67 protein-coding genes, 5 tRNA genes and 1 other annotated feature (2 of these 73 cut by a window edge) are annotated in these 55722 nt (G+C 42.7%); of the genes, 5 read left to right on the top strand and 67 right to left on the bottom strand.

Annotated features, from left to right (window positions below; all coding sequences use genetic code 11):
* Both pstA and pstB read left to right on the top strand, forming a co-directional pair.
* On the top strand, positions 1-340 hold the final stretch of the coding sequence (gene pstA, locus MKY15_RS09155) for a phosphate ABC transporter permease PstA (RefSeq protein ID WP_067204887.1). It extends 533 nt beyond the left edge of the window; the window shows 340 of its 873 coding nt (coding positions 534-873); its start codon lies beyond the left edge, outside the window; the stop codon is at positions 338-340.
* 61 nt (positions 341-401) lie between these two features.
* The gene (gene pstB, locus MKY15_RS09150) at positions 402-1175 is read left to right on the top strand and encodes a phosphate ABC transporter ATP-binding protein PstB (RefSeq protein WP_231885811.1); all 774 of its coding nucleotides are present in this window, start codon (positions 402-404) and stop codon (positions 1173-1175) included.
* Positions 1176-1312: 137 nt separating this feature from the next.
* Here the strand turns inward: pstB and glmM are convergent, their stop codons facing one another.
* The 12 genes from glmM to MKY15_RS09090 form a co-directional block, all read right to left on the bottom strand.
* Complete coding sequence (gene glmM, locus MKY15_RS09145; protein ID WP_340741274.1) at positions 1313-2662, bottom strand: phosphoglucosamine mutase; 1350 nt, start codon at positions 2660-2662, stop codon at positions 1313-1315.
* Between the two features lie 39 nt (positions 2663-2701).
* The gene (locus tag MKY15_RS09140) at positions 2702-3973 is read right to left on the bottom strand and encodes a CdaR family protein (RefSeq protein WP_187046465.1); all 1272 of its coding nucleotides are present in this window, start codon (positions 3971-3973) and stop codon (positions 2702-2704) included.
* Entirely contained in the window at positions 3966-4802 is an 837-nt protein-coding gene (gene cdaA / locus MKY15_RS09135; protein ID WP_067204877.1) for a diadenylate cyclase CdaA, read from the bottom strand. Before cdaA ends, MKY15_RS09140 begins: the two co-directional genes overlap by 8 nt.
* Before the next feature lie 258 nt (positions 4803-5060).
* Positions 5061-5696 (bottom strand): anti-sigma factor, encoded by a 636-nt coding sequence (locus MKY15_RS09130; protein WP_340741273.1) that lies wholly within the window; start codon positions 5694-5696, stop codon positions 5061-5063.
* 12 nt (positions 5697-5708) lie between these two features.
* Positions 5709-6272: an RNA polymerase sigma factor SigW gene (gene sigW / locus MKY15_RS09125; RefSeq protein ID WP_067204872.1), complete on the bottom strand. Its 564-nt coding sequence runs from the start codon at positions 6270-6272 to the stop codon at positions 5709-5711.
* 1019 nt (positions 6273-7291) lie between these two features.
* The gene (gene rocF / locus MKY15_RS09120) at positions 7292-8197 is read right to left on the bottom strand and encodes an arginase (protein WP_067204869.1); all 906 of its coding nucleotides are present in this window, start codon (positions 8195-8197) and stop codon (positions 7292-7294) included.
* Between the two features lie 88 nt (positions 8198-8285).
* On the bottom strand, positions 8286-10010 hold the full coding sequence (locus tag MKY15_RS09115; RefSeq protein ID WP_067204866.1) for a GGDEF domain-containing phosphodiesterase: 1725 nt from the start codon (positions 10008-10010) through the stop codon (positions 8286-8288).
* A gap of 322 nt (positions 10011-10332) precedes the next feature.
* A tRNA-Gln gene (locus tag MKY15_RS09110) sits at positions 10333-10407 on the bottom strand.
* Between the two features lie 153 nt (positions 10408-10560).
* A tRNA-Tyr gene (locus MKY15_RS09105) sits at positions 10561-10644 on the bottom strand.
* 82 nt (positions 10645-10726) lie between these two features.
* Positions 10727-10798: transfer RNA gene (locus tag MKY15_RS09100), tRNA-Glu, on the bottom strand.
* Between the two features lie 18 nt (positions 10799-10816).
* Positions 10817-10892, bottom strand: a tRNA-Thr gene (locus MKY15_RS09095).
* 3 nt (positions 10893-10895) lie between these two features.
* Positions 10896-10970 (bottom strand) — tRNA-Asn (locus MKY15_RS09090).
* A gap of 196 nt (positions 10971-11166) precedes the next feature.
* Here MKY15_RS09090 and MKY15_RS09085 point away from each other — a divergent pair.
* On the top strand, positions 11167-11829 hold the full coding sequence (locus tag MKY15_RS09085) for a hypothetical protein (RefSeq protein WP_340741271.1): 663 nt from the start codon (positions 11167-11169) through the stop codon (positions 11827-11829).
* A 73-nt stretch (positions 11830-11902) separates the two neighbouring features.
* Here the strand turns inward: MKY15_RS09085 and MKY15_RS09080 are convergent, their stop codons facing one another.
* The gene (locus tag MKY15_RS09080; protein ID WP_340741270.1) at positions 11903-12583 is read right to left on the bottom strand and encodes a KinB-signaling pathway activation protein; all 681 of its coding nucleotides are present in this window, start codon (positions 12581-12583) and stop codon (positions 11903-11905) included.
* Between the two features lie 144 nt (positions 12584-12727).
* On the opposite strand from MKY15_RS09080, the gene gerD reads away from it, so the two are divergent.
* Positions 12728-13348 carry a spore germination lipoprotein GerD gene (gene gerD, locus MKY15_RS09075; RefSeq protein WP_338653935.1) on the top strand — a complete coding sequence of 207 codons (621 nt, stop codon included), beginning with the start codon at positions 12728-12730 and terminating at the stop codon, positions 13346-13348.
* A 23-nt stretch (positions 13349-13371) separates the two neighbouring features.
* Here the strand turns inward: gerD and MKY15_RS09070 are convergent, their stop codons facing one another.
* The 3 genes from MKY15_RS09070 to MKY15_RS09060 form a co-directional block, all read right to left on the bottom strand.
* Positions 13372-14433: an Mrp/NBP35 family ATP-binding protein gene (locus MKY15_RS09070; protein WP_187046460.1), complete on the bottom strand. Its 1062-nt coding sequence runs from the start codon at positions 14431-14433 to the stop codon at positions 13372-13374.
* Between the two features lie 78 nt (positions 14434-14511).
* A complete protein-coding gene (locus MKY15_RS09065) occupies positions 14512-15228 on the bottom strand; it encodes an N-acetylmuramoyl-L-alanine amidase (protein WP_067204853.1) in 717 nt (238 codons plus the stop codon).
* Positions 15229-15442: 214 nt separating this feature from the next.
* Entirely contained in the window at positions 15443-15739 is a 297-nt protein-coding gene (locus MKY15_RS09060; protein WP_067204850.1) for a rhodanese-like domain-containing protein, read from the bottom strand.
* A 448-nt stretch (positions 15740-16187) separates the two neighbouring features.
* Here MKY15_RS09060 and MKY15_RS09055 point away from each other — a divergent pair, with 448 nt between their 5' ends.
* Positions 16188-17141, top strand: a complete 954-nt coding sequence (locus tag MKY15_RS09055) for a helix-turn-helix transcriptional regulator (RefSeq protein WP_340741269.1) — start codon at positions 16188-16190, stop codon at positions 17139-17141.
* Between the two features lie 60 nt (positions 17142-17201).
* Here the strand turns inward: MKY15_RS09055 and MKY15_RS09050 are convergent, their stop codons facing one another.
* From MKY15_RS09050 to rplK, 51 genes are all read right to left on the bottom strand, one after another.
* Complete coding sequence (locus MKY15_RS09050) at positions 17202-17876, bottom strand: ATP-binding cassette domain-containing protein (RefSeq protein WP_067204845.1); 675 nt, start codon at positions 17874-17876, stop codon at positions 17202-17204.
* A 12-nt stretch (positions 17877-17888) separates the two neighbouring features.
* Positions 17889-18584, bottom strand: coding sequence for a molybdate ABC transporter permease subunit (gene modB / locus MKY15_RS09045; RefSeq protein ID WP_187046458.1), 696 nt, complete (start codon positions 18582-18584; stop codon positions 17889-17891).
* A gap of 12 nt (positions 18585-18596) precedes the next feature.
* A complete protein-coding gene (gene modA, locus MKY15_RS09040) occupies positions 18597-19385 on the bottom strand; it encodes a molybdate ABC transporter substrate-binding protein (protein WP_342539485.1) in 789 nt (262 codons plus the stop codon).
* Positions 19386-19582: 197 nt separating this feature from the next.
* Positions 19583-19975 (bottom strand): 30S ribosomal protein S9, encoded by a 393-nt coding sequence (gene rpsI, locus MKY15_RS09035; protein WP_067204837.1) that lies wholly within the window; start codon positions 19973-19975, stop codon positions 19583-19585.
* A gap of 19 nt (positions 19976-19994) precedes the next feature.
* A complete protein-coding gene (rplM, locus tag MKY15_RS09030; protein WP_067204834.1) occupies positions 19995-20432 on the bottom strand; it encodes a 50S ribosomal protein L13 in 438 nt (145 codons plus the stop codon).
* 169 nt (positions 20433-20601) lie between these two features.
* Positions 20602-21348: a tRNA pseudouridine(38-40) synthase TruA gene (truA, locus tag MKY15_RS09025; RefSeq protein ID WP_067204830.1), complete on the bottom strand. Its 747-nt coding sequence runs from the start codon at positions 21346-21348 to the stop codon at positions 20602-20604.
* Positions 21349-21361: 13 nt separating this feature from the next.
* Entirely contained in the window at positions 21362-22159 is a 798-nt protein-coding gene (locus MKY15_RS09020; protein ID WP_067204827.1) for an energy-coupling factor transporter transmembrane protein EcfT, read from the bottom strand.
* A complete protein-coding gene (locus tag MKY15_RS09015) occupies positions 22159-23028 on the bottom strand; it encodes an energy-coupling factor ABC transporter ATP-binding protein (RefSeq protein ID WP_067204824.1) in 870 nt (289 codons plus the stop codon). Before MKY15_RS09015 ends, MKY15_RS09020 begins: the two co-directional genes overlap by 1 nt.
* Positions 23004-23849 carry an energy-coupling factor ABC transporter ATP-binding protein gene (locus tag MKY15_RS09010; protein WP_342539484.1) on the bottom strand — a complete coding sequence of 282 codons (846 nt, stop codon included), beginning with the start codon at positions 23847-23849 and terminating at the stop codon, positions 23004-23006. Before MKY15_RS09010 ends, MKY15_RS09015 begins: the two co-directional genes overlap by 25 nt.
* Positions 23850-24415: 566 nt before the next feature.
* Positions 24416-24796 carry a 50S ribosomal protein L17 gene (gene rplQ / locus MKY15_RS09005; protein WP_067204818.1) on the bottom strand — a complete coding sequence of 127 codons (381 nt, stop codon included), beginning with the start codon at positions 24794-24796 and terminating at the stop codon, positions 24416-24418.
* A 32-nt stretch (positions 24797-24828) separates the two neighbouring features.
* Positions 24829-25773, bottom strand: coding sequence for a DNA-directed RNA polymerase subunit alpha (locus MKY15_RS09000; RefSeq protein ID WP_067204816.1), 945 nt, complete (start codon positions 25771-25773; stop codon positions 24829-24831).
* Between the two features lie 133 nt (positions 25774-25906).
* The gene (gene rpsK, locus MKY15_RS08995; RefSeq protein WP_067204813.1) at positions 25907-26296 is read right to left on the bottom strand and encodes a 30S ribosomal protein S11; all 390 of its coding nucleotides are present in this window, start codon (positions 26294-26296) and stop codon (positions 25907-25909) included.
* Between the two features lie 25 nt (positions 26297-26321).
* Positions 26322-26687 carry a 30S ribosomal protein S13 gene (gene rpsM / locus MKY15_RS08990; protein WP_067204810.1) on the bottom strand — a complete coding sequence of 122 codons (366 nt, stop codon included), beginning with the start codon at positions 26685-26687 and terminating at the stop codon, positions 26322-26324.
* A 24-nt stretch (positions 26688-26711) separates the two neighbouring features.
* On the bottom strand, positions 26712-26825 hold the full coding sequence (gene rpmJ, locus MKY15_RS08985) for a 50S ribosomal protein L36 (RefSeq protein ID WP_067204807.1): 114 nt from the start codon (positions 26823-26825) through the stop codon (positions 26712-26714).
* 39 nt (positions 26826-26864) lie between these two features.
* Positions 26865-27083: a translation initiation factor IF-1 gene (gene infA, locus MKY15_RS08980; protein WP_067204804.1), complete on the bottom strand. Its 219-nt coding sequence runs from the start codon at positions 27081-27083 to the stop codon at positions 26865-26867.
* A gap of 424 nt (positions 27084-27507) precedes the next feature.
* Positions 27508-28161, bottom strand: a complete 654-nt coding sequence (locus MKY15_RS08975) for an adenylate kinase (RefSeq protein WP_067204801.1) — start codon at positions 28159-28161, stop codon at positions 27508-27510.
* Positions 28162-28216: 55 nt separating this feature from the next.
* Positions 28217-29509 (bottom strand): preprotein translocase subunit SecY, encoded by a 1293-nt coding sequence (gene secY, locus MKY15_RS08970; RefSeq protein WP_342539482.1) that lies wholly within the window; start codon positions 29507-29509, stop codon positions 28217-28219.
* Positions 29509-29949 carry a 50S ribosomal protein L15 gene (gene rplO / locus MKY15_RS08965; protein WP_067204796.1) on the bottom strand — a complete coding sequence of 147 codons (441 nt, stop codon included), beginning with the start codon at positions 29947-29949 and terminating at the stop codon, positions 29509-29511. The genes secY and rplO overlap by 1 nt, the downstream gene beginning before the upstream one ends.
* Positions 29950-29982: 33 nt before the next feature.
* On the bottom strand, positions 29983-30165 hold the full coding sequence (gene rpmD / locus MKY15_RS08960) for a 50S ribosomal protein L30 (RefSeq protein WP_067204794.1): 183 nt from the start codon (positions 30163-30165) through the stop codon (positions 29983-29985).
* A 13-nt stretch (positions 30166-30178) separates the two neighbouring features.
* Entirely contained in the window at positions 30179-30679 is a 501-nt protein-coding gene (gene rpsE / locus MKY15_RS08955; protein ID WP_067204791.1) for a 30S ribosomal protein S5, read from the bottom strand.
* 22 nt (positions 30680-30701) lie between these two features.
* Positions 30702-31064, bottom strand: a complete 363-nt coding sequence (gene rplR / locus MKY15_RS08950) for a 50S ribosomal protein L18 (protein ID WP_067204790.1) — start codon at positions 31062-31064, stop codon at positions 30702-30704.
* A gap of 33 nt (positions 31065-31097) precedes the next feature.
* Positions 31098-31637: a 50S ribosomal protein L6 gene (gene rplF / locus MKY15_RS08945; protein WP_067204786.1), complete on the bottom strand. Its 540-nt coding sequence runs from the start codon at positions 31635-31637 to the stop codon at positions 31098-31100.
* A gap of 30 nt (positions 31638-31667) precedes the next feature.
* Complete coding sequence (rpsH, locus tag MKY15_RS08940) at positions 31668-32066, bottom strand: 30S ribosomal protein S8 (RefSeq protein WP_067204783.1); 399 nt, start codon at positions 32064-32066, stop codon at positions 31668-31670.
* Between the two features lie 30 nt (positions 32067-32096).
* Positions 32097-32282 (bottom strand): type Z 30S ribosomal protein S14, encoded by a 186-nt coding sequence (locus MKY15_RS08935; protein WP_067204781.1) that lies wholly within the window; start codon positions 32280-32282, stop codon positions 32097-32099.
* Positions 32283-32301: 19 nt separating this feature from the next.
* Positions 32302-32841: a 50S ribosomal protein L5 gene (gene rplE / locus MKY15_RS08930; RefSeq protein ID WP_067204779.1), complete on the bottom strand. Its 540-nt coding sequence runs from the start codon at positions 32839-32841 to the stop codon at positions 32302-32304.
* A gap of 26 nt (positions 32842-32867) precedes the next feature.
* Positions 32868-33179, bottom strand: a complete 312-nt coding sequence (gene rplX / locus MKY15_RS08925; protein WP_067204776.1) for a 50S ribosomal protein L24 — start codon at positions 33177-33179, stop codon at positions 32868-32870.
* A 36-nt stretch (positions 33180-33215) separates the two neighbouring features.
* On the bottom strand, positions 33216-33584 hold the full coding sequence (gene rplN, locus MKY15_RS08920) for a 50S ribosomal protein L14 (protein ID WP_067204773.1): 369 nt from the start codon (positions 33582-33584) through the stop codon (positions 33216-33218).
* Between the two features lie 40 nt (positions 33585-33624).
* Positions 33625-33891 carry a 30S ribosomal protein S17 gene (gene rpsQ / locus MKY15_RS08915; protein ID WP_067204770.1) on the bottom strand — a complete coding sequence of 89 codons (267 nt, stop codon included), beginning with the start codon at positions 33889-33891 and terminating at the stop codon, positions 33625-33627.
* Positions 33892-33908: 17 nt separating this feature from the next.
* On the bottom strand, positions 33909-34109 hold the full coding sequence (gene rpmC, locus MKY15_RS08910) for a 50S ribosomal protein L29 (protein ID WP_025783856.1): 201 nt from the start codon (positions 34107-34109) through the stop codon (positions 33909-33911).
* Complete coding sequence (gene rplP / locus MKY15_RS08905) at positions 34099-34533, bottom strand: 50S ribosomal protein L16 (protein WP_067204766.1); 435 nt, start codon at positions 34531-34533, stop codon at positions 34099-34101. The genes rpmC and rplP overlap by 11 nt, the downstream gene beginning before the upstream one ends.
* A 1-nt stretch (position 34534) precedes the next feature.
* Entirely contained in the window at positions 34535-35197 is a 663-nt protein-coding gene (gene rpsC, locus MKY15_RS08900) for a 30S ribosomal protein S3 (RefSeq protein ID WP_067204763.1), read from the bottom strand.
* Between the two features lie 3 nt (positions 35198-35200).
* Positions 35201-35545 (bottom strand): 50S ribosomal protein L22, encoded by a 345-nt coding sequence (gene rplV, locus MKY15_RS08895; RefSeq protein ID WP_067204760.1) that lies wholly within the window; start codon positions 35543-35545, stop codon positions 35201-35203.
* Between the two features lie 19 nt (positions 35546-35564).
* Entirely contained in the window at positions 35565-35843 is a 279-nt protein-coding gene (gene rpsS / locus MKY15_RS08890) for a 30S ribosomal protein S19 (RefSeq protein ID WP_067204757.1), read from the bottom strand.
* Between the two features lie 60 nt (positions 35844-35903).
* Positions 35904-36734, bottom strand: a complete 831-nt coding sequence (rplB, locus tag MKY15_RS08885) for a 50S ribosomal protein L2 (RefSeq protein ID WP_067204755.1) — start codon at positions 36732-36734, stop codon at positions 35904-35906.
* Positions 36735-36780: 46 nt separating this feature from the next.
* On the bottom strand, positions 36781-37065 hold the full coding sequence (rplW, locus tag MKY15_RS08880; RefSeq protein ID WP_067204752.1) for a 50S ribosomal protein L23: 285 nt from the start codon (positions 37063-37065) through the stop codon (positions 36781-36783).
* Positions 37065-37688 (bottom strand): 50S ribosomal protein L4, encoded by a 624-nt coding sequence (gene rplD, locus MKY15_RS08875; protein WP_067204749.1) that lies wholly within the window; start codon positions 37686-37688, stop codon positions 37065-37067. Before rplD ends, rplW begins: the two co-directional genes overlap by 1 nt.
* Before the next feature lie 25 nt (positions 37689-37713).
* Positions 37714-38343, bottom strand: a complete 630-nt coding sequence (gene rplC, locus MKY15_RS08870) for a 50S ribosomal protein L3 (RefSeq protein WP_067204747.1) — start codon at positions 38341-38343, stop codon at positions 37714-37716.
* A gap of 43 nt (positions 38344-38386) precedes the next feature.
* The gene (gene rpsJ, locus MKY15_RS08865; RefSeq protein WP_067204744.1) at positions 38387-38695 is read right to left on the bottom strand and encodes a 30S ribosomal protein S10; all 309 of its coding nucleotides are present in this window, start codon (positions 38693-38695) and stop codon (positions 38387-38389) included.
* Positions 38696-38949: 254 nt separating this feature from the next.
* A complete protein-coding gene (locus MKY15_RS08860; RefSeq protein WP_067204741.1) occupies positions 38950-40269 on the bottom strand; it encodes a Na+/H+ antiporter family protein in 1320 nt (439 codons plus the stop codon).
* Positions 40270-40489: 220 nt separating this feature from the next.
* On the bottom strand, positions 40490-41677 hold the full coding sequence (gene tuf, locus MKY15_RS08855) for an elongation factor Tu (RefSeq protein ID WP_067204738.1): 1188 nt from the start codon (positions 41675-41677) through the stop codon (positions 40490-40492).
* A gap of 129 nt (positions 41678-41806) precedes the next feature.
* Positions 41807-43885 carry an elongation factor G gene (gene fusA / locus MKY15_RS08850; RefSeq protein ID WP_067204735.1) on the bottom strand — a complete coding sequence of 693 codons (2079 nt, stop codon included), beginning with the start codon at positions 43883-43885 and terminating at the stop codon, positions 41807-41809.
* A gap of 50 nt (positions 43886-43935) precedes the next feature.
* Positions 43936-44406, bottom strand: coding sequence for a 30S ribosomal protein S7 (gene rpsG, locus MKY15_RS08845; protein WP_067204733.1), 471 nt, complete (start codon positions 44404-44406; stop codon positions 43936-43938).
* Positions 44407-44474: 68 nt separating this feature from the next.
* Positions 44475-44897, bottom strand: coding sequence for a 30S ribosomal protein S12 (rpsL, locus tag MKY15_RS08840; protein ID WP_067204730.1), 423 nt, complete (start codon positions 44895-44897; stop codon positions 44475-44477).
* A 102-nt stretch (positions 44898-44999) separates the two neighbouring features.
* Positions 45000-45248, bottom strand: coding sequence for a ribosomal L7Ae/L30e/S12e/Gadd45 family protein (locus MKY15_RS08835; RefSeq protein WP_067204727.1), 249 nt, complete (start codon positions 45246-45248; stop codon positions 45000-45002).
* A gap of 145 nt (positions 45249-45393) precedes the next feature.
* On the bottom strand, positions 45394-48981 hold the full coding sequence (rpoC, locus tag MKY15_RS08830) for a DNA-directed RNA polymerase subunit beta' (RefSeq protein ID WP_067204724.1): 3588 nt from the start codon (positions 48979-48981) through the stop codon (positions 45394-45396).
* A gap of 129 nt (positions 48982-49110) precedes the next feature.
* On the bottom strand, positions 49111-52644 hold the full coding sequence (rpoB, locus tag MKY15_RS08825) for a DNA-directed RNA polymerase subunit beta (protein ID WP_067204721.1): 3534 nt from the start codon (positions 52642-52644) through the stop codon (positions 49111-49113).
* Positions 52645-52874: 230 nt separating this feature from the next.
* A complete protein-coding gene (locus MKY15_RS08820; protein ID WP_067204719.1) occupies positions 52875-53477 on the bottom strand; it encodes a class I SAM-dependent methyltransferase in 603 nt (200 codons plus the stop codon).
* A gap of 154 nt (positions 53478-53631) precedes the next feature.
* On the bottom strand, positions 53632-53991 hold the full coding sequence (rplL, locus tag MKY15_RS08815; RefSeq protein WP_067204716.1) for a 50S ribosomal protein L7/L12: 360 nt from the start codon (positions 53989-53991) through the stop codon (positions 53632-53634).
* 67 nt (positions 53992-54058) lie between these two features.
* On the bottom strand, positions 54059-54559 hold the full coding sequence (gene rplJ / locus MKY15_RS08810) for a 50S ribosomal protein L10 (RefSeq protein WP_067204715.1): 501 nt from the start codon (positions 54557-54559) through the stop codon (positions 54059-54061).
* 31 nt (positions 54560-54590) lie between these two features.
* Positions 54591-54738: a sequence feature (ribosomal protein L10 leader region), on the bottom strand.
* Positions 54739-54780: 42 nt separating this feature from the next.
* Positions 54781-55482: a 50S ribosomal protein L1 gene (rplA, locus tag MKY15_RS08805; protein ID WP_067204712.1), complete on the bottom strand. Its 702-nt coding sequence runs from the start codon at positions 55480-55482 to the stop codon at positions 54781-54783.
* A 120-nt stretch (positions 55483-55602) separates the two neighbouring features.
* On the bottom strand, positions 55603-55722 hold the 3' end of the coding sequence (rplK, locus tag MKY15_RS08800; protein WP_067204710.1) for a 50S ribosomal protein L11. 306 nt of this gene lie beyond the right edge of the window; 120 of the gene's 426 nt are visible here — the last part of the coding sequence; the start codon falls outside the window, past its right edge — the gene reads right to left on this strand; its stop codon occupies positions 55603-55605.

Raw genomic sequence — 55722 nt, 5'->3', positions numbered from 1 at the left:
CATGGGTGCAACAAAATGGCAAACAATCATTCATGTGATTTTACCGTCCGCAGCAGGTTCTATTTTGACAGGTAGCATCTTATCCTTCTCACGTGCCATCGGTGAAACAGCACCGCTCATTGTTCTTGGGATACCGGTTATCGTTCAATTCCTGCCAACTGGACCGCTTAGTACATTTACAGCTCTTCCGATGCAAATTTACGACTGGGCTAAACGCCCACAACCCGAATTTGCAGATGCTGCCTCAGCAGGAATTATCGTGCTTATGATCTTACTCATTACAATGAACGGATTTGCGATTTACTTTAGAAATAGATCACAAAAAAAGCTTAAAAATTGATAGGAGGATTATTATGACAAAAACACTCGTTCGACCTACTGAAGATGCTAAGCTTCGTGTCATGAAAAATGAAAATTGGACAAAAGCAGTTTATGAAACAAACGGTTTAAATCTCTGGTATGGCACGGCGCACGCGCTTAAAAACATCGACTTGTCCATCAATGAAAAAGAAGTAACAGCAATCATCGGCCCTTCCGGCTGCGGAAAATCTACGTATTTAAAAACACTAAACCGGATGGTAGAAAACGTAGGCGACGTCACCATTTCTGGTAATGTTACATTTATGGGCAATAATATTCTTGGCAAAGCGATGTCCGTGGAATTGCTTCGTTCAAAAGTCGGCATGGTATTCCAAAAACCCAATCCATTCCCGAAATCCATCTATGAAAACGTTGCATACGGGCCGAAGATTCACGGTATCCGTAACAAAGCAATGTTAGATACAATTGTTGAAGACAGCTTACGTAAAGCAGCCTTATGGGATGAAGTAAAAGACCGTCTGAACAAAAGCGCATATGGACTTTCCGGCGGACAGCAACAACGGCTCTGTATAGCACGCTGCCTCGCAGTTGACCCAGAAGTAATCCTAATGGATGAGCCAACTTCAGCACTAGACCCGGTATCGACACATAAAGTCGAAGAATTGATTCGCAACATCAAAAACGATGTAACAATAGCAATCGTTACACATAACATGCAACAGGCAGCACGAATTTCCGACCGCACTGCATTTTTCCTAAACGGAGAAATCGTAGAATGCGATCGTACATCCACACTATTTAGTACGCCGACAGACGAACGCACCGATGACTACATCAACGGGCGATTCGGTTGATAATCTCATTTGGTAAACAAAAAGGGCATCTCGAGTTAGTGTTTTCCTCACTATCTTGAGATACCTTTTTGTTTTCGGCAAAATAAAAAACCGAAGATATCGTCAATAACGACATCTTCGATCAATGGTTTAGTCTCTTATTCAGTTCCCATTTCTGCTTGCACAACGTCAACAATACGCTGAACAAGACGTATACAATCTTCTTCAGAAGGCGCTTCTACCATGACGCGCACAAGCGGTTCAGTGCCCGAAGGACGAACCAAAACGCGGCCATTGCCTGCCATCTCTTTTTCTACTTCTGCTATTACTTCTGCTACTAATGCATTATCCGTCACAGCATTCTTATCCGTAACACGTACATTAACAAGTTTTTGTGGATAAATTTTCATGCCTGCCGCAAGTTCAGATAGCTTACGTCCAGTTATTTTCATAATGTTAACGAGCTGAAGTCCTGTAAGAAGCCCATCGCCTGTTGTATTGTAATCGTGGAAGATAATATGGCCTGATTGCTCACCGCCAAGATTATAATTTCCTTTTCTCATTTCTTCTACAACATACCGATCACCAACGGCTGTCTGAATGCTCTTCATGCCGTGTTCCGTCAATGCTTTATAGAAACCTAGATTGCTCATAATCGTTGAGACAATCGTTCCTGATTTAAGGCGGCCTCCTTCATGTAAATGACGTGCGATGATGAACATAATCTGGTCACCATCAACAACTTCTCCACGTTCATCTACAGCGATAAGACGATCTCCGTCTCCGTCAAACGCTAAACCAATATGGGCACCTTTTTCAACAACGAGTTTACCCAATTCTTCAGGATGAGTCGAACCGACACCGTCATTAATGTTCAAGCCGTTTGGCGATGCTCCCATTGTTGTTAGGTCTGCATCAAGATCAGCAAACAAATGTGTTGCCAGTGTAGATGTCGCACCATGTGCACAATCGAGTGCAACATGAATTCCCGCGAATTCCTCGTCGACCGTCTGTTTTAAGTACTGAATATATTTATGTCCGCCTTCAAAATACTCTGTTATAAAACCAACGTCTGCTCCAGTCGGACGCGGCAACGAGTCTTCTTGTACGTTTAACAGTTGCTCAATTTCTTCTTCCTGTTCATCCGTCAGTTTATAACCATCTGCACCAAAAAACTTGATGCCATTGTCTTCGACAGGATTATGTGAAGCTGAGATCATGACTCCGGCCTGTGCATTCATGACGCGCGTCAAGTAAGCGACACCTGGTGTGCTAATAACCCCAAGAGTCATCACTTCAATCCCCGTCGATAAAAGACCCGCAATTAGGGCATTTTCAAGCATCTGACCCGAGATACGCGTATCCCTGCCGACGAGTACTTGTGACTTCCCTGATGATTCTTTTGTTAACACATGCCCACCAATTCTACCCAATCTAAATGCGATTTCCGGTGTCAATTCCTTATTTGCAACCCCACGGACGCCATCGGTCCCGAAATACTTTGTCATTTTCATTCTCCCTTTCAATCCTGCACATTCAACTGTATGTCAGGCAAGTTCAATATGCATCGTTACTTCTTTATCTGATAGTATCCATTTCACATCTAGGGGTCCTTCAACCAAGACTGAGAAATTCTGTTCTCCTTCGTCCGTGGTTTCAGACGCATCGATATAAACGGTGAAATCTGATTTCTCCAATGTATCAATTACATCCTGTTCCGCCGTGACAGTTAGTACAACCAAACCGGCCGCCGGTTTCTGAAATGAACTCGTGAAACTTTCATCAAGTCCTTTTACAGTAACAGGCATGTCTTTAAATTCCTTCGTAACTACTTTTACATCCTCAACAGGCGGCTCCGGGTTGATTACTTCCAAGTCTGAATCAATCACTGTTGCATCTATTTTCACTTTAACTTTATCTAAAGACATCTTTGTAACACCTTTAGGTTTTTTCAAATCAATCGCCATTGTTCCTTGTCCTTTTACTTCGGATACATCCACATCAACGCTGAATTCTTTAATTTGATCCAGTACTTTCCGTGGACCGAATAAACTAATCGTTTTATCCTGAGCAGAAATGGCATCGACAGTGACACCAGTAACAGGAACTCCACGCGATTTAAGTACGATTGGCACTTCTTTACTATATTCGGAAATCTCAACTTTGACAGTCACTTGTTCAGGAACAATCGTCACATTCAGCTTCGTTAAATCTTTATCTAAGACCCGAACCCGTGCTTGCTGCTCGAATGATTTGTTAATTTCCTTGTCTCCTGTTATTGAGGCTTTTACAAAACTGATCGATTCAATAACACTCTTCGCCCCCGTCACTTCGATAGTTGACGGATCGACATCTATCTTAACGACATTGAACTCTTCAGCAAGCAGACGTTCATTCAGTTCAGGATCAACACGGAATGTTTGTGTGATTTTCTCTTCGATTACGACTTCGATTGTCGCGGGATCGAAGATGACTTTCAGCTTCTCAGAAACATTCTCACTTTGAATCTCAACTGTATGCTTACCCATTGGCAAACTAGACAAATCGACTCGTAGCGTAAAGTCTTTTAATAATTTCGTTGTCTGGACAATATTCGCTGGGCCTTCAATGGTCATATTGACCGTTTCTGGAACTCCCGTCACGACAAGATTTTCATTGTCATAAAACACTTGTACAGGGAAATCCTGAATGATGTCCCTCGCATCTCCAACTGCTTTGCTACCCTTTTTTTCTTCTGCCTGCACAGTAAAAAAAAGAATAATTGCAAGGAATAAGGCTGTCAAGCGAAGAAACCATGGGCTATTCATAAACTTATCCATTTTTTCTCCACCTCCACTTCCAGATGGAAGAATCCTGCTTTTCAGTTGTTAAACCGAACCAGACTCTCCGCAACCGCGCTTCAAATTCCTCCATATCAAGATTCCGATCTATATCCCCATTTGCAGTAAGGCTTACTGCTCCAGTTTCTTCTGACACGATAATCGTGACAGCATCCGTTACTTCACTAATTCCAAGGGCTGCACGATGTCGTGTTCCAAGCTCCTTTGAGATGAACGGACTCTCCGACAGCGGCAAATAGCATCCTGCTGCCGCAATGCGATTACGCTGGACAATGACTGCACCATCATGGAGTGGCGTGTTCGGGATGAAGATATTGATAAGAAGTTCTGACGTAATCAGCGAATCCATACCTGTACCGGTTTCAATATATTCACTTAGACCTGTTTCCTTTTCAATTGAAATAAGCGCACCAATTCGCCGTTTCGCCATATAGCTAACAGATTTCACAAACGCTTCAATCAGACGATCACGTTCCTCTTCTTCCTGCATCATTGTACGAGCAAATAGCCGTCCTCTACCAATCTGTTCAAGCGCACGCCGTAGCTCGGGTTGGAAGATGATAATAATAGCCAGAAATCCAAACGGAAGAACCTGATCCATCATCCATTGAAGCGTATCAAGTCCAAAAAACTCAGTCAGAATACGAGCAATGAGAAGGACAAAAATCCCTTTTAAAAGTTGAACCGCTTTCGTTCCTTTTATAATCGTAATCAATTTATAAAAAACAAACCAGACGAGAAGCACATCTACAATATTAATAAATGCCGCTACTGGACTGAAATCAACTAATTCTTGCCATTTTGGCATGTGCTTCGCCTACCTTCATAAACAGTTTCTTATGCGTATAGTATAGCATAACAGCACTGCACTGTCCTTTCTTAGAAAAGAACAAAAGCGCAAGCAGCTGTTATAAATGAACACAGCCAAAGTATGCCACGTCCTGCGGCAATGTCTGCGTGAAGTCTCTATATTGCAGCCAATCCACTGTACGTGATTTTATAGTTTCCTAAGCAATGAAAAAGAGCGACCGGTTACCAACTCTAAACGGTCGCGGGGTCGCCCTGTCTACTTTTCATCTTGCTTGTCATCTTTTGATGATGGAAAGATGTCTTTAGCTGTTGTTTTTATTTTATACCAAAGCCAGTCAAACACTTTGTCAATTTCCTCGCTCTTACCAGTTACAATCGCTGTAGAGGCCATGTATTTAGAACCCCTAATAACTGTAACGTTGCCATCCACTTCTCCTTCGATACGGAGGGTGCCATTTTTAACGACTATGTCACCTTTAACTGTTTCACCGGCGGGCACGAGTACCGTTTGACCCTCGACAACAAGATTCGGCTGTTTCGTCACCGAAAACTGCTGGTCATTTCCATAACTTGAAAATAGTGTTGCACTCATAAGGATTAAAAACATGGCTGCAGCTGCCAAAAGTGGATGGCTACGCAACCAGCGTTGAACACCCGCTTGGGATTTTTCTTTGGGAAGTCGTGCCATAACACCGTTGACAAAGCTGTCCGGCGCCTTTATTTTTGAAGCACTTCCTATAAAAGCAATAGACTCAGTCAATCCATTCATAATTTCCTTACATTCTTTGCAGCTATCTAGGTGTTCTTTCAATAGCCGCTCTTCGTCACGGCTAATATCACCGTCTAAATACGCGTGCATATAGTGAACGATTTGTTCCGGACACGTATTCATATTAATTCCCTCCTACATATTACCTATCTGTTTCCGAAGTGCTTCCCGCCCTCTATGGACACGGGTCTTTACGGTCCCTAGTGGTAATTCCAAAATGTCACCAATTTCTTGTAGCGGTAATTCCTCGATATACCTTAAAATAATGACGGAACGGTATTTATCAGGAAGTCTTCCGATTTCGTAGTGGATTCGTTCCTGTAATTCCATCCTTTCGACTTCATCTTCAGGTAGCTCGCCGGATGCGGCAATTTGTGAGTACATATTCAGACCATCTGTACCCGGGACATTTGCATCGAGATAATAATCAGGTTTCTTCTTTCGAATTCGGTCGATGCATAAATTCGTCGCAATCCGAAACAGCCACGTTGAAAACTTCCGTTTTTGATCGAATGTATGAATATTGATATAGGCACGGACAAATGCTTCCTGCGCAATATCCTCTGCTTCTTGTGCGTTGCCAAGCATCCTGTAACATACTTGGTATAGGCGATGCTGAAATAAAGTCACTACTTCTTCAAATGCATTTTGATCGCCTTTCAAGACTTCATTTATTCGTTTATTGATCAGTTCATCCAATGTATTTCACCCTCCGCTCTATGCGGCTGTCCCTTCTATACGTTTGAAGGTGTCGACAGGTTTCATTTTTTTTCATTAATTTTATTTTAACAGATATTGCTAGTTATTTCCTCACTATATTTAATGATTGGAAAAGTAAATGGCTTTTGATTAAAGTGGGATGTGGGATTCGAAACTTTTGTGTCAGTGACACATGGCGTTTTTGGGATTACCTGCGATTCTCCAGAAAAAAATCCACTTCTATTGATTAACCATCTATTTGCATAAAACATTAGTGAGAAGGGATTGAAAGCCTCCATTTTCACTGGACTATTTTCGGCTCGCTTTCGGCGAACTATTCATGTCAGATATACTGAGGTGTCCTAGTGTGGCTAGAAGTGACTCCGTCACTTCTAGCCACACTTTTTTCAGTAATCCTGTTGCGAATAGTTGCCTGTCGCGTACCTACAATGTTCAAGTGTAAAATGCAGTTGTTTTAGAAGAAAAGAGTAGATGACATTCTATGGCGAGTGTAAGTGCCCGAAGATGCAATTTCGGGCACTCTTGCACGTTGTATAATGTGCTTCTTGCTTACTTTTAACAAAGAGTATGCATCTAATCATGTGATGCATAAATAGAAAGCGATACTTCTTTACTAGTAAAAAAGAGAAAACACTCAAAGAAAGTTTCAGCCGCCAAAATTGCATCTTTGGCGGCTTTTATCCAGGTAGATAGATACCCCTCTATTCTTTCGTCCCAATAAGCTTTAGCACTTCGTGTACTTATGAACTTGGAGGGCGACGGATGAAGGACCACCATACGATTACCGAAATAAATGTGTAGGGATGCGACAAAGTCGTATCCCTACACATCCAGACATCTTGGTAATCCTATAGAAGTCATTCGATCCAAAGCAATCCAAAGTCAACTACACACGTAGCGCCCAGTAGGTGATCATGTTATTCACTGGTTATTTTTTGGTTAATCAACAGGTGTGAAAAAAGCCCATCTAAGTTACCAGATGGGCTTTCAAGAACTGATTAAATTAGTTTTTCTCCAAACAGTGAGCCCATTAAACCTACCGCAACATCAGCTGTTTTATTCTTCTCATCCAAAATCGGATTTACTTCTACAAATTCAGCCGAAGTAATCATGCCTGAGTCTTCCAGCATTTCCATCGCTAAATGGCTTTCCCGATAACTAATTCCCCCCGGTACCGGCGTTCCGACTCCTGGTGTATACAGCGGATCAAGTCCATCTAAGTCAAGCGACAAGTGGACACCGTCGACATCACGTGAACGTAGATAGGCGAGAGCGTCTTCCATAACCGAAGTCATTCCGTAGCGATCGATTTCATGCATCGTGAACACCTTGACACCTTGCTCCTTGAGCAATTGACGTTCTTCCGGATCCACAGAACGTGCTCCGATGATGACAACATTCTTCGGTTTTACTTTTTGACCTTCACTATGTATATTAACGAGACTTTCGTGCCCTAGCCCAACACTTACGGCAAGAGGCATTCCATGAATATTACCGGAAGGCGATGTCTCTGCAGTATTAAAATCTGCATGCGCATCATACCAGATGACACCGAGATTTTTATATTTTTCCGACAAGCCAGCAAGTGTTCCAATAGCGATGCTGTGATCGCCTCCTAAAACAAGTGGGAATCTACCCGCATCCACAACTTCAGCAACTTTTCGCGCAAGCTCCGTAGTCGCTTGAATGACTTCATCTAAGTTCTTCAAATTCGTATCACTATGTTTTTTTCTTTCCACAGCACTTACCTGAACATCGCCCTCATCCGTAACCTGATGGCCAATCGATTCAATTCTCCCTACAGCACCTGCATATCGGATTGCACTTGGCCCCATATCCACCCCACGACGACTTTGTCCAAAATCGAGTGGTACACCGATTAATGAAATATTCAAATGTTGCATGTCAAATTACCTCCCCTTATCTATATCTCTAGTATAAGTCCATGAGAAGGTTTGGCTCAACTCAACAAGTATCTGAATATTTATTCGTTTACAATCTTTTCCCCATGAACTGTTCACATGCATCAGGAGACGTTGGTTTGCTATAGTAATAGCCTTGACCCTCACGACAACCTAAATTCATTAGGATAACGGCTTGTTCTTCATACTCCACACCTTCCGCAATGACGTTTAAGCCCACAGTATCTGCTAAAGTTACAATAGCCTTAACGATTGCCTGGCTATCTTCATTCAGGTGTATATCGCGCACAAAGGACATATCGATTTTAATCGTATCAGCTGGTAGTTCTTTGATATAACTAAACGTACTATAACCTGTTCCAAAGTCATCGATAGACACCGTAATACCCAACGCCCTTATTTCACGAATTCTTCCCTGCATATCTTCCCGGTCGGCAAATGCACTTTCAGTTAATTCGATTTCAATCAAATCTGTTGTGACACCCGTCTCTTCAAGAATTGTTTTAATCGTATGCAAAATAGTTGGTTCTTCCAATTGCACGGCTGACATATTGATAGCCACCCGAAACGGTCCATATCCATTATCTTGCCACTTTTTTGCCTGCCCGCAAGCTTCACGCAGTACCCATTCCCCGAGAGGTATGATGATTTTCGTCTCTTCCGCCACGGGAATGAACTTATCGGGTGGTATTCTGCCAAGATCGGGATGATTCCACCGCACTAACGCTTCAACACCTATCAACTTTCCTGTCTTCAAGTTCACTTTAGGCTGATAATCAAGATGGAGATGACCCAAATGAACGCTTTTCCGTAATTCATTCTCCAGCAAGATCCGCTCCAATGTTTTGGCCGCTGTTCCGTGCTGATACATCTCACATCCTCCGCCGCCATGCGTTCTGGCGATAGAAAGAGCTTTTTCTGCTTTCATTGCAAGCTCTGAAGGTTTTTTAGCATGCTCCGGATACAAGGCAATCCCGAAACTTAAAGATGGTGTGTGCATTTGGTCCTTTACTTCAATAGGTTCCTCAATATATTGCTGAACTTCTTTTGTCAGTTGTTCAGCGTGTTGTGCATCACGTACATCTAAAAGAAGGAATGCAAATTCATCACCTGAAAGTCTGCCAATAACAGTTTTTTCTTTTAGAATTGTCCTTAACCTCTTCGCAATAACAGACAAAATATAATCACCTACCTCGTGTCCAAGCGAATCATTCACATAGCGAAGACGGTCGACATTCATATAGATACAGGCTCGTTTTGTTCTCTGTTTTTTCGCTACTTCTATTTCTTGATAAAACATTTTCCGAAATGAAGTTCGATTAGGTAAACTGGTCAATTGGTCATTATAAGCAAGGTCGCGTATCATCCGCTCAGACTCTTTACTCTTAGTGATGTCATAGCGGATGGATATATATTGATAGGGCTTTCCGTTATCATTTAAAAATGGAACTATCATCGTGTCGACCCAATAATAAGATCCATCCTTGGCTTTATTACAGATTTCACCACGCCATGTATTTCCCCTGCCGATTGTCGCCCATAGCTCTTTGAAAAACGAAGAAGGATGAAAGCCTGAATTGATAATCCGATGGTCTGCCCCCACAAGTTCCTCCACACTGTATTGCGCTATTTTTGTAAACAACTCATTCACATACACTATTTTCCCAGTCTGGTCTGTGACAGCAACAATAGCTGACTGATCAAGTGCATAGGCAATGTCCCTAAGCATTTTTTCCGGACTATGACTACCATCATGGCGAATTAAATCATCTACCATTTTATTATTTCCTTGCATAAAATCACTTCTTTCCTAAAAACCTTTTTCAACCTACGTGGGCCTGCAAAAATAATTATAACCCCATTAACTCTACTATAAATTCGTTCTTTCGGGCTATATATGATGAAATAAAGAACTTCAGTAAATTCGCTTCGGAGCTAAGGGATCCCTGCCGACTTCAGCTATCTTTTTTATGGCGCCTTCACTCAGTTCATATCGGTATTTCATTTGTTCAATATAGAGAATTATATCTAGTTGAAAATAGAAAAAAACCCTTTCACTTTGGCGAAAGGGTTAATAAAGCTATTTGCAATTCACATGGTTTGGTAAAGCAAGAAAATGGCTGGGGTAGCTGGATTCGAACCAACGAGTAACGGAGTCAAAGTCCGTTGCCTTACCACTTGGCTATACCCCATTAGTATTTAAGTTTAATTCTTTTCGGTGCTTTGCATTAAAGTAAGATCTACTCTATTCAATGCTTTACATAACAACCTTAAAGTAAACTCTTTTTAACGCGAAACGTTAAAATCAAGGAATACTGTTTTCAACGCAAGCGTTGAGAAAGTATTGGTGGTGGGGGGCAGATTCGAACTGCCGAACCCGAAGGAGCGGATTTACAGTCCGCCGCGTTTAGCCACTTCGCTACCCCACCATGTTAAAATATGTATTATTAGATTCAAAACCTTAAGTAACAAGCAAACTTCTTTCAACATTTCACGCTGAAAAAGTTTTAATGACCCCTACGGGATTCGAACCCGTGATACCGCCGTGAAAGGGCGGTGTCTTAACCGCTTGACCAAGGGGCCTCATTCTTAAAGTTGCTCTGGAGCTTCCAACCGGATTCGAACCGGTGACCTCTTCCTTACCATGGAAGCACTCTACCTACTGAGCTATGGAAGCATATGGCTCCGCAGGTAGGACTCGAACCTACGACCGATCGGTTAACAGCCGATTGCTCTACCACTGAGCTACTGCGGAATAATAAGTATTCATTTAAATTTGTTCATGTCGTTCAGGACAAACTCCATTATAACAAACATTAAATATTTTTCAAGACCTTTTTTAAAGTTTGTTTTGTTCCCGACAGCAACTTATATATATTATCACGTCTTTTGCATATTTGTCAACACACTTTCATAAACTTACGGTAGATTGTGCAAAAAGGGGACAACATATGCGAAACAAGTACATGATCACTGCCATTATTTGCTGCGCGCTCTTCCTGCTCCTTCCCGCTTTACCTAAACAACTATCTCTTGTATCCGTGTTCCGCGTAACGGAGGAACCTGCTGTTATTGTACGCGGCGCTAGTGGTTCCGCACTGACCGTAAATATTTCATTCGGGGATATAGAAGTGGAAAAATGGATCCAAGAACTCAGTAAACCTTATCCACTTCTACTCGTTGATATGAAATGGGCTGGTCGTTTTCCAGAAACCGTGCAACTCATCAAAGAAAAAAATATTTCTATAGGGTTACTCGGCGATAAGGGTGTAACCTATGAACAAAACACAATTTTGTTCATAGAACAACTTGAGCAGTTCGAAAAAACTTTCGGGGTAAAACCTCTTTGGTTTCGTACCATTGATGAAGTTTTTCCAGCGAACTTGCATAGTATGCTCTGGGATGCGGAAGTTAATGCACTGGGTTCATCTGTTGTTTGGAATGGTGGCGACCTCCCTTCTGTCACTAAAGGAGAAATTATTTCTGTCCCCCATCACCGGGAAAACCGTGTTAATTTGGCTGAGTTAAAAAAGTTAGATAAAGATCGAACTTTTATATCTGTGGAAGCCATGTTATTCGGAACGAAGGTGAATGTCAAAAAAATACCCGAATAACCCAACCGCCTCACCTACTCTTATAAAAAAACAGCACAATCCGCCATTATCAACTGGCTGGTGTGCTGTTTTTTTATTTTGCTTTAGCAGACTTCGTAACTTTGCCTCGTGCTTTTCTGCGTGCTTCCAGCTTCACCTTATCTTCATCAGACTGCTTGTTGAACTTCGGCAGTACTAAGATTTGATACGCATTCACTGCAAGAAGCGGGAAGAGCAGGATTGTGACCCATGAATCGATATTACCTGAACGTACCATCAACGCAGGTAACCATTCAAGTGTTGTAATAACGATCATGAAGAATAGTGCTGAAATGAGCGTGTGTTTCTTCGTCCATTTCGCCTTGAAATAAGCGGTTATCGCGGAAACACCTACTAGTGTTGCAAGTAATCCTAAGTACAGAACTGTACGACCCGTCTCATCTGACGTCAATTGGAATCTGAAGAAGATAAGGTCAAATAGGACAATCGCAATGATTAATAGCTGAACCCAATTCCACAATGTGAGTGTTTTAAAGATATTCACACCGAATTGATGGACCGTTAAATAAGCAAAAAAGCCCATTTGCGCAACGACGCTCATCGTAAACCCAAGGAAGATCATCCAAAGAAATGCACCTATGAATTGACCGTATTCACCATTGGATAAATATTGAGAGAAGAACTCCCAGCGGACAATTAATCCTACAACCGCCGTCATGAAGCCTCCGATTAGTAATGCTGTAAAAAAGAATTTGACCCAATTTCGTATTGTCACGATAGTGATCCTCCGTTTTGTTTTTCCTTCCAATAGTGTAACAACGTTTTGATGAAAAATCTATTTCATTAAACGATTCATGCATATTCTACGTCGTATTGTGAACAATAAATGAAAATGCATCTGGAAGGGAATTTGATTTCCATGAAAAAAAGAATTGGTCTATTCCTGTTTTCGGCCCTTTTATTGACTGGATGTAGCATGCAGCAGGCTGCTCCGACATACGACGAAACAAAAAAAATGATGACCGATGCACTCCAGACGGAGGAGGGGAAAAAAGCGGTTCGGCAAATGTTCGCAGATCCGGAATTTAAGGAACTACTTATTCTAGAACAACCTGAAGTAAAGAAATCCGTCGAAGACACTCTCCTTTCTAAAAAAGGGGAAGATTTTTGGAAAAAAACGTTCGAAGATCCAAAGTTCACTGAAACCATTGCAAAAAGCATGAAGGAACAGCAGCAAGATATCATGAAACAACTGATGGATGATTCATCATTCCAAAAACAGTTGGAAGAGTTTTTCACCCAGCCCGACATGTTAAAGCAGTTAGAAACCGTTACCCAGTCGGCAAATATGAAGAAACATCTTGAAAAAGTTGTTGAAGAAACCATTAACAGCCCTTTACTGCAAACGAAATGGCAAGAACTGATTTTAAAAGCCGGTGAACCGAAACCAGAGGAGAGCGGTGGAGGTAGTGGTGGAGGTGCTGGCGGAAGTGGCGGAGAAGACAAGCAGGAAAAAAGTAATGGCGGAGGAGGCAAATAGCCTTCTCCACCTTTTTACATCCATTATTGTTTCGTAGTTTTTTTAATAATATTTTCCGCAATGTCCATGTAAATTTTCCCGATAGGATGATCTTCTGCATAGACGGAAGGTGCAAAATCTTCTTCATCCCAGTCCGGTTGGCCAAGAGGAATTTGCCCAAGTAACTCTGTACGAAGTTCCTCAGCTAATTTTACGCCGCCGCCTTGACCGAATACGAATTCACGTTCACCTGACGTTTTCGATTCGAACCAAGACATATTTTCAATTACACCAAGCAATTCATGGTCGGTCTGAAGCGCCATTGCTCCTGCACGCGCAGCAACAAATGCAGCTGTCGGATGCGGAGTCGTTACAACGATTTCTTTAGACGTCGGAATCATCTGGTGGATATCGAGCGCAACATCCCCTGTACCTGGCGGCAAATCGAGGAATAGGTAGTCAAGATCTCCCCACTCAACGTCGCGGAAGAACTGGTCGAGTGCTTTCCCAAGCATTGGACCGCGCCATACAACTGGTGCGTTATCCTCAACGAAGAAGCCCATAGAAATAACTTTTACGCCTAGACGTTCAACTGGGATAATCCGGTCACCCCGAACAACTGGTAAATCAGTTACACCCATCATATCTGGTACACTAAAGCCATAAATATCAGCATCAATTAAACCGACCTTTTTCCCTAGACGCGCAAGCGCTACAGCAAGGTTAACCGACACAGTCGATTTCCCTACGCCACCTTTACCAGACGCTATTGAAATAAATTCAACGTCATTCAGCGGTGACAATAAATCTTGTGCTTCCGATTCCGTCACTTTTCCACGGAACTGTTCCAGCACTTCTGCCGGTAATTCTTCGAAACGGATACCAACAGAATCAGCACCTGCTCCTTTCAATGCATCGACCACTTGTGTTTGAAGACCCATCTGTTCAGCAGTATTAATTTTAGCGATAGCTATCTTCACGCTAACATGCTTCTTCTCTGGCTTGATTGTTACGCCTGTAATTCCACTCGTCTCCGCAAGCGTTTTATGTAAAAACGGATCTTTCAGTTGCCCCAACAATTCACGTACTGTTTCTTCATTCATCAATGTAGACACCCCTTGGAGGTTTATTCATTCACCTCCAAGTATACCATAATAAGCTACCCGCAAATCCCATTAAGGCTCTCACTTTTCATCTGCAGTATGAAATTCAACGATACCTTCCATGATCGCATCAGCTACCTTGCCTTGATAAGCAGGGTCAATTAGGAGGGCCCTTTCTTCATTGTTTGACAGAAAACCTGTTTCAACGAGAACTGCTGGAGTCGGTACTTTTTTCAGCAAATAGACACCCTTAATTGCCATTGCTACTCGTTCCGTATTTTTTAAATTAGTCTGGAATGATTCTTGAATAGCTTTTGCCAGAAATTCACCATTAGGATCTCCCCCCGGATGATAAAAAACTTGAGACCCGCGCCATCTTTCCTCTGGTATTGCGTTAACGTGAACGCTGATGAACATATCAGGTTTTTCACTGATTGCAATGCTTTCCCTCAATTTCAAATCAGCCATTTTGCGTTCGCGAGTTGTTCCGAATTTCTCAGCCGGGGCATGTTCGGCCAACGCGTCGCCATCTTGTGTCCGCGTCATGATAACTGTCGCCCCTTTCTTTTCAAGCCGCTTCTTCAATTCATGAGAGATACTCAGTGTAATATCCCGTTCTACGACATCTCCGGATGAAGCGCCCCCGTCCATACCTCCATGTCCCGGGTCGATAAGTATCTTCACCCCACCAAGCTCTGCGGGCATGAAAAAATTCCGATCTGACGAAGCCTTAACACCATACATGACAATTCCAAGAGAACACACAAATAATAAACAGATCACAAACCACCGTTTCATATGGACACCGCCTTTTTCCTTCACTATACGCAGATTCAGCGGCAGATATGTCCTACTTTGAGTAGAGATTGGGGGTAGAATTAGTTTTTACTGAACGAAGCAATGCTTTGCCAAAACCAAACGACGCTTTAGCGAAACTAAACAACAATCCAACTGTACCCCTATATTCCTAAAACCAAAAAAGGAACCCCGCAAGGTTCCTTTCTAAAAGTACTTATTCAGTAGCGCCTTCCCATTCCAGCATGCCGCCTAGCATGTTTGTTACATCATAGCCTTCATCTGCCAGGAACTCTTGCGCACGCCCACTACGACCGCTTGAACGGCAAATCAGTATATATGGCTTAGAGCTATCAAGTTCACTCATACGCACCGGTACGTCGCCTAGAGGGATGTGAATTGCACCAGGGATCATCCCTGCCGCTACTTCATCTGCCTCGCGCACGTCGACCAAGTTAAGCTGCTCACCTTTTTCTAGCCGTTCTTGTAATTCGGTAGTTGTGATTTCTTTCATAGCAAATCCTCCTCACATTTTATCCTTTCTACTTTACCATAGAAGCGGTGATATTCACGAAAAACAGCTGCCTTCAACGACAAGTTCCAGCTGAAGCTCAATTAGGTTCTGCCTAAAAGCTTTGGTATACTACATATATTGAAATGAAGAATCCCATTGAATCCGCTTCGGCGCTCGGGGATGCCTCCCGCCTTAAGTCAAGCAGCTTCGCCGCCAGTCTTAGGGCTTCGGCTACCCCTTGTAAGGCGCCTCCGCTCAGTTTATATAGGTATTCATTTGTCCGACATGTATAGTTAGAAATGATTTGAGAACTAGTATAAATTGAAATTAAGACTTCTTTCAAATCCACTACGGTGCTTTAAAGAGGCTTGTACTCTATTTATACACTGTCTTTAATACCTCGGTGGAATCTAGATTATCATGCAGCACGAAGGAGGACGAATCGAGCATGAAAGAAGATATTTCATACACGACCGAAGAAATTGCTCAGATTTTGAAAGTGTCCAAATTGACGGTCTACGATTTGATCAAAAAAGAACAATTGCCCTCGTACCGGGTTGGACGACAAATACGAATAGACGCCCATGACTTGGCTGATTATAAAGAACAAACTAAAAGTAGAAGAAACGTAAATAGAGTGGACGCGCACTTTAACGGAAACCCTCCCGATGAAAGTAAGTCATTTACCACACCAACTAGACAAATCATAATTAGCGGGCAGGATTTGAGCTTAGACATATTGGCTAATTACATTGAGAAGAATTCGACTGGGTATCGTCCGCTTCGCTCGTATACAGGCAGTTTGAATAGTTTAGTTTCCATGTACCAAGGGGAGGCAGATGTCGTAAGTACTCACCTGTTTGACGGAGACACAGGGGAATATAATATTCCTTACGTCCGCAAAATCCTCGTCGGACAACCTTACCTCATAATCAATTTCCTATCACGCTGGGAAGGCTTTTACGTGAGAAAGGGAAACCCTAAAAACATTCAATCTTGGACCGATTTAACGAAACCAGGAATCTCAATGGTCAACCGGGAAAAAGGATCCGGTGTACGGGTTTTAATTGACGAGAAGTTTCGGATAGAAGGCATTTCTCCTCAACATGTATCTGGCTATGAAGTAGAAGTATTGAACCACATAGGAGTTGCCAGCAAAGTTGCAAGCGAAGAAGCCGATGTAGGGATAGGCACTGAGAAAACTGCCCACCTCGTTGACGTTGACTTTATTCCCCTCATCCAAGAACAGTATGATCTCGTCATATTGAAAACTCCACAAAATGAAGGGCTTATTAATTTGATAACACATATTTTACATTCAGATTCATTTCAAAAAGAGATCCAATCAATTGGCGGTTACGATTTATCCAAAACAGGGAAAATCATATATGAAACATTTTAACGAAGTCTAAAAAAGTTCCTCCCTTCAACGATTTGACTCAGTTGAAGGGAGGAACTTTTTTCAATTCGAAACAGCTATCCTTTTATGCAAATTATCGACAGTCTTTATTACCGACCCCTTTTCAAGATACAGGATTGTATCTCCAAGCTTCTCCGCCTCATTCATGTCATGCGTAACGATAATGAACGGAATTCGCCAAATCTCATGGAGTCTTAACAGTTCGTCCTGGCACTCAATCCGCGTTTCATGATCTAACGCAGACAAGGGCTCGTCAAGTAATAAAATGGATGGTTCTGTTGCTAAGGCACGCGCAAGTGCAACTCTTTGCTTCTCTCCGCCAGAAATTTGGTGGGGATATTTTTGTAACAAATGCTCTATCCCTAACACGCTAACTAAGTGTTCAATCCGAAACGGGGGCTCACCCTCTTTTTTCTTTTTCATTCCATAGGCAATATTTTTTTCCACAATCATATGAGGGAAAAGTGCATAATCCTGAAAGAGATAGCCGATGTTTCTGTTTTTAGTCGGTAGCGGTTTGCCTCCTTCACTGAAGTACGTTTTTCCATTTAACTTGATATATCCTGCGTCGGGTTTGTCCAACCCTGCTATATTATTTAAGATTGATGTTTTCCCGGATCCAGAGGGTCCAAATAAAACAAGAATTTCATCTTCTACCTTCAATTCAATATCCAACAAAAAGTGAGGTAGCTTTTTTTTGATGTGAACTTCGAGCATACAATCATCCTCTTATCCATTGTCATTTTTATAGCGACGCATGTTCCGCCTGCTCCACCAATTTAACCACATGATTGTACTAAATCCTAAAGCAACGATAATAACTACCCAAAAGGTAGCCTTCTCCATTTGCCCCGATTCTACCGCAAAGTAGATGGCCATCGGAATCGTATCTGTTTTTCCAGGGATATAGCCCGCCAACATCAACGTAGCCCCGAATTCCCCGAGTCCCCTTGCAAAAGAGAGGACTAATCCAGCAAGAAGACCCGGCCAAGCAAGACGAAACGAAATGGTCCAAAAAACACGCCACTCCGAAGCTCCCATTGTTCTAGCCACATTCTCCAACTTTGAATCCAAGTTTTCGAAAGCCGCACTTGCACTTTGATACATCAAAGGAAATGAGACGACAATTGAAGCTATAACCGCGCCAAGCCACGAGAAAATGATTTGAATACCGAACACGGAATATAGCCAACTTCCGATAAACCCATTCTTCCCAAAAAGTATCAGTAATCCAAACCCAACGACAGTCGGAGGTAAAACGAGTGGCAAAAGGAATAACGTTTCGATAAACCCTTTTCCAAAGAACGTTTTGCGTGCCAGTATTCGTGCGAAGAAGACTCCTCCTATAAAAACGAAAAGAGTGGAGATGCCCGCTACTTTTAACGATAAAAGTAATGGCGTATAATCCGTCTCATTCACATGCATCCCTCTTTCTACTTACTTGAATCCGTATTTCTTCAAGATTTCTTCGCCTTGCTCGCCTGCGAGAAACGCTAAAAATGCTTTCGCTTCTTCAGGGTGCTTCGAGTCGGCAATGACGGCCCCCGGATAAACAATTTGATCATGCCATTCAGGTTTAGCCGTAGCCACTACCTTTACCTTATCTGAAATCAATGCATCACTGGCATACACAACGCCAATATCCGCATTGCCCATTTCAACATGTGTCAGAACTTGGCGTACATCCGAACTCAAAACCAACTTACTTTGTAACGGCTCCCAAAGCTTCAATGTTTCAAGTACTTCTTTCGAATAACGGCCAACAGGCACGCTTTCTGGCTCGCCGATAGCAAAATGATCAATTGTTGCTGAATCTATATCTTCAAATGAGGACAAATTGAACGGTTTTTCTTTATTCGTAATTAACACCAGCTCGTTTGTAGCAAAATCTATTCGTGTATCTTCAAGTAGCAGATTTCCCTCCTGCAGCTTATCCATATCTATTTTACTTGCCGATAGGAACACATCTGAGGGTGCACCTTGCTCAATTTGTTGCGCTAATTTACCTGAGCCCCCGGGATTGAACGACAAGGTAATGGTCGAATGTTCACTTTCAAAACTAGTTTTCAGTTCATTCAATGCATCTGTTAAACTGGCCGCGGCTGAAATTGTTAATTCAACTTCATCATCTGAACCACTGACAATTGGTTGTTGACCATTGGAACATCCTACTGAAATCAATAGCAAGCATAGTAAAACAAGGAAACAACTCACCTTTTTCATCATCTTAAGCCTCCCTATTCTTATACCAGTTATAACTGAATATAACTAGTTATATCCGGTTATGCTCTAATAGTTCTAATTATGAATTGCCATATACTGTAGGTCAAGTGATTTTCTTAATTAACTAACTACCTTCTCAGGATAAAACCATAAAAAAGCCCTCTTCCACGAATGGAAAAGGGCTTTTTTTAATTGAAAGATTAACGTTTTGAGAACTGTGGTGCACGACGTGCGCCTTTAAGACCTGGTTTTTTACGTTCTTTCATTCTTGCATCACGTGTAAGAAGTCCTGCTGATTTAAGCGCTGGACGGAAGTCAGGGTCTACTTGAAGTAGAGCACGTGCAACTCCGTGACGGATTGCTCCTGCTTGTCCAGTGTATCCACCACCATCAACGTTTACAAGGATATCGTAGCTTCCAAGAGTTTCCGTAATTACAAGTGGTTGTTTGATGATTTCGCGAAGTGTTGCAAATGGTACGTAGTCTTCTACGTCGCGTTTGTTGATGATAATTGTGCCATCTCCAGGAACTAGACGTACACGAGCTGTTGAGCTTTTACGACGGCCTGTGCCGAGATATTGTACTTGTGCCAAGTTGTTTCCTCCTCTTTAATTAACCGCGAAGTACGAATACTTCTGGTTGTTGTGCTGCGTGCGGGTGATCTGGTCCAGCGTATACATTAAGTTTTCTATATGTTTGACGGCCTAAAGGACCTTTTGGAAGCATTCCTTTAATTGCAAGTTCAAGCATTTTTGTCGGGAAGTTTGTACGCATTTCAAGAGCCGTACGTTGTTTCATGCTACCCGTGTAACCTGAGTGACGGTAGTAAATTTTGTCTTTCAATTTGTTACCTGTAAGATGAATCTTTTCTGCATTGATGATGATGACGTGGTCACCTGTATCAACGTGTGGTGTGAACGTAGGTTTATGTTTGCCGCGCAAAAGTGATGCAACTTCAGAAGCAAGACGACCAAGCGTCTGTCCTTCAGCGTCGACAACGAGCCATTTACGCTCTACTTCGTGACCTTTAGCCATGAATGTTGTACGCATAATTTTATCCTCCTAAATGAATCTCTATTAGTTCCCGTTTTCTCTATCCCTAAACACAAGTTTACCTTCCGGGGCTTATTTGTGGGGTTATTGAAATACCATTACTCATCTTATACTGAATTCCACATTAAGTCAAGCGATTCCTCTAAATACGCTAGGAAAAGTTGCCTTAGTCTTTGTAGCTCACTTCATCTAGATACAAACCGTGTGCTGGCGCGGTTTTAACGTTCGCTTTACGGCTGCAAGATTCAAGTATTTGCTTGACGTCTGCCGGCGTTTTCCAGCCGTTCCCTACGACAAGAAGCATACCTGCAATGCTTCTTACCATATTATATAAAAAGCCATTTCCTTCAATTGTCATGATGAGATAATCGCCTTTTTTTTCGAGTGTCAGCATTCTCACCGTTCTGACTTTATTGGAAGTCGCGGTTTTTGATGAACAGAAACTTGTGAAATCATGCGTCCCAATTAAATAGGCAGCAGCTTCCTTCATCAACTCAATATCAGGATGTGATCTACCGAGATGAACGGAAAAATCACGCTCAAACGGACTATGCACTTCGCTATAGGACCACTTATAAACGTACGTCTTGCCAGTAGCAGAATAACGCGCATGGAAATCTTCGCTGACGTATTCAACTTCAACCAGTCGGATATCAGTAGGCAAAAGGACGTTTAACGCCAGCTTCCATCGATCTATCGGCAAGTTCAGCGGTGTATCAAAGTGAATCACTTGGCCATTTGCGTGTACACCCGAATCCGTCCGGCCGCTTGCGACCGAAAAAATTTCCTTGTCTTTATGCATTTTCACTAATGCTTTATCAATTTCCAATTGCACCGTTCGCATTCCCGGCTGTATCTGGTATCCAGAAAATCGAGTACCATCATACGAAACAATAGCTTTAACACGTTGCATTTGTATCCACCTCCTATGCCCTAAGCAGAAAGAGGACGACAACTAGAACAGCAAGCAATACCATTATCGTGGTATCACGCCAGTGCCACTTCAGCTGCCTGTACCTCGTCCTCCCCTCGCCTCCACGATAGCCACGAACCTCCATGGCGACTGCAAGGTCTTCAGCGCGTTTGAACGCACTCACAAAGAGAGGTACGAGCAAAGGAATGACTGCACGAATTCGCTGCTTAATAGAACCCGTACTAATGTCCGAACCTCTCGCCAATTGCGCTTTCAATATCTTATCCGTCTCATCCATCAATGTGGGGATGAAGCGCAGGGAAATTGACATCATCAGCGCAAGCTCATGAACAGGCAATTTAATTCGCTTAAATGGTCCCAGCAAGTCTTCCATACCATCCGTGATTGAAATCGGCGATGTCGTCAACGTCAAGATAGACGTCAGCAAAACCAATACAAGAAAACGAATGGAAATAAAAATACCTTGCCTCAACCCTTCTTCATATATCTTGATGAACTTCCAATCGACGAGAAGTGCTCCTTCTTTCGTAAAAAAGATATGCATGAGTAGCGTGAAAATAATCAAGAAAAGAATTGGTTTCAATCCGTTAAATAGGAAATACAACCGAATCCTTGAACTTAAAATTACGAGTAACGTAAATCCTAATAACACGGCGTACGTAACAGTATTATTTGCAAGGAAGACTCCAATGATGAAAAGAAAAACAAATGACAGCTTCGAACGAGGGTCGAGCTTGTGGACAAATGAATTGCCTGGAATATAGCGTCCGAAAATCATCTTTTCCAACATTAACGGCCACCTTCTTCCGTAGCGGCAAATGCAATTGCCTTGGCAAGCTGAGCTTCCGTTAATGCCAGTCCCCGGAGAGGACGACCAATTAACTTCTCAATGTCACGCTGGAACTTTACTGAGCGCGGTAGACCTAATCTAAAGGAGGTCAGCTTCTCTTCATCAGCGAACACTTCCTGAGGCGTCCCAGACATGACTGAACTTCCGTTATGCATAACGATAATATTGTCCGCATAACGTGCAGCATCTTCCATACTATGCGTCACAAGAATTGTCGTTAGTTTTTCTTCCACATGGAGACGATTGAAAAGTTCCATAATTTCAAGCCGCCCCCGCGGATCAAGTCCCGCAGTCGGCTCGTCCAATACGAGCACAGAAGGTTTAAACGCGAGTACACCTGCAATCGCAACCCGGCGCATCTGCCCTCCCGAAAGATCGAAAGGAGACTGCTGGGCAACCTCTGGAGGAAGTCCTAGCAATTCTATCAGTTGATGCGCTCGTCTCCTTGCCTCTTCTTCAGGTACACCAAAGTTCATAGGACCGAACATAATATCTTTTTCAACAGTCTCTTCAAAAAGCTGATGCTCTGGAAACTGGAATACAATACCCACATGCCTCCGGACATCTTTCAGTCCTTTCGCTTTCGTACCGGCAGTAATTGTCGTATCTCCAATTTTCACAATCCCTTCTGAAGGCTTTAACAAACCATTCAGATGCATAAGAAGTGTCGATTTTCCTGATCCGGTATGTCCAATTATTGCAGAATAAGAGCCTGAATGTATCGTTGCATCTACACTCTGCAATGCCCTTTTCTCAAAAGGAGTATCTTTTCCATACAAATACCCTACTTGCTGAAGTGAGATGTCCATAATTCATTCACCAACTCTTCTTCCGTCATATGCTCACCGACAAGCTCCAGCCCATTTTCACGTAACAAACTGGATACTCTTAAAGCGAATGGTAAGTCCAAACCAATTTCCTCAAGTTCATTTCCCCGAGCAAATATCTGCTCCGGCGTACCAACAGTCAGAACTTTACCCTTGTTCATGACAATAATACGATCAGCCAACAGCGCCTCTTCCAAATCATGTGTAATTGAAATGACCGTGAGGCCCGTCTTACGCTTTAATTCTTCAACTAAATGAATTACTTCATTACGTCCCTGTGGATCAAGCATCGACGTCGCCTCATCCATAATGAGAAGCTTTGGATGCAAAGCGAGCGCTCCTGCTATTGCAACTCGTTGCTTTTGTCCGCCTGAGAGATGGTGAGGCTCCTGGTCGAGGAAATCACTCATGTTTACTTGCGCAAGTGCCTCATGAACCCGAGTCACCATTTCTTCGAAGGGAACTCCATTGTTCTCTAGCGCAAATGCAACATCATCTTGAACTGTCGAACCAACAAACTGGTTATCTGGATTTTGAAAAACAAAACCCATCCGTGAACGAATTTCCCATATATTGTTCTCAGTCAGTTTTTCAATAAATACGTTAACGTCCCCTTCTTCTGGGAACAAAAGTCCAATCATCAATTTCGCAAGTGTCGATTTACCGGAACCATTATGGCCAACAATAGCAATCCATTCATCTTCTTGTACCGTAAACGACACGCCGTCGACTGCTTTCTTTGCTACCTCGTCCTCAGAGTCATAGGAATAAGACACATTATCCATCGACAGAATTTCCTTCATCGCCTACCACCTCCGGCTACATTCACATTATGTATACTACGAAGGATCCCCTGCCAATTGACAAGGAATCCTTTTTAAAAATGCGCAAGGCACCGTCACAAATGAACGCAGCTTAAGAACACCATTTCCAGGGGTAATAGCTGCATGACCTACATCTTATTGGCCCGCGGCAGGCATTAGAGGGACCGGCGAAGCGGCGTTCTTTGCCAAGTAAGGCGTAAAAGAAAAGCAAGTTTAATCCTTCCTAGCTTGCCCTCTTATGACCCGTGCGTCTGGTGCCTAGACATCATATTAGTCAAAAACTTATATATTGAAAAATCTGGACATTATTTTTGGATAAAAAAAAGCGCGCACCTCATCCGAAGAAATGCGCTCATATCTATGACTGGTACCAGGTGCTCAATCCGGTACCGCGGATGAGGTGCGTAGAGCTAGACCAGACGGTATAAACCGACGATCGTAACACTCAGCTTTTAAAGTTGTCGTATAAATTTTTAAAAAAAGGGTGCGGCTCTGGGTACGCCAGACACACCCCTTGAAGATTTAATCAATTGCCATTGTATATATTAAACGAGTTCGATTACAACGACAGGTGCTCCGTCGCCGCGACGAGGTCCCATTTTCATGATACGTGTATATCCACCTTGACGCTCAGCGTAACGTGGTGCAACATTATCAAAAAGTTTTTGGATTGCGTAGATTTCTTTCTCGTTGCCTTCACCGTCTGCCACTGTAACCAGTTCGCGACGGATAAATTGTGCAACTTGACGACGTGCATGCAAGTCTCCACGTTTACCAAGCGTAATCATTTTCTCAACAACTGAACGCAATTCTTTCGCACGAGCTTCTGTCGTTTGAATACGTTCGTGTACGATTAGATCTGTCGCTAGGTCGCGAAGCATTGCTTTACGTTGTGAACTTGTACGTCCAAGTTTTCTGTATCCCATAGAAGTTTCCCTCCTTCAATCTATAAATTCGCTCAATCTTCGGTGCGTAACACTAGGTTAAGCTCGTCCAATTTCGCTTTCACTTCTTCAAGTGATTTACGGCCAAGATTTCGTACTTTCATCATTTCGTCCTCTGACTTGCTAGCAAGTTCAAGAACTGTATTGATGCCTGCACGTTTTAGGCAATTGTAAGATCTAACTGAAAGGTCAAGTTCCTCAATAGTCATCTCGAGTACTTTCTCTTTCTGATCTTCCTCTTTTTCTACCATAATTTCTGCAGTTTGTGCTTCATCTGTCATGCCGACAAATATATTTAGATGCTCAGTTAGGATTTTTGCCCCAAGTGAAACAGCTTCTTTAGGACCGATGCTACCATCTGTCCAAACATCAAGTGTCAACTTATCAAAGTTCGCCATTTGGCCAACCCGAGTATTCTCCACTTGGAAGTTAACTCGTGAAACCGGAGTGTAAATAGAGTCGATTGGAATAACGCCAATTGCGAGATCCTCACGTTTGTTTTGATCAGAAGGTGCGTAACCACGTCCACGTACAGCATACATACGCATGCGCAAGTGACCGTTTTTACCAAGTGTCGCGATAGGAAGTTCAGGATTCAACACTTCTACGTCACTATCATGTGTAATGTCCGCAGCTGTGATAACTCCTTCGCCTTTCACGTCTATCTCAATCACTTTCTCTTCATCTGAATAGATTTTGAGAGCCAGTTTTTTCACGTTCAAAATAATTGATGCGACGTCTTCGACGACACCTTCAATTGTTGAGAATTCATGAAGCACACCATCAATCTGGATAGATGTAACAGCAGCTCCTGGCAGTGAAGATAGAAGGATGCGACGTAGGGAGTTTCCTAACGTATTTCCGTATCCGCGTTCAAGTGGTTCGATGATAAACTTACCGAACTTGATGTCTTCGGCGATCATAATTGTTTCAATCTTCGGTTTCTCAATCTCGATCATTCATTTACCCTCCTTCAAAACATCAATGTATAGGCCGTTCCATATTGAAATCGATTTTCATAGACGGCAAATTGCAATCGCACAATCATTGTTGACATAAATTGTGTTTCTCAATCATATGGAGAAGAAGCCATTATACACGACGGCGTTTTGGCGGGCGGCATCCGTTATGTGGAACCGGGGTAACGTCTCTGATTGCAGTAACTTCAAGACCTGCAGCCTGTAATGAACGAATTGCTGCTTCACGTCCACCACCTGGACCTTTAACAGTAACTTCCAAAGTTTTCAGACCGTGCTCCATAGATGATTTAGCAGCCGCTTCAGCAGCCATCTGTGCAGCGAAAGGTGTTGATTTACGAGAACCCTTAAAGCCTAATGCACCTGCACTTGACCAAGATATTGCGTTCCCTTGCATGTCAGTGATTGTAACAATTGTATTATTGAACGTCGAACGGATATGTGCAATACCGGATTCAATATTCTTTTTCACACGACGTTTACGAGTTTGTTGTTTACGTGCCATGTTAAGAAGATACCTCCTTTACCTATTATTTTTTCTTGTTCGCTACTGTCCGTTTAGGACCTTTACGAGTACGTGCGTTATTTTTCGTGTTTTGTCCACGAACAGGAAGTCCGCGACGATGACGGATACCACGGAAGCTACCGATTTCCATCAAACGTTTGATGTTAAGGGAAGTTTCACGTCGAAGGTCACCTTCAACTTTAAGCGTGTCCATTTGTTCACGGATTTTATCAAGCTCTGCGTCAGTAAGATCGCGAACCCGTGCGTCCTCAGATACTCCAGCTGCCGCCAATACTTTTTGAGCAGTTGTTTTTCCGATTCCGAAAATGTAAGTTAATGAAATGACTACGCGCTTATCGCGCGGAACGTCTACACCAGCAATACGTGCCATATATATTGTGCACCTCCTTCAGAATTAGCCTTGTCTTTGTTTATGTTTTGGATTTTCACAGATTACCATTACTCGGCCGCGTCTGCGAATAATTTTACATTTTTCGCACATCGGTTTTACAGATGGTCTAACTTTCATCTTACCCAACCTCCTTCAGTATTCCGGAGTTACAAAAGTTTATTTAAAACGGTATGTGATACGACCACGTGTTAAATCATAAGGCGAGAGTTCCATTGTCACTTTATCGCCAGGTAGAATACGGATAAAGTGCATACGAATTTTGCCAGATACATGCGCAAGAATCGTATGGCCGTTTTCCAGCTCTACTTTAAACATTGCGTTTGGCAGTGTTTCGAGTACGGTTCCTTCAACTTCAATTACATCATCTTTCGCCATCAACCCAGTCTCCCTTCTATATCCAATAAAGGTTCTCACCATCGAGCGGCATCAGTCGCCTTTAAAGCTTCCTTCAACATATGTCCGGATTGCATGAGTGATGTTCGAAAGAGGTCTGCCACATTCCGTTTCCCTTAAGTCCGTCCTCGACTTCTTGTTATGGAAAATCGCGTCGAAATGGACACGACTGTCCAGAATGCCGTGGATGAGTTCCCAGTTACGTTATACAGTTCTTTCCACGAAATCCATTATACCTACCAAAGCAAGAAAATGCATTTACTATGTTTCAGAACCATAACCCTGCTAAAAACCATCTAGTTGTTATACCGGGCATCATATGCTTTTGCAGCTCGTTGAAACGTCCTTCTATGCTTCTATGCTATACTGCCCAAAAAATGCGTATAATATCTAAGTTCGAAAAGGATTATTGTCCGCTTCCTTGCAGAATAACGTCCAGATCCTTGAAAACGTCTTTGATGTCTTTTTGTCCATCGATATTTACCAACACCTCTTTGGAATCGTAAAACGCCAAGAGTGGTGCAGTTTGTTTCATATTTACTTCCAGACGGTTCGTGACAGTTTCCGGATTGTCATCGGCTCGCTGATAAAGTTCTCCGCCATCCTTATCACATTTACCTTCAACCTGTGGAGGATTAAAAAGCAAATGATAGGATGTACCGCAAACTTTACAGATGCGGCGGCCTGTCAGCCTCGCGATAAGTTCTTCTTTCTCGACTTGGATATTGAGAACATGCTCAATTCTCCGACCCATGTCAGCCAAAAGCTGATCAAGTGCTTCAGCTTGTGGAACTGTACGTGGGAAACCATCGAGTAGGAATCCATTATCGCAATCGGATTTGCTTAGTCTTTCACGAACAATTCCGATTGTCACTTCATCAGGGACAAGTGCTCCCTGATCCATGAACGATTTTGCTTTGACTCCAAGTTCCGTGCCTTCTTGGATAGCAGCACGGAACATATCGCCTGTAGAAATATGAGGGGTTCCGTACTTTTCGACAATTCTGTCTGCCTGTGTACCTTTACCGGCTCCTGGCAGACCCATTAATACGATATTCATACGTATTGCACTCCCATTCATATTCACATCACATAGAGATGAACCTTTGTGATTATTACTTCATGAATCCTTTGTAATGCCTTTTCACAAGTTGTGATTCAAGTTGTTTCATCGTTTCAAGTGCAACCCCGACGACGATGATTAAACTTGTTCCTCCAATTTGCGCAGACTGTGGAAGGTTTGCGATATTGATGAAGAATATCGGCATGATTGCCACTGTAGCGAGGAATATTGCCCCCACAAATGTCAATCGATACAAAGTGCTCGTTAGGTAATTTTGTGTATTTTGTCCTGGACGAATGCCCGGGATATAAGCGCCTTGCTTTTTCAAATTATCCGCAATATTCTCCGGATTCACCTGGATGAATGCGTAGAAGTATGTGAATGCAATGATCAATATCAGGTAAAATACCATTCCAACCGGTTTCGTATAATCGAAAACGTTTGTAATTGTAGTTGTTACACTGTTAGTGCCAAAGAAGGTCGCTATTGATTGTGGTGTAATAAAAAATGCAGAAGCAAAGATTACCGGGATAACCCCTGCCGCATTAAGTTTCAAGGGCAAGTGTGTCTGTTGGCCTGCAGTCGTTTGACCTCGCCCAGTGACACGTTTCGCATATTGGATCGGAATTTTCCGTAGTGCTTCTTGGAAGTAAATAATTCCGACAGTAATCGCAATGACCAAGACGAGTAGTAGAGCCATAACTGCCACTTTAATGAACAATTGCTCACCAGCATCTTGAATCTGAGTTGCGTAAAGTTGGTTGACTGCATTTGGGATTGCTGCGACGATACCAGCGAAGATTATGATGGAAATACCATTCCCAACACCTTTTGCTGTAATCTGTTCACCAAGCCATAAAAGAAATGCAGTTCCTGCCGTCAATACGATCGCGATAACCACGTATGTCGAAACACCTTCGTCTTTTATCAGCGTACCACCATACATTTGGTTGAAACCAAATGACATAGCAATTGCTTGAATAAAGGCTAGGATTATTGTGAAATACCTCGTGAACTGCGCAAGTTTCCGTCTTCCAACGTCTCCTTGTTTCGCCCATTCAGTAAATTTAGGTACGACATCCATCTGCAATAATTGCACGATGATAGATGCAGTGATGTAAGGCATAATTCCCATTGCAAGGATCGAGAAGTTCGCAAGGGCACCCCCACCAAACACGTTCAGTAGGCCAATAAGATTATTATCAGTTTGCTGTAGTGCAGTTGCATCAACGTTTGGGACCGGAATAAATGTTCCTAGTCTAAAAACAATGAGTACCAGTAGTGTGTAAAAGATTTTAGACCGTATATCTTTTACTCGCATAAAGTTGGCGATTGTCTGAAACATTAAACCACCTCGGTCTGTCCGCCCGCCTTCTCGATTGCCTCTTTAGCAGAAGCAGAGAATTTGTGAGCTTTGACAGTGATCTTTTTCTCAAGAATTCCGTTACCCAGAATCTTAATACCTGATTTAGCATTGCTCACGATGCCTGATTCAATTAGTAGCTCAGGCGTAACTTCAGTACCTTCGTCGAAACGATTAAGTGTGTCTAGGTTTACGATTGCATAATCCTTACGGTTGATGTTCGTAAAACCACGTTTAGGAAGTCTTTGGAAAAGTGGAATTTGACCACCCTCGAATCCAAGACGTACGCCACCACCCGAACGGGAGTTTTGTCCACCGTGACCTCTACCAGAAGTTTTACCAAAACCTGAACCGATTCCGCGACCAATACGCTTACGCTTAGTACGTGAACCTGCAGCAGGCTTCATAGTGTGTAATTTCATCTCATTGGCACCTCCTTATTCAAAAAATCGTAATTATAGTTCTTTAACTGTTACTAGGTGGTCTACTTTGTTGATCATGCCACGAATTGCAACATTATCTTGATGTTCGACCATTTGGTGTAATTTACGTAGTCCAAGCGCCTCCACAGTTTTACGCTGTGCTGGCTTCGAGCCGATTACACTTTTTGTAAGGGTGACTTCAAGTTTGTTCGCCATTGCATTTCCCCCCTTAACTATACAGTTCTTTCAAGGATTTACCGCGCAATTTAGCAACATCTTCAGCGCGTTTCAAATTCGATAATCCTTCGAATGTCGCACGGACCATGTTGATTGGTGTGCTTGAACCAAGTGATTTCGAAAGGATATCCGTGATGCCTGCAAGTTCTAGTACCGCACGGACAGGTCCGCCTGCGATAACTCCAGTACCTGGAGCTGCTGGTTTGATAAGGATTTTACCTGCTCCAAAATGTCCAAGCACTAGGTGCGGAGTAGTTCCTTTAACCATTGGTACAACGATTAAATTCTTCTTCGCATCTTCGATAGCTTTACGGATTGCATCTGGAACTTCTTGTGCTTTACCAGTACCAAAACCGACACGGCCATTTTTATCTCCGACAACTACGAGAGCAGTGAAACGGAAACGACGTCCGCCTTTCACAACTTTCGCTACGCGGTTAATGGTAACTACGCGTTCTTCGAATTCGCTTTTATTCTGATCATTACGACGCATGAAATGTATACCTCCTTCTTAATTAAAATTCCAGACCGTTTTCACGTGCTGAGTCTGCAAGAGCTTTCACACGGCCGTGAAATAGGTATCCGCCACGGTCAAATACTACTGACTTAACGTCCTTTTCAACAGCTTTCTTTGCGATCATCTCGCCGACTTTTACTGCTGCTGCAGTGTCTGCTTTGGATTCAGATCCGAAATCTTTTTCCATTGAAGAAGCACTTACAATCGTTACTGCATTCACGTCATCAATCAACTGAGCATAGATATGCTTGTTTGAACGGAATACGTTTAGGCGTGGACGAGCTGCAGTCCCGCTGATTTTACGACGTACGCGTGCATGACGTTTCTTACGAGTAGCATTCTTGTCTTTTTTCGTAATCATCGTGATCACTCCTTCCAGATGCCTTAAGCGGCATTATTTACCAGTTTTACCTTCTTTACGACGGACAACTTCTCCTTCGTAGCGAATCCCTTTGCCTTTATACGGCTCTGGTGGGCGTACTTTTCTGATGTTCGATGCAAGAGCACCAACGCGTTCTTTGTTGATACCACGAACAGTAATTTTAGTGTTAGCAGGAACTTCAACTTCAATTCCTTCTTCAGGTGTAAATTCAACTGGGTGAGAGAAACCAATGTTCAACACTAATTTCGAACCTTGAAGTGAAGCACGGTAACCAACACCAACTAGTTCAAGTTTGCGTTCGAAACCTTCTGAAACGCCAACCACCATGTTATTGATAAGTGAACGTGTCGTTCCATGAATAGAACGGTGTTCTTTGGATTCAGAAGGACGGATCAAAGTGATCACGTTGTTCTCCTGTTCAATTTTAATATCCGAGTTAAATGTGTTTGTAAGTTCGCCTTTAGGACCTTTAACTGTAACGAAGTTACCTTCTGCGATAGTAACAGTCACGTTTTCAGGTACCTCAATCGGCTTTTTGCCAATACGGGACATTCAAGTGCACCTCCATTCATTTGTTACGAATTACCAGACGTAAGCTACTACTTCTCCGCCTACTTGTTTAGCGCGTGCTTCTTTGTCTGTAAGTACGCCATTTGATGTAGAAACGAGGGCTATACCAAGACCGTTCAAAACTTTAGGAACTTCGCTAGTTTTAGCATAAACACGAAGACCAGGTTTTGAAATACGTTTAAGACCAGTAATAACACGTTCGTTATTTTGACCGTACTTAAGGAAAATGCGGATGATACCTTGTTTGCTATCCTCGACATATTCAACATCACGTACGAAACCTTCACGTTTCAAGATTTCTGCGATTTCTTTTTTCATGTTTGAAGCAGGTACTTCAAGCTTTTCGTGACGAACCATATTGGCGTTACGAATGCGTGTAAGCATGTCTGCGATCGGATCACTCATTGTCATTACATTTACCTCCTTCCCAAATTTAGGGGTTTACCAGCTGGCTTTTTTGACGCCAGGAATTTGTCCCTTATATGCTAACTCGCGGAAACAAATACGGCAAAGCTTGAACTTACGATATACCGAATGCGGACGACCACAACGCTCACAGCGTGTGTATGCTTGTACCGCGAATTTTGGTGTGCGTTTTTGTTTAGCAATCATTGATTTTTTAGCCACGTTTACGCCTCCCTCTTATTTACTTTTGGAACGGCATGCCGAACTGCGTTAGTAACTCATGTGCTTCTTCGTCCGAGTTTGCAGTCGTAACGATGACGATATCCATACCGCGTATTTTAGAAACTTTATCATAATCAATTTCCGGGAAAATTAGTTGCTCTTTTACGCCAAGCGTATAGTTACCGCGACCGTCGAATGCTTTTTTAGAAACACCACGGAAGTCACGTACACGAGGCAACGAAACAGCAATCAGTTTGTCTAGGAATTCATACATACGCTCACCGCGTAGTGTAACTTTCGTTCCAATAGGCATACCTTCACGAAGACGGAATCCCGCGATTGATTTCTTTGCTTTTGTGACAACAGGTTTTTGACCTGAAATAATTGTTAAGTCTTCCACTGCCGCATCTAGTGCTTTCGTGTTTTGAACAGCATCACCAACACCCATGTTAATGACGATTTTGTCGACTTTTGGTACTTGCATAACTGATGTATATTCAAACTTGCTCATAAGAGCAGGAGTGATTTCGCTTTTAAACTTTTCTTTTAAACGGCTCATCTGTTGGACCTCCTTTCATCCGTTACTTAGTTATCCAGCAATTCTCCGGATTTTTTAGCAACACGAACTTTTTTGCCATTTTCGATCTTGTATCCTACACGAGTAGGCTCGCCTGTCTTAGGATCGATCACCATGACGTTTGATACATGGATAGCTGCCTCTTGGCTGATGATTCCACCTTGAGGATTTTCCTGGTTAGGTTTCGTATGTTTCTTGACGATGTTAACACCTTCAACAAGCACACGATCCTTTTTAGGGAAAGCAACTAGGATCACACCGGTTTTACCTTTGTCTTTACCTGTGATGACCATAACTTTATCGCCTTTTTTAACATTCATTCTGTCGCACCTCCTTGATTTGGCACTATCATGTGATTAAAGAACTTCAGGAGCAAGTGAAATAATTTTCATGAAGTTGCTGTCACGAAGTTCGCGAGCAACTGGTCCGAAAATACGAGTTCCACGTGGGCTCTTGTCGTCACGGATAATAACACAAGCATTTTCATCAAATGTAATATATGAACCGTCTTTACGGCGTACTCCGCTCTTCGTGCGAACGATAACAGCCTTGACAACTTCACCTTTTTTAACAACGCCACCTGGTGTTGCTTTTTTCACCGTTACAACGACTACATCACCGATGTTTGCTACTTTACGGCCTGAACCGCCTAATACCTTAATTGTAAGTACTTCACGAGCGCCTGAGTTGTCGGCGACTTTCATACGACTTTCCTGTTGGATCATTGAGGCTACCTCCTCCCGGATTTATATACCCGAACGTTAATTAAATGATGACCGCTGTTTCGACTACTTCAAGTAGACGGAAACGTTTTGTTGCTGACAATGGACGAGTTTCCATTATACGAACAACATCTCCGATTTTAGCTTCGTTCAGCTCATCGTGGGCCTTGAATTTCTTAGAATACTTAACACGTTTACCGTATTTAGAATGTTTCTTTTGCGTTTCGATCATAACAGTAACTGTTTTATCCATTTTGTCGGATACAACGCGGCCTGTATATACTTTGCGCTGGTTACGCTCCTCAGTCATGGCTGCAACCTCCTTCATCAGTTATTTGCACTGATTTCTCTTTGACGTATAACTGTCTTCATGCGCGCAATCGATTTACGAACTTCTCGGATGCGTGCAGTGTTTTCTAATTGACCTGTCGCAAGTTGGAAGCGAAGGTTGAAAAGCTCTTCTTTCAGTGATTTCACCTTTTGCTCAATCTCTGCAGTTGTTAAGTCACGGATTTCATTAGCTTTCATTAGATTCACCACCGATTTCTTCACGTTTTACAAACTTAGTTTTAATAGGAAGTTTGTGAGATGCCAGGCGAAGCGCTTCACGCGCAACTTCTTCCGATACACCTGCTATTTCGAACATAATACGACCAGGTTTAACAACTGCTACCCAGCCTTCTACAGCACCTTTACCTGAACCCATCCGTACTTCAAGAGGCTTCTTTGTATATGGTTTGTGCGGGAAGATGTTGATCCATACTTTACCGCCACGTTTCATGTAACGTGTCATTGAAATACGTGCTGCTTCGATTTGGCGGTTTGTAATCCATGCCGAATCAAGAGCTTGTAGACCGTATTCTCCGAATTGAACTGTTGCTCCGCCTTTTGTAGTACCACGCATTTTACCACGGAATACACGACGATATTTAACTCGTTTAGGCATTAACATATTAGTTGCCTCCTTCCTCAGAGTTCTTCTGTTTCTTCACTGGAAGGACTTCTCCACGATAAATCCATACTTTAACGCCAAGCTTACCAAACGTTGTGTCTGCTTCAGCATGTGCATAATCAATATCTGCACGTAATGTATGGAGAGGGACAGTACCTTCACTATAATGTTCCGACCGAGCGATGTCAGCACCGCCAAGACGTCCAGAAACTTGTGTTTTAATTCCTTTAGCGCCAGAACGCATTGTGCGTTGGATTGCTTGTTTTTGTGCACGACGGTATGATACGCGAGTTTCTAGTTGACGAGCAATTGACTCTGCAACTAGTTTAGCGTCAAGATCCGCACGTTTAATTTCAATGATGTTGATGTGAACGCGTTTACCAGTGATGTCGTTCAACATTTTACGAAGTGTTTCGACCTCAGTACCACCTTTACCAATAACCATTCCTGGTTTAGCAGTGTGGATGCTGATGTTAACACGCTTTGCAGCACGTTCAATTTCAACTTTAGAAACAGAAGCTTCTACAAGACGTTTTTCGATGAACTCACGGATTTTCAAATCTTCGTGCAAGAGAGTCGCATAGTCTTTTTCTGCGTACCATTTAGACTCCCAGTCACGGATGATACCGACCCGTAAACCGTTAGGATGTACTTTTTGACCCACGAATTATCCCTCCTTCTTTTCAGATACCACTAATGTGATGTGGCTCGTACGTTTATTAATTGCGCTCGCACGTCCTTGTGCGCGTGGTCGGAAACGTTTCATAGTCGGACCTTCATCAACGAATACTTCGCTGATAAATAGGTTTTCGACATCCATTTCATAGTTATGTTCAGCATTTGCAATCGCTGATTTCAAAACTTTTTCTACAACCGGAGAAGCCGCTTTTGGCGTCAGGCGTAGAATCGCGATAGCTTCACCGACTTTTTTGCCTCGGATAAGATCAACGACCAAACGGACTTTACGAGAGGCAATACGGACTGTGCGGGCAGTAGCTTTTGCTTGTTGCATCAGAATAACCTCCTCTCAATTAACGTCTTGTTTTCTTATCGTCGGCGCCATGACCTCTGTATGTGCGCGTAGGTGCAAATTCACCAAGTTTGTGACCAACCATATCTTCAGTTACATAGACGGGAACGTGTTTACGTCCGTCATATACAGCAATTGTCATTCCGATGAATGTCGGGAAGATTGTTGAACGGCGTGACCATGTTTTGATAACCTGTTTTTTCTCAGATCCACTTTGTGCTTCGACCTTCTTCATTAGATGATCGTCTACAAATGGTCCTTTTTTCAAGCTGCGGCCCATGTCGGAACCTCCCTCCGTGTTTGTACTACGGTCCAATCATTGAACCGCAGTGCATTACTATTACTTCTTACGACGACGTACAATAAGCTTGTCGGATTTGTTGTTTTTCTTACGTGTTTTATAACCAAGTGTCGGTTTACCCCATGGAGTTACTGGAGACTTCATACCGATACCAGTTTTACCTTCACCACCACCGTGTGGGTGATCGTTAGGGTTCATGACAGAACCACGAACTGTTGGGCGTTTACCCATCCAACGTGAACGTCCTGCTTTACCAATGTTGATTAGTTCATGTTGCTCATTACCAACTTGACCAATTGTCGCGCGGCATACAGCTAGAATCATGCGAACTTCTCCAGATTGAAGACGTACAATAACATACTTATCTTCACGGCCAAGTAGTTGTGCAGAAGTTCCTGCTGAACGTACTAGTTGTCCGCCTTTACCTGGTTTCATTTCGATGTTATGAATTGTAGTACCCATTGGAATGTTTTCTAGTGGAAGTGAGTTACCCACTTTGATATCTGATTCCGGGCCTGACATAATAGTTGCTCCAACTACAAGACCTTTTGGAGCGAGAATGTAACGTTTCTCTCCGTCTACGTAATTGATTAGAGCAATGTTAGCTGAACGGTTTGGATCGTATTCGATCGTAGCAACGCGTCCTGGTATGCCATCTTTCCGGCGTTGGAAATCGATGACACGGTATTGGCGCTTGTGGCCTCCACCATGGTGACGAACAGTAATCCTACCAGTGTTGTTACGGCCGCCTTTCCGCTTAAGCGGTGCAAGCAATGATTTTTCCGGTTTGTCAGCAGTAATCTCAGCAAAATCGGATGTAGTCATGTTACGGCGTCCGTTGGAGGTAGGTTTGTATTTCTTAATCGCCATTTGTGTTCCCTCCTTCATATAATTAGATATCTATTAGTTGTTTAACTTAGACTTCGAAAAGTTCGATGTCTTTTGAGTCAGCAGTTAGTGTAACAATCGCTTTACGGCGTCTGTTCGTATAACCAGAATGCTTGCCCATACGCTTAAGTTTACCTTTGTAATTCTGTACGTTCACTTTTTCAACTTTAACACCGAAAACTTCTTCGATAGCTTGCTTAATAAATGATTTATTAGCGCGCGTGTCAACTTCAAAAGTGTACTTTTTGAATTCCATTTGTTCAGAAGTACGCTCGGTAATGACCGGACGTTTTATAATATCACGTGCTTCCATTAACCTAGCACCTCCTCTATTTTTTGAACTGCTGCTTTAGTCATAACAAGTTTATCGTGACCGATAAGATCAAGTACGTTAATACCTGTCGCTGTTACGACACTGATTCCAGGGATGTTACGTGCAGACAAAGCCAAAGTTTCATCTAAGTCAGCTGTTACGATCAACGCTTTTCTGTTAATCGAAAGATCAGCAAGTACTTTGATAAAATCTTTTGTTTTTGGTGCATTGAATGTTAGTCCTTCAAGAACGATTACATCTTCTTCACGAACTTTCGTAGAAAGAGCTGAAAGAAGAGCCAATCTGCGGACTTTCTTCGGTAATTTGTAGCTATAGCTTCTTGGTGATGGACCGAATACGATACCACCTCCACGCCATTGTGGTGATCGGATTGAACCTTGACGGGCACGACCTGTACCTTTTTGACGCCATGGTTTACGTCCTCCACCAGCAACTTCGCCGCGACTTTTTACTTTATGATTCCCTTGACGCAATGAAGCACGTTGTTGAACCAATGCTTCGAATAAAACAGATTCGTTTGGTACGATACCAAAGATTGCTTCATTTAGTTCGATGTCTCCGACAGAAGTTCCTGCCTGATTTAATACGGATACTTTAGGCATTCCTGTTTCCTCCTTTCTTTAGTAGTCAGTTTCCTTTGATAGCGCTGCGCACTTGTAAAAGTGATTTGCGTGCTCCAGGAACGTTACCTTTAACTAGTAGCAAGTTGCGTTCAAGATCAACTCGTATAATTTCAAGGTTTTGAACTGTTACTGTTTTGCCACCCATACGACCTGGCATTTTTTTACCTTTGAATACACGTTGAGCGTCAACAGATCCGATTGAACCTGGTGCGCGGTGATGACGTGATCCGTGGGTCATAGGTCCGCGTGAATATCCGTGACGCTTGATAACACCCTGGAACCCTTTACCTTTTGATGTACCTGTGATGTCGACGATATCGCCTTCAGCAAAAGTATCAACTTTGACTTCTTGACCAACTTCGTAGCCACTAACGTCTAATTCGCGGAATTCGCGAATGAAGCGCTTAGGTGCAGTATCAGCTTTTGCAACGTGCCCTTTTTCAGGTTTGTTAGCAAGCTTTTCGCGTTTATCTTCAAATCCGATTTGGATTGATTCGTAGCCGTCTGTTTCCGTAGTCTTCTTTTGAAGAACAACGTTTTGTCCAGCCTCAATCACTGTTACCGGGATAAGATCTCCGTTTTCAGCAAAAATTTGCGTCATACCGAGTTTTCTTCCCAAGATTCCTTTGGTCATTTAGTCCACCTCCTGAATTAATGTGTGCTTTATTTAGTATCGATTAAAGTTTAATTTCAATGTCAACGCCTGATGGTAAATCGAGTTTCATTAAAGCATCGACAGTTTGTGGTGTCGGATTAACGATATCGATTAGACGTTTGTGAGTACGCATTTCGAACTGCTCGCGCGAATCTTTGTATTTATGCACCGCACGAAGAATCGTGTAGACAGTTCTTTCAGTCGGTAGTGGAATCGGACCCGATACACTAGCACCCGAACGTTTTGCTGTTTCTACGATCTTTTCAGCTGATTGATCAAGAATTCTATGATCATATGCTTTTAAACGAATACGAATCTTTTGTTTTGCCATTATTTTCCCTCCCTTGCGCCTATTTTGTTATAGACATTCTCCACGAAAATTTCCCACACACATGCCATGGCAAAGCGGCCTGGTGTGTCGGCAACCTCTCGCTTCATCGCAGTCAAAGACCAACATTCAATATTATACACATAAAAAAAGAATAACGCAAGTGCCTTGGCGAAATTCTTTTCTCAACTTTATTATTATAATTCTTTCTCTCACTCATTGCAAGTCCGAGAGTACTAACTCGGACTATTGACTACTTAATTAAAGAGCATGACTGTTACCCAACCAAACAACAACAACGGAATGTTGTAGTGAATGAATGTCGGTACACATGTATCCCATATATGATTATGTTGTCCATCGACATCAAGTCCCGCAGTTGGCCCAAGCGTAGAGTCAGATGCAGGCGAACCAGCATCACCGAGTGCCGCTGCTGTCCCAACAAGTGCAATGATGGCTAACGGACTGAATCCAAACGCCATACTAAGCGGCACGAAAATCGATGCAATAATTGGGATTGTCGCAAATGATGAGCCAATACCCATTGTAACGATTAACCCGACAAGTAACATAGCGAATGCTGCCATCCCCTTATTATCCCCTAGAGCAGTGCTCGAGTATTCCACCAACTTAACAATATCTCCTGTCTCTTGAAGCACAGCAGCAAATCCATTTGCTGTAATCATGACAAATCCTACGAATGCCATCATACGCATTCCTTCATTGATTAAACCATCAGCATCTTTCCACTTAAGTGCTCCCGTAATATACAGAATCGCAATCCCAGTCACCGCACCTGCAATCATAGACTGTGTTGGTATCTGTACAGCAAGTGTGCCAATAAGTGCTAGTACTGTAAAGATGATATTACGTGTTTTAACAACCACCACTTCTTCAGTGATTTTTAACTGCTTGTCCTCATACTCTCTCGGCTTGCGATAAGAGAAGAAAATAGCAATTAGCAGTCCTACGAACAGACCAAGAACAGGAAGTGCCATCGCTTTCGGTATGTCCGCCATATCAATCGCCATACCCGCTGCCGCCATTTGCTTAGCAAGAATTTCATGGAAGATGAAACCGTATCCATATGGAAGCAAGATATATGGTGCTGTTAACCCGAATGTCAGAACAGATGCAATGAGACGACGATCTATTTTCAACATATTTAAGACATGTATAATCGGTGGCACCAATAAAGGAATAAATGCAATATGGATTGGAATAAGATTTTGCGAGAATATGGCCATCGCTAGAAGCATTAAGACAATCAATACTTTTCCTAGTGCTGTACGATCAGGCTCCCCCTCTTTCTTCACAATCCGCAACATAGCTTCAACAAGCAATTGAGGAATGCCAGTCTTCGATATAGCTACCGCGAATCCACCAAGTAATGCATAACTAAGGGCAATTGTTGCTCCTTCACCTAGACCACCAGTAAACGAGACAATCGTTTCATCAACTGATAAGCCTCCTGTAAATCCTCCCACAATCGCACCTACAACTAGGGCTAATACAACGTTCACCCGTAATAAACTTAAAGCCAACATAACGACTATGGCGATAATAACTGCATTCATTTGTATTCCCCCTATGATTTGTTTCTTTATCCAGCTAAAGTGATGAAGCATAGTTATTAAGATAGCAGAGGATATTTCTTCTGTCAATGAATTTTTAGCGCAGCATCAGAGTCAGGATCTTCAATGAGTAATCCTTATGTTGTAGCTTGTCCATTTAACGAGATTTTATAGTTTCCTAGGCAACAAAAAAACCGCCACAAAGGGCGGTTTTAAGAAATAATTATTTAAGGATTGTTGCTACAACGCCAGCGCCTACAGTACGTCCACCTTCGCGGATAGAGAACTTCGTACCTTCTTCAAGAGCGATTGGAGCAATCAAATCGATTGTCATTTCAATGTTATCTCCAGGCATAACCATTTCTACGCCTTCAGGAAGTTCGATAACACCAGTTACGTCAGTTGTACGGAAGTAGAACTGTGGACGGTAGTTAGAGAAGAATGGAGTATGACGTCCACCCTCTTCTTTTGAAAGAACATAAACTTCAGATGTAAATTTCGTGTGTGGAACGATAGTTCCTGGTTTAGCAAGAACTTGCCCACGTTGGATGTCATCACGTGATACCCCACGAAGTAGTGCACCAATGTTGTCGCCAGCTTCTGCATAATCAAGAAGTTTACGGAACATTTCTACACCTGTTACAGTAGTAGCTTTTGGTTCTTCAACGATACCGATGATATCAACAACATCACCGATTTTAACTACTCCACGCTCAACGCGACCAGTAGCAACAGTTCCACGTCCTGTGATTGAGAATACGTCCTCAACAGGCATCATGAATGGTTTTTCAGTATCACGTGGTGGTGTTGGGATATACTCGTCAACAGCAGCCATAAGTTCCATAATTTTATCTTCATAGCCTTCGTCGCCTTCAAGCGCTTTAAGAGCAGAACCTTTAATGACAGGAATGTCATCGCCAGGGAAGTCATATTCAGAAAGAAGGTCGCGAATTTCCATTTCAACAAGCTCAAGAAGCTCTTCGTCATCAACCATGTCACATTTGTTCATGAAGACAACTAGATGTGGAACACCTACTTGACGTGAAAGCAAGATGTGCTCACGTGTTTGTGGCATAGGGCCGTCAGCTGCAGAAACAACTAGGATTCCGCCGTCCATTTGTGCTGCACCAGTGATCATGTTTTTAACGTAATCGGCGTGACCTGGGCAGTCAACGTGTGCGTAGTGACGAGTTGCAGTTTCATACTCAACGTGTGAAGTATTGATTGTAATACCGCGTTCTTTTTCTTCAGGTGCGTTATCAACGTCAGCATAAGATGCTGCTGTTCCACCTAGTCTTTTTGCTAGAACTGTTGCGATTGCTGCAGTTAGTGTAGTTTTACCATGGTCGACGTGACCGATTGTACCAACGTTAGCATGCTGCTTGGAGCGGTCGAATTTTTCTTTTCCCATTATGGAAATCCTCCTCGAAATATAAAAGTTTTTTTGTTTTTATATAGATATAGGTGCTAAAGGGGGCCCCCTCTAACATCCCATATCTATCTATTCATTAATTTAATGGATAGCAGGCTAAAATAAAAATTATTCGCCTTTGTTTTTCTTAACAATTTCTTCTGCAACTGATTTCGGCACTTCTTCATAGTGATCGAATGACATTGAGAAGTTTCCGCGTCCTTGTGTGTTAGAACGTAGAGATGTTGCATAACCAAACATATTAGCAAGTGGAACCATTGCACGAACTACTTGTGAATTACCACGAGCGTCCATACCTTCTACACGGCCACGGCGTGATGTAACATCGCCCATGATATCGCCCATGTATTCTTCAGGAATTTGAACTTCTACTTTCATCATTGGTTCAAGTAGAACTGGGTTAACTTTTGATACAGCATTTTTCAACGCCATAGATGCAGCGATTTTAAATGCCATTTCGTTTGAGTCGACATCATGATAAGAACCGTCGAATAAACGGGCTTTAATGTCGATCAAAGGATAACCAGCGATTACACCATTATTAAGTGAATCACGGATACCCGCTTCTACTGCAGGAATATATTCACGTGGAACTGATCCCCCGACAACGTTGTTAATGAATTCGAATCCTTTTCCTTCTTCGTTAGGAGAGAATTCAATCCAAACGTGACCAAACTGTCCACGTCCACCGGATTGACGCACGAACTTACCTTCAACTTCCGCCGAAGCGCGGAATGTTTCACGATAAGATACTTGCGGAGCTCCGACGTTAGCTTCAACGTTGAATTCACGGCGCATACGGTCTACAAGAACGTCAAGATGCAACTCACCCATACCAGCAATGATTACTTCTCCAGTTTCTTGGTCTGTATGTGCGCGGAATGTCGGGTCTTCCTCTTGAAGCTTAGCAAGAGCCATACCCATTTTATCTTGGTCGGCTTTTGTTTTCGGTTCAACAGAAAGTGAAATTACTGGTTCCGGGAAGTCCATTGACTCAAGAATGATCAGTGCACCAGCCTCACAAAGTGTGTCGCCAGTTCCTGTATCTTTAAGTCCAACTGCAGCAGCAATTTCTCCTGAATGTACTTCAGAAATTTCTTCACGAGAGTTCGCATGCATTTGTAGAATACGTCCTACGCGTTCACGCTTACCTTTTGAAGAGTTTTGTACGTATGATCCTGATTGAAGAACTCCAGAATACACACGGAAGAATGTCAGTTTACCTACATAAGGATCCGTCATAACTTTGAATGCAAGTGCCGAGAAAGGCTCGCTGTCGTCTGAGTGACGCTCGATTTCTTCATCAGTATCAGGATCTGTACCTTTCATAGGTGGGATGTCAAGTGGTGATGGAAGGTAGTCGATAACAGCATCAAGAACAAGTTGTACACCTTTGTTTTTGAAAGCAGTTCCGCATACAACCGGATAGAACTCAACAGCCAATGTCGCTTTACGAATCGCTTGTTTGATTTCTGCGTTTGTAATTTCATCTTCATCCAAGAATTTGTTCATAAGAGCTTCATCGAATTCAGCAACCGCTTCAATTAACTTTTCACGGTATTCTTCTGCTTGCTCACGATATTCTTCTGGGATTTCTCTTGTTTCAGCATTTAAACCTGTATCATCTTCATAGAAAACTGCTTTCATTTCAACTAAATCGATAATTGCTGCAAAAGTATCTTCTGCACCAATCGGCAATTGAATTGGATGAGCGTTTGCTCCAAGACGGTCTACAAGTGTACCTACTGAATAAAGGAAATCAGCACCAGTTTTGTCCATTTTGTTTACGAAAACTAGGCGTGGTACGCCGTAGTTAGTCGCTTGACGCCATACTGTTTCTGTTTGCGGTTCAACGCCCGATTGAGCATCAAGTACCGTTACAGCTCCATCAAGAACACGAAGTGAACGTTCAACTTCAACAGTGAAGTCTACGTGACCTGGAGTATCAATGATGTTTACGCGGTGGTCTTTCCACTCAGCAGTTGTAGCAGCTGAAGTGATTGTAATTCCGCGTTCTTGCTCCTGCTCCATCCAGTCCATTTGAGATGCACCTTCGTGCGTTTCCCCGATTTTGTGGATTTTACCAGTATAATAAAGGATCCGCTCAGTCGTTGTTGTTTTACCAGCATCGATGTGAGCCATGATACCAATGTTACGTGTATTCTCTAAGGAGAATTTTCTAGCCATGATATGATCTCCTTCCGTCTCGGATTAGAGTAGTAATGAATCGCTGAATCTTACCAGCGATAGTGAGCGAATGCTTTGTTAGCATCAGCCATTTTGTGCATTTCTTCACGGCGTTTCACAGAAGCACCAGTGTTGTTAGAAGCATCAAGGATTTCATTCGCAAGACGTTCTTCCATTGTTTTTTCTCCGCGTGTGCGTGAGTAGTTAACAAGGTAACGAAGTCCAAGAGTTGTACGGCGATCAGGACGTACTTCAACTGGTACTTGATAGTTTGCTCCACCTACACGGCGTGCTTTAACTTCAAGAACTGGCATTACATTAGTAAGTGCCGCTTCGAATACTTCAAGTGGATCTTTTCCAGAACGTTCTTTCACAAGCTCGAACGCACCATAGAGGATTTTTTGAGATGTACCTTTTTTACCGTCAACCATCATTTTATTAATAAGACGTGAAACGAGCTTCGAATTGTAAATCGGATCCGGAAGTACGTCACGTTTTGCAACAGGGCCTTTACGTGGCATGTTGTATTCCTCCTTTCAAGGTTTTTAAGCGATTTCGCTTAAATAACCATCAATCATGATTATTTTAATTAGCTTTTTTTAACTTTAGGTTTTTTAGCTCCGTACATAGAACGGCTTTGCATACGGCCAGTTACACCAGCTGTATCAAGTGCTCCACGAACGATGTGGTAACGAACACCTGGTAAGTCTTTTACGCGTCCTCCACGAAGTAGAACAACACTGTGTTCTTGAAGGTTGTGGCCTTCACCAGGGATGTATGCATTGACTTCCAATTGGTTAGTCAAGCGTACACGTGCATATTTACGAAGAGCCGAGTTTGGCTTTTTCGGTGTCATTGTGCCAACACGCGTACAAACACCTCTTTTTTGTGGTGAGTTTACGTTTGTCATTGACTTTTTGAAGCTGTTATAGCTTTTTCCGAGTGCTGGTGATTTAGATCCCGTCACTTTTGATTTACGTGGTTTACGGACCAATTGATTAATTGTAGGCATCGGTTTTTCCTCCTTTCGAACTTCTTTTTGTAAGACCACACATCCAGGTGGTTCATTTTTGGGGTAAAAACAAAGTCTTTGTGCTTCAATGCACAAAAACTATTAATCAGTAATCGCAACCACAGCTGCACCGACTTGAATGCCACATGCATTTCCGAGTTTATCTCTCGAATCAACATACGTCACTTGAATGTCACGAAGTTTGGCTTCCTCCATTACTGGAGCAATAATCCGTTCTTCTGCATCCTGCGCAATAATAATCTCTATCACTATCCCTGCACGGATTGCTTTCACTGCCTGCTTTGTACCAATGATTGTCTTCTTTGCCTGCTCGACTTTTTCATAAGACATTTCCATATCCTCCAAAGTACAGACATCCAACTATCAACCTTTTGTATTTTATCACCTGTAAGGTAAACTGTCAACACATAAACGAAAAGTCGGGGGAGTTACTTTCGTATTCCCCCGTTTTCAGTTTAAGTTACAGAATCATAACTTACTTAGTTGTAGCTTTTTCTTTTTCTTGTTCCATTACAATATGACGGTAACGCTGCATTCCTGTTCCAGCTGGAACAAGTTTCCCGATAATAACGTTTTCTTTCAAGCCTAGTAACTCGTCCGTTTTCCCTTTAATAGCTGCATCTGTCAAGACACGAGTTGTCTCTTGGAATGATGCTGCTGATAAGAAGGATTCCGTTTCAAGTGAAGCTTTCGTAATACCGAGAATAACAGGACGACAAGTCGCTGGAATTTTATTGACTTTAAGTACTTCCGCATTCGCATCTGAGAATTGGTGAATGTCGAGTAGTGAACCTGGCAATAGATCCGTGTCCCCTGCTTCGATGATGCGCACTTTACGAAGCATTTGGCGAACCATTACTTCAATGTGCTTATCACCGATTTCAACACCCTGCATACGGTAAACTTTTTGAACTTCTTTCAAGAGATAGACTTGAACGGTAACGACGTCTTTAACAACAATCAGTTCTTTCGGATCGATAGAACCTTCTGTTATGACTTCACCTCGGTCAATCATATCACCGACATCAACTTTAAGACGGGCGTTGTATGGCGTCAGATATTTCCGCGTTTCTACTTCGCCTTCAATCGTAATTTCTTTCTGACCTTCACGTATTTCATCAATTTCAATGATTTGACCTTTGATTTCCGAAATAACTGCAACCCCTTTAGGATTACGCGATTCGAAAATTTCCTGGATACGTGGAAGACCTTGTGTTATGTCGGACCCTGCAACTCCACCTGTATGGAACGTACGCATTGTAAGCTGTGTACCCGGCTCACCGATAGATTGTGCAGCGATAATACCAACCGCTTCACCAACCTCGACTGTTTCACCTGTTGCCAAGTTAATGCCGTAACATAATTTACAAACGCCGTGCTTCGTATTACATGTGAACGCAGAACGAATTGTTATTTGTTCAAGTCCCGCATCCAAAATGGCACGAGCTGCATCAGCAGTAATCAAGCCATCTCGTTTAAGAATCAAAGCGCCTGTTTCAGGATGATAAATCGATTTCTTCGTGTGACGGCCTTCGATACGTTCATCTAGACCTTCGATTACTTCCGTTCCATCCATAAGTGCTCCGATATCCAATCCGCGATCTGTACCACAATCATCTTCACGGACAATTACGTCTTGTGCAACATCGACAAGTCGACGTGTCAAGTAACCTGAGTCGGCTGTCTTAAGAGCAGTATCCGCAAGTCCTTTACGAGCACCGTGTGTTGAGATGAAGTACTCAAGCACTGTCAGACCTTCACGGAATGACGATTTGATTGGTAGTTCAATGATTCGACCGGCCGGATTGGCCATCAGACCACGCATACCAGCAAGCTGCGTAAAGTTTGACGCGTTACCCCGGGCACCCGAGTCACTCATCATATAAATCGGGTTTGAGTGGTCAAGTGAGTCCATTAGTTTGTCTTGGATTACATCCTTAGCATGGCTCCAGTAAGAGATAACGCGATCATATCGCTCTTCCTCTGTAATGAGACCACGACGGAACTGTTGTAACACTTTATCCACTTTTGCTTGTGCTTCATGCAAGATATCATCTTTATTAGGTAGAACGACAATGTCGGATATACCAATTGTAATTCCTGCACGAGTAGAATATTTGAATCCAAGATTTTTCATGCGGTCAAGCATTCTTGACGTTTCTGTAATATGGAAACGTTTGAAGATCTCCGCAATGATATTTCCAAGGATTTTTTTCTTAAACGGTTCAATTAGTTCCTGTTCAGCAACATGCTCTTTTATATTGACAGTTCCAGATACAAAATACTTGTCTGGTGTTTCAATTTGCAAGTTGAAGTCTGACGGTTCGTTAATATACGGGAACGATTTCGGCAGAATCTCGTTGAAAATCACTTTTCCGACTGTCGTTATAAGAAGTTTTGCATTCTGTTCCTCAGTGAAAGTAGGATTATTCAAAGATCTTGCCTGAATAGCGATACGTGAATGAAGATGCACGAAACCGTTATGATAAGCAATTAGTGCTTCATCCGCATCACGGAATGAAGTACCTTCTCCTGACGCGCCTTTACGTTCCAGTGTAAGGTAGTAGTTTCCTAAAACCATATCCTGAGAAGGCGTAACGACTGGTTTTCCGTCTTTCGGGTTCAAAATGTTTTGTGCTGCTAGCATAAGTAGACGCGCTTCCGCTTGTGCTTCTGCGGATAACGGAACGTGGACTGCCATTTGGTCACCATCAAAGTCAGCGTTATAAGCTGTACAAACCAGTGGGTGAAGCGTAATCGCACGCCCTTCTACAAGGATTGGTTCGAATGCTTGAATACCAAGTCGGTGAAGAGTCGGGGCACGGTTCAATAAGACCGGATGCTCCTTGATGACTTCTTCAAGAACGTCCCACACTTCTGAATGGAGGCGTTCAATTTTACGTTTGGCACTCTTAATGTTGTGCGCAAGACCTCGTTCAACGAGTTCTTTCATAACAAACGGTTTAAACAGTTCAATCGCCATTTCTTTCGGCAGACCACACTGATACATTTTCAGGTTAGGTCCTACGACGATAACGGAACGACCAGAATAGTCAACACGTTTTCCTAGTAAGTTTTGACGGAAACGTCCTTGCTTACCTTTCAACATATGAGAAAGGGATTTCAATGGACGGTTACCAGGTCCTGTAACCGGACGGCCACGACGACCATTATCGATGAGCGCATCGACTGCTTCTTGCAGCATCCGCTTCTCATTCTGAACAATGATTCCTGGTGCTCCTAAATCTAATAGGCGTTTCAATCTGTTGTTCCGGTTGATGACCCTTCGGTACAGGTCGTTCAAGTCGGATGTTGCAAATCGTCCACCATCAAGTTGTACCATCGGGCGAAGCTCCGGCGGGATGACTGGTAACACTTCAAGAACCATCCATTCAGGCTTATTGCCCGAGTTACGGAAAGCTTCAACAACCTCTAGGCGCCTGATTGCACGCGTACGACGTTGCCCTTGAACTGTTTTCAATTCTTCTTTCAAGAACTCCATCTCTTTTTCAAGATCGATAGCTGCAAGAAGACGTTCAATTGCTTCAGCGCCCATGAGCGCTTGGAATTTAGAACCATACTTTTCGCGGTAGATACGGTATTCCCGTTCAGAAAGCAGTTGCTTTCTTTCAAGCGGAGTATCCGCAGGGTCAACGACTACATAAGACGCGAAATAGATAATTTCCTCCAGAGCACGTGGTGTCATATCAAGGATAAGACCCATTCGGCTTGGAATTCCTTTGAAGTACCAAATATGTGTAACTGGAGCTGCTAGTTCAATATGTCCCATACGTTCACGGCGGACTTTTTGACGCGTCACTTCTACTCCACAACGGTCACAAACGACGCCTTTATAACGAACGCGTTTATACTTTCCGCAATGACATTCCCAATCTTTTGTAGGTCCAAAAATACGTTCACAGAACAGACCATCTTTTTCGGGCTTCAATGTTCGGTAGTTAATTGTTTCCGGCTTTTTCACTTCACCATATGACCATGAACGGATCTTATCAGATGAAGCAAGCCCTATTTTCATATACTCAAAATTGTTTACATCTATCAAGGAGCCTACCTCCCTCTAGTCTTATCGCTGCAATTGGCTTTTCCGAGCAAGCGCACACTTTATATTCAAAAGATAAAGGGGAAAACGTTAATTTCCCCTTAGATTCATTTATATCATTCACTAGGCTAATCAAACAGGCTGATTTTCTTTTATAAGATTCAAAGCATCTGTTGGTTGCATATCATCGTCTTCATCAAGATCGCGTAACTCGATTTCTTCAAAATCAATCGATAGCATCTTAACATCCAAACCAAGACTTTGAAGTTCTTTTATAAGAACTTTAAAGGATTCTGGAACACCTGGTTGTGGAACACTTTCACCTTTAACAATCGCTTCGTACGTCTTCACGCGTCCTACGACGTCATCCGACTTCACAGTCAGAATCTCTTGAAGCGTATAAGCTGCCCCATAGGCTTCGAGTGCCCACACTTCCATCTCACCGAAACGTTGCCCACCGAACTGAGCTTTACCGCCCAGTGGTTGCTGTGTGACGAGAGAGTATGGTCCTGTTGAACGGGCGTGAAGTTTATCGTCGACCATGTGGGCAAGTTTGATAATATACATGACACCGACTGATACACGGTTATCGAAAGCTTCTCCTGAACGACCGTCATACAGAATAGTTTTTCCGTCACGATCCATCCCGGCTTCTTCCATCGTTTCCCAAACATCCTGTTCGTTCGCCCCATCAAATACAGGAGACGCCATATGGATGCCGAGAGTACGAGATGCCATGCCAAGATGCATTTCAAGAACCTGTCCGATGTTCATACGTGATGGAACACCAAGCGGGTTAAGCATGAGGTCAATTGGTGTGCCGTCCGGTAAATAAGGCATATCCGCTTCAGGTAAGATGCGGGAAATAACCCCTTTGTTTCCGTGACGTCCAGCCATTTTGTCCCCAACGGAAATTTTCCGTTTTTGAACGATGTATGCGCGGACCAATTGGTTAACGCCCGGTGGCAATTCATCGCCATCTTCACGATTAAATACTTTCACATCTAGAACGATCCCACCCGCGCCATGCGGTACTTTGAGGGATGTATCACGGACTTCACGTGCTTTTTCACCAAAAATAGCATGTAAAAGTCTTTCTTCAGCAGTCAGTTCAGTTACGCCTTTCGGAGTCACTTTCCCAACAAGAATATCACCATCACGAACTTCGGCTCCGATACGAATAATTCCACGGTCGTCCAAGTTACGAAGCGAATCTTCACCAACGTTCGGAATGTCGCGCGTAATTTCTTCAGGACCAAGTTTCGTATCTCTCGCTTCAGATTCGTATTCTTCGATATGGACCGAAGTATAGACATCATCTTTCACAAGACGTTCGCTCATGATTATCGCATCTTCATAGTTGTAGCCGTCCCATGTCATAAATGCCATCAGAACGTTACGACCAAGCGCTAGCTCTCCTTGCTCCATTGAAGGACCATCTGCAAGAATATCAAGAGGTTTAACGCGATCCCCTACACTACAAATTGGACGTTGGTTATAACATGTCCCTTGGTTCGAACGGATAAAGTTTTCAAGACGGTATATTGTAAGATCGCCTTTCACTTCTTTTCCATCAACTGTTTCAATACGACGAACACGAATTTCTCTAGCCTCGACATGTTCGACAATTCCATCAAACTTCGCAAGTACAGCTGCACCTGAATCGCGTGCTGATATGTGTTCCATACCAGTTCCTACGAAAGGTGATTCCGGATTGAGAAGAGGGACTGCTTGACGTTGCATGTTCGCTCCCATAAGGGCACGGTTCGAGTCATCATTCTCAAGGAATGGAATACATGCTGTTGCCGCAGAAACTACTTGTTTAGGCGAAACGTCCATGTAGTCAATTTGTTCGCGTTTAAAGACAGTGTTATCCCCTTGGAAACGACCGACGACTCCTTCACTAACAAAAGAACCATCTTCTGCAAGTATTGCGTTTGCTTGTGCTACGACGTAATTATCTTCTACATCCGCAGTCAAGTAATCGATTCTAGAAGTGACCCGACCAGAGATAGGATCAACTTTTCGATATGGCGTTTCAATAAATCCGAACTTATTCACTTTCGCAAACGTAGAGAGTGAGTTAATCAGTCCGATATTCGGTCCCTCTGGTGTTTCAATTGGACACATACGTCCGTAATGGGAGTAATGCACGTCACGTACTTCCATTCCTGCACGTTCCCTTGTCAAGCCACCAGGTCCAAGTGCAGACAGCCTGCGTTTATGTGTTAATTCGGCAAGCGGATTCGTCTGATCCATGAACTGAGAAAGTTGAGAACTACCAAAGAACTCTTTAATAGATGCGATAACGGGGCGAATATTAATCAGCTGTTGCGGTACGATTGACTGCGTATCATTAATGGACATACGTTCTTTTACGACACGTTCCATACGAGAAAGCCCGATACGGAACTGGTTTTGAAGAAGTTCACCCACTGAACGTAGACGACGGTTACCGAGATGATCGATATCATCCGTGTTACCCACACCATGAAGAAGGTTGAAGAAATAACTAATTGAAGCAACGATATCTGCCGGCGTTACATGCTTGATAGAATCATCGACATACGCGTTCGATATTACGTTGATTACTTGTTTTTCTTCACTTTTCGGAGAATAAATTTTGATGGACTGGATTGTTATTTTTTCGTCAAGAACTCCACTTGCATGAGTGATCTCTTCGAAACCGATTCCTTTTTCCAAATGCGGAAGAAGACGGTCCAATGCACGGCGATCGATGAGTTGGTCTTTTTCAAGCAGAATTTCACCAGTTTCAGGGTCGACAAGTGTTTCAGCGACAACCTGGTTGAACAAGCGATTTTGTGCATGAAGCTTCTTATTCATCTTATAGCGACCTACATTCGCTAAATCATACCGTTTTGCATCAAAAAATCGTGAGAACAAAAGGTTCTTCGCGCTATCTAGTGTTGGTGGCTCACCTGGACGAAGACGTTCGTATATCTCAAGCAATGCTTTTTCAGAGCTTTCAGTGTTGTCCTTTTCAAGTGTGTTGCGCAAATACTCATTATCACCGATTAAATCAATGATTTCCTGGTCGGATGAGAATCCGAGTGCACGAAGGAGTACTGTAACTGGCAACTTACGTGTCCGATCAATGCGGACGTGAACAACATCTTTTGCATCTGTTTCATACTCAAGCCAAGCACCGCGATTCGGAATAACAGTTGCACCGAAACCACGTTTACCGTTTTTGTCCGTTTTATCACTGTAATAAACACTTGGAGACCGGACGAGCTGGGAGACAATTACCCTCTCCGCACCATTAATAACAAATGTACCATTTTCTGTCATGAGCGGGAAATCACCCATAAAGACATCTTGCTCTTTTACTTCTTCCGTCTCTTTATTGTGGAGACGAACTTTTACACGTAGCGGCGCTGCAAACGTTACATCACGCTCTTTCGATTCCTCTACAGGGTATTTAGGATCCCCAAGAGTATAATCGATGAACTCCAACGATAGATTTCCCGTAAAGTCTTGAATCGGAGAAATATCGCGGAACATATCCAGCAGTCCTTCTTCTAAGAACCACTCATAAGATGCCGTCTGGATTTCAATCAGATTCGGCAGATCGAGCACTTCGCTGATCCGTGCGAAACTTCTCCGCTGACGGTGTTGACCATACTGAACTAAATGACCTGTCAACTCTTTCACCCCTTATAAAACAATATTAGTTCTTTGCGAAACCACAAAAATAGTGTATGATATCGAAAAAACAAAAAGAAAACGAGTTCTGGCAAGAGCTCATTTTCGGTTTTACCATCTTTTATACATTGTCAGTATGCCTTTCATTTCCATTATTCATGCAAAAGGGCATACGACCGCACTATAATAATTTATGCATTTTATAACATTACCATATCAATACTATCGAGTCAATTTTTTTCGACTCTTAAAATATAATAACCCTTCTTCTTAACGACTGTCTCAACATTGCCGAATAGCCCTGTTAAACAATCTATCGTTGAAGGTGCACCCTGTTTCTTTTGAATGACGATCCACAACTCACCGCCAACTTTAAGTTTCGAAAAAGCGCCTTCGTAAAATTTGAATACCGTCTCTTTTCCTGCACGGATAGGCGGATTCGTCAAAATTGCAGCAAACCCCTCTGCCGTGACATCGGATAATGCATCACTTGGATAAATCTCTGCATTTGAAATGCCGTTTTGTTTTGCATTATGCGCAGCTAGAGCGAGTGCACGTTCATTCACGTCGACCATGTGAACGCTCCGTTCCGGAAAAGATGCGGCAATCGATAAACCAATTGGACCATACCCACAACCAATATCGAGAATTAAACCTTCCGTTTCCGGCAAGACAAAAGCCTCAGCTAAAAGTTGCGAACCGAAATCCACTTCACCTTTACTAAACACGCCAGCATCCGTTTTAAATCGAAATGTTTTTCCGCGTAACTCTGCAGACCATTCTTTTGGATCACTCTTCACTTTCGGATTTTCCGAGTAGTAATGTTCAGACATACCAGTCTTCCCCCTCGTATAGAGACTTGAAACGCAAAAAAATAAGATAGCTTACGTACACTATCGGTTCGATGACCTGCTTGTCACAAGTTCAGATAAAAAAACGAAGAAAAGCTTGCCCAAATCCGACAAGCTTTTCTTCATTATTCAAAAATTACTTAACTTCGACGCTTGCGCCTACAGCTTCAAGCTTCGCTTTGATTTCTTCAGCTTCATCTTTAGTTACGCCTTCTTTGATTGCTTTTGGAGCTTCATCAACAACTGCTTTCGCTTCTTTCAAGCCAAGGCCTGTAATTTCGCGAACTGCTTTGATAACTTTGATTTTTTCTTGTCCAGCAGCAGTAAGAATTACTTCGAATTCAGTTTGCTCTTCTTCAGCAGCAGCACCAGCACCAGCCATTGCAACAGGTGCAGCAGCAGTTACGCCAAACTCTTCTTCGATTGCTTTTACAAGGTCGTTTAGTTCAAGTACTGTCATTTCTTTGATCGCTTCAAGGATGTTTTCTTTAGTCATTATAATTTCCTCCTAATATTCTTTTTTTGTCGGGCTTAACCCGCAAGTGGTATTTCAGGCTGCTTTATTAAGCGCCTTGTTCTTCTTTTTGCTCTGCAACTGCTTTTGTTGCAAGCGCAAAGTTGCGCATTGGAGCTTGAAGTACGCTGAGAAGCATAGATAGTAGACCTTCGCGTGACGGAAGTTCCGCCAATGCTTTAATGTCTGCTTCTGATGCAAGTAGACCTTCGATTACGCCAGCTTTAATTTCAAGCTTATCGTTTTTCTTTGCAAAATCGTTAAGGATTTTTGCAGGAGCAACAACGTCTTCGTTTGAAAATGCAATCGCATTAGGGCCTGTTAGATGTTCGTTCAACCCTTCAAGTCCTGCAGCTTCAGCAGCACGGCGTGACATCGAGTTTTTATAAACTTTGAAGTCGATACCTGCTTCACGAAGTTGTTTACGAAGTTCCGTAACTTGACCTACAGTCAGACCACGGTAGTCGACAACAACAACAGATGCTGCTGATTTCAACTTATCAGTAATTTCACCAACTACTGCTTGTTTAGCTTCTAATACTGTGCTCATTTGGACACCTCCTAAAAAGTTTGGGTCACTTATACCGGTATGAAAAGCCCTCAATCTACCTAAGTAGACTGAGGGCTGAAAAGTCGTCATCTTTTAAAAGAAAAAGAGCGTCTTGTCCTCGGCAGGAATATTTAAGCGGCATGCGCTCCTGCTGTCTACGGTACAAATGGTTATATTCACAACAAAAATCATCTTATCAAAAGATTATCTGTTTGTCAATATTATTTATTTACTGCTACGCTTGAAGGATCAACTTTTACAGAAGGACCCATTGTCGTCGTAATGTTAACCGACTTCATGTATGTTCCTTTTGCAGTAGCTGGTTTCGCTTTAAGAACAGTTTCAAAAACAGTTGCGAAGTTTTCCGCAAGTTTAGCATCGTCGAATGAAACTTTTCCGATTGGAGCGTGGATGATTCCAGCTTTGTCCGCACGGTATTCAACTTTACCTGCTTTGATTTCTGCTACAGCTTTCGCTACGTCAAATGTTACTGTACCTGTTTTCGGGTTAGGCATAAGTCCTTTTGGTCCAAGAACACGACCAATTTTCCCTACTTCACCCATCATGTCAGGAGTTGCAACGATAACGTCAAAGTCAAACCAACCTGATTGAATTTTAGCGATATATTCAGCATCGCCTGCATAGTCTGCACCAGCAGCTTCAGCTTCTTTAAGTTTTTCGCCTTTAGCAAAAACGAGAACGCGTTGAGTTTTACCAGTACCGTTTGGAAGTACTACTGCCCCACGGATTTGTTGGTCATTTTTACGAGTGTCGATTCCAAGACGGAATGCAACTTCGACAGTTGCGTCGAAATTAACTGTGCTTGTTTTTTTCGCAAGTTCGATCGCTTCAGTAGCGCCGTATGCTTTCATGTGTTCAACTAGCTTTGCAGCTTCTGTGAACTTTTTACCTTTTTTAGCCATTTAATATTTCCTCCTCGATTGTGGTTTTAACGGGTTAAACCTCCCACGAATAAGGGTTGCGCGCTCCGGAGAACAAGCGCAACCCCCACTACAAACAACTATTGATTTATAAAATCAAGATCAGTCTTCAATCGTGATTCCCATACTGCGAGCAGTACCTTCAACCATTGCCATCGCTGCTTCAACTGACGCCGCGTTTAAATCTTCCATCTTTTGTTCTGCTATTTCGCGAACTTTATC

Source organism: Sporosarcina sp. FSL K6-1540 (genome assembly GCF_038620285.1).
Lineage (GTDB): Bacteria > Bacillota > Bacilli > Bacillales_A > Planococcaceae > Sporosarcina > Sporosarcina psychrophila.
Note: the sequence above shows the minus strand (reverse complement) of the source record. Positions and strands in the feature narration are given on the sequence as shown.

What these genes read in the sequence shown, in the direction of transcription:
- pstB (WP_231885811.1), top strand. Translation starts at nt 402, where the DNA reads ATGAAAAATGAAAATTGGACAAAAGCAGTTTATGAAACAAACGGTTTA.
- glmM (WP_340741274.1), bottom strand. Translation starts at nt 2,662, where the DNA reads ATGACAAAGTATTTCGGGACCGATGGCGTCCGTGGGGTTGCAAATAAG.
- MKY15_RS09140 (WP_187046465.1), bottom strand. Translation starts at nt 3,973, where the DNA reads ATGGATAAGTTTATGAATAGCCCATGGTTTCTTCGCTTGACAGCCTTA.
- cdaA (WP_067204877.1), bottom strand. Translation starts at nt 4,802, where the DNA reads ATGCCAAAATGGCAAGAATTAGTTGATTTCAGTCCAGTAGCGGCATTT.
- MKY15_RS09130 (WP_340741273.1), bottom strand. Translation starts at nt 5,696, where the DNA reads ATGAATACGTGTCCGGAACAAATCGTTCACTATATGCACGCGTATTTA.
- rocF (WP_067204869.1), bottom strand. Translation starts at nt 8,197, where the DNA reads ATGCAACATTTGAATATTTCATTAATCGGTGTACCACTCGATTTTGGA.
- MKY15_RS09115 (WP_067204866.1), bottom strand. Translation starts at nt 10,010, where the DNA reads ATGCAAGGAAATAATAAAATGGTAGATGATTTAATTCGCCATGATGGT.
- MKY15_RS09085 (WP_340741271.1), top strand. Translation starts at nt 11,167, where the DNA reads ATGCGAAACAAGTACATGATCACTGCCATTATTTGCTGCGCGCTCTTC.
- gerD (WP_338653935.1), top strand. Translation starts at nt 12,728, where the DNA reads ATGAAAAAAAGAATTGGTCTATTCCTGTTTTCGGCCCTTTTATTGACT.
- MKY15_RS09065 (WP_067204853.1), bottom strand. Translation starts at nt 15,228, where the DNA reads ATGAAACGGTGGTTTGTGATCTGTTTATTATTTGTGTGTTCTCTTGGA.
- MKY15_RS09060 (WP_067204850.1), bottom strand. Translation starts at nt 15,739, where the DNA reads ATGAAAGAAATCACAACTACCGAATTACAAGAACGGCTAGAAAAAGGT.
- MKY15_RS09055 (WP_340741269.1), top strand. Translation starts at nt 16,188, where the DNA reads ATGAAAGAAGATATTTCATACACGACCGAAGAAATTGCTCAGATTTTG.
- MKY15_RS09050 (WP_067204845.1), bottom strand. Translation starts at nt 17,876, where the DNA reads ATGCTCGAAGTTCACATCAAAAAAAAGCTACCTCACTTTTTGTTGGAT.
- modB (WP_187046458.1), bottom strand. Translation starts at nt 18,584, where the DNA reads ATGCATGTGAATGAGACGGATTATACGCCATTACTTTTATCGTTAAAA.
- modA (WP_342539485.1), bottom strand. Translation starts at nt 19,385, where the DNA reads ATGATGAAAAAGGTGAGTTGTTTCCTTGTTTTACTATGCTTGCTATTG.
- rplM (WP_067204834.1), bottom strand. Translation starts at nt 20,432, where the DNA reads ATGCGTACAACATTCATGGCTAAAGGTCACGAAGTAGAGCGTAAATGG.
- truA (WP_067204830.1), bottom strand. Translation starts at nt 21,348, where the DNA reads ATGCAACGTGTTAAAGCTATTGTTTCGTATGATGGTACTCGATTTTCT.
- MKY15_RS09020 (WP_067204827.1), bottom strand. Translation starts at nt 22,159, where the DNA reads ATGTTGGAAAAGATGATTTTCGGACGCTATATTCCAGGCAATTCATTT.
- MKY15_RS09015 (WP_067204824.1), bottom strand. Translation starts at nt 23,028, where the DNA reads ATGGACATCTCACTTCAGCAAGTAGGGTATTTGTATGGAAAAGATACT.
- MKY15_RS09010 (WP_342539484.1), bottom strand. Translation starts at nt 23,849, where the DNA reads ATGAAGGAAATTCTGTCGATGGATAATGTGTCTTATTCCTATGACTCT.
- rplQ (WP_067204818.1), bottom strand. Translation starts at nt 24,796, where the DNA reads ATGGGATACAGAAAACTTGGACGTACAAGTTCACAACGTAAAGCAATG.
- MKY15_RS09000 (WP_067204816.1), bottom strand. Translation starts at nt 25,773, where the DNA reads ATGATCGAGATTGAGAAACCGAAGATTGAAACAATTATGATCGCCGAA.
- rpsK (WP_067204813.1), bottom strand. Translation starts at nt 26,296, where the DNA reads ATGGCACGTAAACAACAAACTCGTAAACGTCGTGTGAAAAAGAATATT.
- rpsM (WP_067204810.1), bottom strand. Translation starts at nt 26,687, where the DNA reads ATGGCACGTATTGCTGGTGTAGACGTTCCGCGCGATAAGCGCGTAGTC.
- rpmJ (WP_067204807.1), bottom strand. Translation starts at nt 26,825, where the DNA reads ATGAAAGTTAGACCATCTGTAAAACCGATGTGCGAAAAATGTAAAATT.
- infA (WP_067204804.1), bottom strand. Translation starts at nt 27,083, where the DNA reads ATGGCGAAAGATGATGTAATTGAAGTTGAAGGAACCGTACTCGAAACA.
- MKY15_RS08975 (WP_067204801.1), bottom strand. Translation starts at nt 28,161, where the DNA reads ATGAATATCGTATTAATGGGTCTGCCAGGAGCCGGTAAAGGTACACAG.
- secY (WP_342539482.1), bottom strand. Translation starts at nt 29,509, where the DNA reads ATGTTTCAGACAATCGCCAACTTTATGCGAGTAAAAGATATACGGTCT.
- rplO (WP_067204796.1), bottom strand. Translation starts at nt 29,949, where the DNA reads ATGAAATTACACACTATGAAGCCTGCTGCAGGTTCACGTACTAAGCGT.
- rpmD (WP_067204794.1), bottom strand. Translation starts at nt 30,165, where the DNA reads ATGGCGAACAAACTTGAAGTCACCCTTACAAAAAGTGTAATCGGCTCG.
- rpsE (WP_067204791.1), bottom strand. Translation starts at nt 30,679, where the DNA reads ATGCGTCGTAATGATCAGAATAAAAGCGAATTCGAAGAACGCGTAGTT.
- rplR (WP_067204790.1), bottom strand. Translation starts at nt 31,064, where the DNA reads ATGATTACGAAAAAAGACAAGAATGCTACTCGTAAGAAACGTCATGCA.
- rplF (WP_067204786.1), bottom strand. Translation starts at nt 31,637, where the DNA reads ATGTCCCGTATTGGCAAAAAGCCGATTGAGGTACCTGAAAACGTGACT.
- rpsH (WP_067204783.1), bottom strand. Translation starts at nt 32,066, where the DNA reads ATGACAATGAGTGATCCGATCGCAGACATGCTTACACGCATTCGTAAC.
- rplE (WP_067204779.1), bottom strand. Translation starts at nt 32,841, where the DNA reads ATGAGCCGTTTAAAAGAAAAGTTTAAAAGCGAAATCACTCCTGCTCTT.
- rplX (WP_067204776.1), bottom strand. Translation starts at nt 33,179, where the DNA reads ATGAATGTTAAAAAAGGCGATAAAGTTATGGTCATCACAGGTAAAGAC.
- rplN (WP_067204773.1), bottom strand. Translation starts at nt 33,584, where the DNA reads ATGATCCAACAGGAAAGTCGTATGAAAGTCGCCGACAACTCAGGCGCT.
- rpsQ (WP_067204770.1), bottom strand. Translation starts at nt 33,891, where the DNA reads ATGACTGAGGAGCGTAACCAGCGCAAAGTATATACAGGCCGCGTTGTA.
- rpmC (WP_025783856.1), bottom strand. Translation starts at nt 34,109, where the DNA reads ATGAAAGCTAATGAAATCCGTGACTTAACAACTGCAGAGATTGAGCAA.
- rplP (WP_067204766.1), bottom strand. Translation starts at nt 34,533, where the DNA reads ATGTTAATGCCTAAACGAGTTAAATATCGTCGTGTATTCCGTGGTAAA.
- rplV (WP_067204760.1), bottom strand. Translation starts at nt 35,545, where the DNA reads ATGCAACAAGCAAAAGCTACTGCCCGCACAGTCCGTATTGCCTCTCGT.
- rpsS (WP_067204757.1), bottom strand. Translation starts at nt 35,843, where the DNA reads ATGGGCCGCAGCTTGAAAAAAGGACCATTTGTAGACGATCATCTAATG.
- rplB (WP_067204755.1), bottom strand. Translation starts at nt 36,734, where the DNA reads ATGGCGATTAAGAAATACAAACCTACCTCCAACGGACGCCGTAACATG.
- rplW (WP_067204752.1), bottom strand. Translation starts at nt 37,065, where the DNA reads ATGGAAGCACGTGATATTATAAAACGTCCGGTCATTACCGAGCGTACT.
- rplD (WP_067204749.1), bottom strand. Translation starts at nt 37,688, where the DNA reads ATGCCTAAAGTATCCGTATTAAATCAGGCAGGAACTTCTGTCGGAGAC.
- rplC (WP_067204747.1), bottom strand. Translation starts at nt 38,343, where the DNA reads ATGACCAAAGGAATCTTGGGAAGAAAACTCGGTATGACGCAAATTTTT.
- rpsJ (WP_067204744.1), bottom strand. Translation starts at nt 38,695, where the DNA reads ATGGCAAAACAAAAGATTCGTATTCGTTTAAAAGCATATGATCATAGA.
- MKY15_RS08860 (WP_067204741.1), bottom strand. Translation starts at nt 40,269, where the DNA reads ATGAATGCAGTTATTATCGCCATAGTCGTTATGTTGGCTTTAAGTTTA.
- tuf (WP_067204738.1), bottom strand. Translation starts at nt 41,677, where the DNA reads ATGGGAAAAGAAAAATTCGACCGCTCCAAGCAGCATGCTAACGTTGGT.
- fusA (WP_067204735.1), bottom strand. Translation starts at nt 43,885, where the DNA reads ATGGCTAGAAAATTCTCCTTAGAGAATACACGTAACATTGGTATCATG.
- rpsG (WP_067204733.1), bottom strand. Translation starts at nt 44,406, where the DNA reads ATGCCACGTAAAGGCCCTGTTGCAAAACGTGACGTACTTCCGGATCCG.
- rpsL (WP_067204730.1), bottom strand. Translation starts at nt 44,897, where the DNA reads ATGCCTACAATTAATCAATTGGTCCGTAAACCACGTAAATCAAAAGTG.
- MKY15_RS08835 (WP_067204727.1), bottom strand. Translation starts at nt 45,248, where the DNA reads ATGTCTTATGAAAAAGTCGAGCAGGCAAAGAAGACAATCATTGGTACA.
- MKY15_RS08820 (WP_067204719.1), bottom strand. Translation starts at nt 53,477, where the DNA reads ATGTCTGAACATTACTACTCGGAAAATCCGAAAGTGAAGAGTGATCCA.
- rplL (WP_067204716.1), bottom strand. Translation starts at nt 53,991, where the DNA reads ATGACTAAAGAAAACATCCTTGAAGCGATCAAAGAAATGACAGTACTT.
- rplJ (WP_067204715.1), bottom strand. Translation starts at nt 54,559, where the DNA reads ATGAGCACAGTATTAGAAGCTAAACAAGCAGTAGTTGGTGAAATTACT.
- rplA (WP_067204712.1), bottom strand. Translation starts at nt 55,482, where the DNA reads ATGGCTAAAAAAGGTAAAAAGTTCACAGAAGCTGCAAAGCTAGTTGAA.